General features: G+C 72.0%; 50 protein-coding genes, 1 pseudogene and 2 riboswitches (1 of these 53 running past the window's edge). Of the genes and pseudogenes, 31 read left to right on the forward strand and 20 right to left on the reverse strand.

Annotated elements, in window-relative coordinates:
• A protein-coding gene (gene trpD / locus ACIQM0_RS07375) for an anthranilate phosphoribosyltransferase (RefSeq protein ID WP_401284325.1) crosses the window boundary here: on the forward strand, nucleotides 1-903 show its 3' portion. 162 nt of this gene lie to the left of the window's left edge; 903 of the gene's 1,065 nt are visible here — the last part of the coding sequence; the start codon falls outside the window, past its left edge; the stop codon is at nucleotides 901-903.
• Nucleotides 904-986: 83 nt separating this feature from the next.
• Nucleotides 987-1,104, forward strand: a riboswitch (SAM riboswitch).
• Between the two features lie 172 nt (nucleotides 1,105-1,276).
• On the forward strand, nucleotides 1,277-2,653 hold the full coding sequence (locus ACIQM0_RS07380; RefSeq protein WP_401284327.1) for an aminotransferase class V-fold PLP-dependent enzyme: 1,377 nt from the start codon (nucleotides 1,277-1,279) through the stop codon (nucleotides 2,651-2,653).
• Nucleotides 2,654-2,715: 62 nt separating this feature from the next.
• Here ACIQM0_RS07380 and ACIQM0_RS07385 read toward each other — a convergent pair whose 3' ends face one another.
• A complete protein-coding gene (locus tag ACIQM0_RS07385) occupies nucleotides 2,716-2,997 on the reverse strand; it encodes an Lrp/AsnC family transcriptional regulator (protein WP_123470113.1) in 282 nt (93 codons plus the stop codon).
• Entirely contained in the window at nucleotides 2,994-3,746 is a 753-nt protein-coding gene (locus ACIQM0_RS07390; RefSeq protein WP_401284329.1) for a rhomboid family intramembrane serine protease, read from the reverse strand. The genes ACIQM0_RS07385 and ACIQM0_RS07390 overlap by 4 nt, the downstream gene beginning before the upstream one ends.
• Nucleotides 3,747-3,907: 161 nt before the next feature.
• Here ACIQM0_RS07390 and ACIQM0_RS07395 point away from each other — a divergent pair, with 161 nt between their 5' ends.
• From ACIQM0_RS07395 to ACIQM0_RS07415, 5 genes are all read left to right on the forward strand, one after another.
• Nucleotides 3,908-4,150, forward strand: a complete 243-nt coding sequence (locus ACIQM0_RS07395) for a hypothetical protein (RefSeq protein ID WP_024494175.1) — start codon at nucleotides 3,908-3,910, stop codon at nucleotides 4,148-4,150.
• A 37-nt stretch (nucleotides 4,151-4,187) separates the two neighbouring features.
• Nucleotides 4,188-5,549, forward strand: coding sequence for an NYN domain-containing protein (locus ACIQM0_RS07400; RefSeq protein WP_401284331.1), 1,362 nt, complete (start codon nucleotides 4,188-4,190; stop codon nucleotides 5,547-5,549).
• A 284-nt stretch (nucleotides 5,550-5,833) separates the two neighbouring features.
• A complete protein-coding gene (locus ACIQM0_RS07405; RefSeq protein ID WP_385037942.1) occupies nucleotides 5,834-6,859 on the forward strand; it encodes an NlpC/P60 family protein in 1,026 nt (341 codons plus the stop codon).
• A gap of 237 nt (nucleotides 6,860-7,096) precedes the next feature.
• Nucleotides 7,097-8,128 (forward strand): NlpC/P60 family protein, encoded by a 1,032-nt coding sequence (locus ACIQM0_RS07410; protein WP_401284333.1) that lies wholly within the window; start codon nucleotides 7,097-7,099, stop codon nucleotides 8,126-8,128.
• 62 nt (nucleotides 8,129-8,190) lie between these two features.
• Nucleotides 8,191-9,444 (forward strand): hypothetical protein, encoded by a 1,254-nt coding sequence (locus ACIQM0_RS07415; RefSeq protein ID WP_401284335.1) that lies wholly within the window; start codon nucleotides 8,191-8,193, stop codon nucleotides 9,442-9,444.
• On the opposite strand, the gene ACIQM0_RS07420 is transcribed toward ACIQM0_RS07415, so the two are convergent.
• Nucleotides 9,401-10,633 carry a glycosyltransferase 87 family protein gene (locus ACIQM0_RS07420; RefSeq protein WP_401284336.1) on the reverse strand — a complete coding sequence of 411 codons (1,233 nt, stop codon included), beginning with the start codon at nucleotides 10,631-10,633 and terminating at the stop codon, nucleotides 9,401-9,403. The two genes, ACIQM0_RS07415 and ACIQM0_RS07420, sit on opposite strands and share 44 nt — an antisense overlap.
• Nucleotides 10,634-10,734: 101 nt before the next feature.
• On the opposite strand from ACIQM0_RS07420, the gene ACIQM0_RS07425 reads away from it, so the two are divergent.
• Nucleotides 10,735-11,877, forward strand: a complete 1,143-nt coding sequence (locus ACIQM0_RS07425) for a glycosyltransferase family 4 protein (RefSeq protein WP_401284337.1) — start codon at nucleotides 10,735-10,737, stop codon at nucleotides 11,875-11,877.
• A 57-nt stretch (nucleotides 11,878-11,934) separates the two neighbouring features.
• Here ACIQM0_RS07425 and ACIQM0_RS07430 read toward each other — a convergent pair whose 3' ends face one another.
• Nucleotides 11,935-13,731, reverse strand: a complete 1,797-nt coding sequence (locus tag ACIQM0_RS07430; protein WP_401284339.1) for an AMP-dependent synthetase/ligase — start codon at nucleotides 13,729-13,731, stop codon at nucleotides 11,935-11,937.
• A 279-nt stretch (nucleotides 13,732-14,010) separates the two neighbouring features.
• Between ACIQM0_RS07430 and ACIQM0_RS07435 the strand changes: the two genes are divergently transcribed.
• The 6 genes from ACIQM0_RS07435 to ACIQM0_RS07460 all read left to right on the forward strand — a co-directional run bounded on the left by ACIQM0_RS07435 (nucleotide 14,011) and on the right by ACIQM0_RS07460 (nucleotide 19,019).
• The gene (locus tag ACIQM0_RS07435; protein WP_401284341.1) at nucleotides 14,011-14,817 is read left to right on the forward strand and encodes a metallophosphoesterase; all 807 of its coding nucleotides are present in this window, start codon (nucleotides 14,011-14,013) and stop codon (nucleotides 14,815-14,817) included.
• Between the two features lie 121 nt (nucleotides 14,818-14,938).
• Nucleotides 14,939-15,388 (forward strand): SRPBCC family protein, encoded by a 450-nt coding sequence (locus tag ACIQM0_RS07440; RefSeq protein WP_363021337.1) that lies wholly within the window; start codon nucleotides 14,939-14,941, stop codon nucleotides 15,386-15,388.
• A gap of 4 nt (nucleotides 15,389-15,392) precedes the next feature.
• The gene (locus ACIQM0_RS07445; RefSeq protein WP_401284343.1) at nucleotides 15,393-16,616 is read left to right on the forward strand and encodes an ArsA family ATPase; all 1,224 of its coding nucleotides are present in this window, start codon (nucleotides 15,393-15,395) and stop codon (nucleotides 16,614-16,616) included.
• A gap of 83 nt (nucleotides 16,617-16,699) precedes the next feature.
• Nucleotides 16,700-17,158, forward strand: a complete 459-nt coding sequence (locus ACIQM0_RS07450) for a DUF5304 domain-containing protein (protein WP_401284345.1) — start codon at nucleotides 16,700-16,702, stop codon at nucleotides 17,156-17,158.
• A gap of 73 nt (nucleotides 17,159-17,231) precedes the next feature.
• The gene (locus tag ACIQM0_RS07455) at nucleotides 17,232-18,173 is read left to right on the forward strand and encodes an ROK family glucokinase (protein ID WP_401284347.1); all 942 of its coding nucleotides are present in this window, start codon (nucleotides 17,232-17,234) and stop codon (nucleotides 18,171-18,173) included.
• A gap of 84 nt (nucleotides 18,174-18,257) precedes the next feature.
• The gene (locus ACIQM0_RS07460; protein ID WP_401284349.1) at nucleotides 18,258-19,019 is read left to right on the forward strand and encodes an endonuclease/exonuclease/phosphatase family protein; all 762 of its coding nucleotides are present in this window, start codon (nucleotides 18,258-18,260) and stop codon (nucleotides 19,017-19,019) included.
• 9 nt (nucleotides 19,020-19,028) lie between these two features.
• Here ACIQM0_RS07460 and ACIQM0_RS07465 read toward each other — a convergent pair whose 3' ends face one another.
• Together ACIQM0_RS07465 and ACIQM0_RS07470 are read right to left on the reverse strand one after the other, a co-directional pair.
• Complete coding sequence (locus ACIQM0_RS07465) at nucleotides 19,029-19,709, reverse strand: hypothetical protein (protein WP_401284351.1); 681 nt, start codon at nucleotides 19,707-19,709, stop codon at nucleotides 19,029-19,031.
• Entirely contained in the window at nucleotides 19,702-20,481 is a 780-nt protein-coding gene (locus ACIQM0_RS07470; protein ID WP_401284353.1) for an alpha/beta hydrolase, read from the reverse strand. Before ACIQM0_RS07470 ends, ACIQM0_RS07465 begins: the two co-directional genes overlap by 8 nt.
• A 282-nt stretch (nucleotides 20,482-20,763) precedes the next feature.
• Here ACIQM0_RS07470 and ACIQM0_RS07475 point away from each other — a divergent pair, with 282 nt between their 5' ends.
• From ACIQM0_RS07475 to ACIQM0_RS07495, 5 genes and pseudogenes are all read left to right on the forward strand, one after another.
• Complete coding sequence (locus tag ACIQM0_RS07475; RefSeq protein WP_401284354.1) at nucleotides 20,764-21,537, forward strand: lysophospholipid acyltransferase family protein; 774 nt, start codon at nucleotides 20,764-20,766, stop codon at nucleotides 21,535-21,537.
• Nucleotides 21,538-21,573: 36 nt separating this feature from the next.
• Nucleotides 21,574-22,800, forward strand: a complete 1,227-nt coding sequence (gene macS, locus ACIQM0_RS07480) for a MacS family sensor histidine kinase (protein ID WP_401284356.1) — start codon at nucleotides 21,574-21,576, stop codon at nucleotides 22,798-22,800.
• On the forward strand, nucleotides 22,797-23,495 hold the full coding sequence (locus ACIQM0_RS07485) for a response regulator (RefSeq protein WP_401284358.1): 699 nt from the start codon (nucleotides 22,797-22,799) through the stop codon (nucleotides 23,493-23,495). The genes macS and ACIQM0_RS07485 overlap by 4 nt, the downstream gene beginning before the upstream one ends.
• A 149-nt stretch (nucleotides 23,496-23,644) precedes the next feature.
• Nucleotides 23,645-23,782 (forward strand): annotated as a pseudogene (locus ACIQM0_RS07490) (6-phosphofructokinase); the annotation flags it as partial.
• 152 nt (nucleotides 23,783-23,934) lie between these two features.
• Entirely contained in the window at nucleotides 23,935-24,939 is a 1,005-nt protein-coding gene (locus ACIQM0_RS07495) for a 2-hydroxyacid dehydrogenase (protein ID WP_401284360.1), read from the forward strand.
• 28 nt (nucleotides 24,940-24,967) lie between these two features.
• Here ACIQM0_RS07495 and ACIQM0_RS07500 read toward each other — a convergent pair whose 3' ends face one another.
• From ACIQM0_RS07500 to ACIQM0_RS07510, 3 genes are all read right to left on the reverse strand, one after another.
• Nucleotides 24,968-26,908 (reverse strand): anthranilate synthase family protein, encoded by a 1,941-nt coding sequence (locus ACIQM0_RS07500; RefSeq protein WP_401284362.1) that lies wholly within the window; start codon nucleotides 26,906-26,908, stop codon nucleotides 24,968-24,970.
• A 102-nt stretch (nucleotides 26,909-27,010) separates the two neighbouring features.
• Nucleotides 27,011-27,067 (reverse strand): trp operon leader peptide, encoded by a 57-nt coding sequence (locus ACIQM0_RS07505; RefSeq protein ID WP_073735655.1) that lies wholly within the window; start codon nucleotides 27,065-27,067, stop codon nucleotides 27,011-27,013.
• 104 nt (nucleotides 27,068-27,171) lie between these two features.
• Nucleotides 27,172-29,958: an N-acetylmuramoyl-L-alanine amidase gene (locus ACIQM0_RS07510; protein WP_401284364.1), complete on the reverse strand. Its 2,787-nt coding sequence runs from the start codon at nucleotides 29,956-29,958 to the stop codon at nucleotides 27,172-27,174.
• A gap of 158 nt (nucleotides 29,959-30,116) precedes the next feature.
• Here ACIQM0_RS07510 and ACIQM0_RS07515 point away from each other — a divergent pair, with 158 nt between their 5' ends.
• Together ACIQM0_RS07515 and ACIQM0_RS07520 are read left to right on the forward strand one after the other, a co-directional pair.
• Nucleotides 30,117-31,463 (forward strand): class II 3-deoxy-7-phosphoheptulonate synthase, encoded by a 1,347-nt coding sequence (locus ACIQM0_RS07515; RefSeq protein WP_401284366.1) that lies wholly within the window; start codon nucleotides 30,117-30,119, stop codon nucleotides 31,461-31,463.
• A gap of 170 nt (nucleotides 31,464-31,633) precedes the next feature.
• The gene (locus ACIQM0_RS07520; RefSeq protein WP_401284368.1) at nucleotides 31,634-31,885 is read left to right on the forward strand and encodes a bacterioferritin-associated ferredoxin; all 252 of its coding nucleotides are present in this window, start codon (nucleotides 31,634-31,636) and stop codon (nucleotides 31,883-31,885) included.
• A gap of 19 nt (nucleotides 31,886-31,904) precedes the next feature.
• On the opposite strand, the gene bfr is transcribed toward ACIQM0_RS07520, so the two are convergent.
• On the reverse strand, nucleotides 31,905-32,384 hold the full coding sequence (gene bfr / locus ACIQM0_RS07525) for a bacterioferritin (protein ID WP_363021351.1): 480 nt from the start codon (nucleotides 32,382-32,384) through the stop codon (nucleotides 31,905-31,907).
• A gap of 154 nt (nucleotides 32,385-32,538) precedes the next feature.
• On the opposite strand from bfr, the gene ACIQM0_RS07530 reads away from it, so the two are divergent.
• A complete protein-coding gene (locus tag ACIQM0_RS07530; protein ID WP_363021352.1) occupies nucleotides 32,539-33,171 on the forward strand; it encodes a sulfite oxidase-like oxidoreductase in 633 nt (210 codons plus the stop codon).
• A 93-nt stretch (nucleotides 33,172-33,264) separates the two neighbouring features.
• On the opposite strand, the gene ACIQM0_RS07535 is transcribed toward ACIQM0_RS07530, so the two are convergent.
• The 5 genes from ACIQM0_RS07535 to thiO all read right to left on the reverse strand — a co-directional run bounded on the left by ACIQM0_RS07535 (nucleotide 33,265) and on the right by thiO (nucleotide 38,361).
• Nucleotides 33,265-34,122, reverse strand: a complete 858-nt coding sequence (locus ACIQM0_RS07535; RefSeq protein ID WP_401284371.1) for a deoxyribonuclease IV — start codon at nucleotides 34,120-34,122, stop codon at nucleotides 33,265-33,267.
• A gap of 6 nt (nucleotides 34,123-34,128) precedes the next feature.
• Entirely contained in the window at nucleotides 34,129-36,048 is a 1,920-nt protein-coding gene (pknB, locus tag ACIQM0_RS07540) for a Stk1 family PASTA domain-containing Ser/Thr kinase (RefSeq protein ID WP_401284373.1), read from the reverse strand.
• A gap of 122 nt (nucleotides 36,049-36,170) precedes the next feature.
• Nucleotides 36,171-36,965, reverse strand: coding sequence for a thiazole synthase (locus ACIQM0_RS07545; RefSeq protein WP_401284375.1), 795 nt, complete (start codon nucleotides 36,963-36,965; stop codon nucleotides 36,171-36,173).
• A 2-nt stretch (nucleotides 36,966-36,967) separates the two neighbouring features.
• Entirely contained in the window at nucleotides 36,968-37,186 is a 219-nt protein-coding gene (thiS, locus tag ACIQM0_RS07550; RefSeq protein ID WP_363021356.1) for a sulfur carrier protein ThiS, read from the reverse strand.
• The gene (gene thiO, locus ACIQM0_RS07555; RefSeq protein WP_401285068.1) at nucleotides 37,183-38,361 is read right to left on the reverse strand and encodes a glycine oxidase ThiO; all 1,179 of its coding nucleotides are present in this window, start codon (nucleotides 38,359-38,361) and stop codon (nucleotides 37,183-37,185) included. Before thiO ends, thiS begins: the two co-directional genes overlap by 4 nt.
• Nucleotides 38,359-38,471, reverse strand: a riboswitch (TPP riboswitch). (Overlaps the previous gene by 3 nt.)
• Before the next feature lie 190 nt (nucleotides 38,472-38,661).
• Between thiO and ACIQM0_RS07560 the strand changes: the two genes are divergently transcribed.
• The 6 genes from ACIQM0_RS07560 (at nucleotide 38,662) to ACIQM0_RS07585 (ending at nucleotide 44,943) form a co-directional block, all read left to right on the forward strand.
• Nucleotides 38,662-39,846: an NAD(P)/FAD-dependent oxidoreductase gene (locus ACIQM0_RS07560; RefSeq protein WP_401285070.1), complete on the forward strand. Its 1,185-nt coding sequence runs from the start codon at nucleotides 38,662-38,664 to the stop codon at nucleotides 39,844-39,846.
• 118 nt (nucleotides 39,847-39,964) lie between these two features.
• Complete coding sequence (locus tag ACIQM0_RS07565; RefSeq protein WP_401284377.1) at nucleotides 39,965-41,713, forward strand: peptide-N4-asparagine amidase; 1,749 nt, start codon at nucleotides 39,965-39,967, stop codon at nucleotides 41,711-41,713.
• 42 nt (nucleotides 41,714-41,755) lie between these two features.
• Nucleotides 41,756-42,121 (forward strand): Rv2175c family DNA-binding protein, encoded by a 366-nt coding sequence (locus ACIQM0_RS07570; RefSeq protein ID WP_401284379.1) that lies wholly within the window; start codon nucleotides 41,756-41,758, stop codon nucleotides 42,119-42,121.
• 95 nt (nucleotides 42,122-42,216) lie between these two features.
• A complete protein-coding gene (thiE, locus tag ACIQM0_RS07575) occupies nucleotides 42,217-42,870 on the forward strand; it encodes a thiamine phosphate synthase (protein ID WP_401284381.1) in 654 nt (217 codons plus the stop codon).
• 145 nt (nucleotides 42,871-43,015) lie between these two features.
• A complete protein-coding gene (gene metF / locus ACIQM0_RS07580) occupies nucleotides 43,016-43,933 on the forward strand; it encodes a methylenetetrahydrofolate reductase [NAD(P)H] (RefSeq protein WP_363021360.1) in 918 nt (305 codons plus the stop codon).
• Nucleotides 43,934-43,983: 50 nt separating this feature from the next.
• Nucleotides 43,984-44,943, forward strand: coding sequence for a hypothetical protein (locus tag ACIQM0_RS07585; protein ID WP_401284384.1), 960 nt, complete (start codon nucleotides 43,984-43,986; stop codon nucleotides 44,941-44,943).
• A 79-nt stretch (nucleotides 44,944-45,022) separates the two neighbouring features.
• Here the strand turns inward: ACIQM0_RS07585 and ACIQM0_RS07590 are convergent, their stop codons facing one another.
• From ACIQM0_RS07590 to ACIQM0_RS07610, 5 genes are all read right to left on the reverse strand, one after another.
• Nucleotides 45,023-46,537 (reverse strand): phytoene desaturase family protein, encoded by a 1,515-nt coding sequence (locus ACIQM0_RS07590; RefSeq protein WP_401284386.1) that lies wholly within the window; start codon nucleotides 46,535-46,537, stop codon nucleotides 45,023-45,025.
• Nucleotides 46,538-46,568: 31 nt separating this feature from the next.
• Nucleotides 46,569-47,186 carry a DUF4126 domain-containing protein gene (locus ACIQM0_RS07595; RefSeq protein ID WP_401284388.1) on the reverse strand — a complete coding sequence of 206 codons (618 nt, stop codon included), beginning with the start codon at nucleotides 47,184-47,186 and terminating at the stop codon, nucleotides 46,569-46,571.
• 358 nt (nucleotides 47,187-47,544) lie between these two features.
• Complete coding sequence (locus tag ACIQM0_RS07600; RefSeq protein ID WP_401284390.1) at nucleotides 47,545-48,156, reverse strand: TetR/AcrR family transcriptional regulator; 612 nt, start codon at nucleotides 48,154-48,156, stop codon at nucleotides 47,545-47,547.
• A 29-nt stretch (nucleotides 48,157-48,185) separates the two neighbouring features.
• Complete coding sequence (locus ACIQM0_RS07605; protein WP_401284392.1) at nucleotides 48,186-50,273, reverse strand: YhgE/Pip family protein; 2,088 nt, start codon at nucleotides 50,271-50,273, stop codon at nucleotides 48,186-48,188.
• Entirely contained in the window at nucleotides 50,245-51,051 is an 807-nt protein-coding gene (locus ACIQM0_RS07610; protein WP_401284394.1) for an ATP-binding cassette domain-containing protein, read from the reverse strand. Before ACIQM0_RS07610 ends, ACIQM0_RS07605 begins: the two co-directional genes overlap by 29 nt.
• A 166-nt stretch (nucleotides 51,052-51,217) precedes the next feature.
• On the opposite strand from ACIQM0_RS07610, the gene ACIQM0_RS07615 reads away from it, so the two are divergent.
• The 3 genes from ACIQM0_RS07615 (at nucleotide 51,218) to ACIQM0_RS07625 (ending at nucleotide 53,287) form a co-directional block, all read left to right on the forward strand.
• A complete protein-coding gene (locus ACIQM0_RS07615; protein WP_385352453.1) occupies nucleotides 51,218-51,742 on the forward strand; it encodes an SAV_6107 family HEPN domain-containing protein in 525 nt (174 codons plus the stop codon).
• 103 nt (nucleotides 51,743-51,845) lie between these two features.
• The gene (locus ACIQM0_RS07620; protein WP_401284397.1) at nucleotides 51,846-52,604 is read left to right on the forward strand and encodes a class I SAM-dependent methyltransferase; all 759 of its coding nucleotides are present in this window, start codon (nucleotides 51,846-51,848) and stop codon (nucleotides 52,602-52,604) included.
• A 284-nt stretch (nucleotides 52,605-52,888) separates the two neighbouring features.
• The gene (locus tag ACIQM0_RS07625) at nucleotides 52,889-53,287 is read left to right on the forward strand and encodes a DUF3040 domain-containing protein (protein ID WP_024493487.1); all 399 of its coding nucleotides are present in this window, start codon (nucleotides 52,889-52,891) and stop codon (nucleotides 53,285-53,287) included.
• Nucleotides 53,288-53,584: the final 297 nt, after the last annotated feature.

The raw sequence follows: 53,584 nt of genomic DNA on the forward strand, positions 1-53,584 counted from the left end.
TTCGCGGTCGCCCTGCGCGCCAAGGGCGAGACCGTCACGGAGGTCACCGGTCTGGTCCGTGCGATGTACGAGCACGCCACCACCATCCACGTACCCGGCCGTACGGTCGACATCGTCGGCACCGGCGGCGACATGGCCAAGACGGTCAACATCTCCACCATGTCCGCGATCGTGGTGGCGGGGGCCGGGGCCAAGGTCGTCAAGCACGGCAACCGCGCCTCCTCCTCCGCGAGCGGCTCCTCCGACGTCCTGGGCAAGCTCGGCGTCAACCTGGACCTGCCGCCGCAGCGCGTGGTCGAGGTGGCCGAGGAAGCGGGCATCACCTTCTGTTTCGCGGTGAAGTTCCACCCCGCCCTGCGGTACGCGGCGAAGGCGCGGTCGGAGCTCGGTGCCCCGACCACCTTCAACATCCTCGGCCCGCTCACCAATCCGGCCCAGGTCCGTTCCCAGGCCATCGGCGTCGCCGACCTGCGGATGGCGCCCATCGTCGCGGGCGTGCTCGCGGAACGCGGCAACTCCGCGCTGGTCTTCCGCGGCGACGACGGCCTGGACGAGCTGACCACCACCGCGACCTCCCGGGTCTGGGTGGCCCGGGACGGCGTCGTGCGCGAGCAGGCCTTCGACCCGCGCGACGTCGGCCTGGAACTGGTGCCGGTGGAAGCGCTGCGCGGCGCCGACGCCTCGTACAACGCCGATGTGGCCCGCCGCCTGCTGGCCGGCGAGAGGGGCCCGGTACGGGACGCCGTCCTGCTCAACTCGGCGGCGGCCCTGGTCGCGCTGGACCAGGGGGAGGGCACGCTCACCGAGCAGCTCGCCGCCGGTATCGCGAAGGCAGCCGAGTCCATCGACTCCGGGTCCGCCGGCCGGGTGCTGGAGAGATGGGTCAGGGCGAGCAACGCCTGACCGTACGGAACGCGAGGCGGGGCGCAGTCCAGATCATGGACTGCGCCTTGCGCGTTCCGGTACGTATGGCAAGATGCTGGGCAGGTCATGAGTGACAGCGACTACGGCCCCGGCCCGCTGTCCGGCAACCCTCCGTCCGTGGCGGGGTGCCCCGGGTGAAGACCAGGCCGTAGGCAGCGAGGTCTGCGGCAAGCGCGGACCCCTCGACGTCCTAGACGTCCACCCGTGGGGTCCTGGTCCTCAGGGAGCCTCTGTGAGCAAGCGAATGCGATAGGGCTTTTCGGCCCTCCTCCGCACACCCTCTTTTCTTCCCTCCGTGCTGCCGCGTACCCGCAGGCACGCGGAATTCGCCTGCCTGTTACGGGAGTCCGCCATGTCTGTCTTCACCGCTGCCGCCGACCAGTCCATTTGTGCCCCTCTGCCGGTTCTGGGCAAGGATGTGAGGGTTCCGCTGGTGACCGGCGGTGAGGTCACCTACGCCGCGCTCGACTACGCCGCCAGCGCCCCGGCCCTGCAGCGGGTGTGGGACGACGTCGCCGCGTACGCGCCGTACTACGGCAGCGTCCACCGCGGCGCCGGCTACCTCTCGCAGCTCTCCACGGACCTCTTCGAGTCCAGCCGCGTCACCGTCGCGGAGTTCCTCGGCTGCCGCGCCGACGACCAGGTGATCTTCACCCGGTCGACCACTGACTCGCTCAACCTGCTGGCCGCCGCGGTCCCCGCCGACTGCCAGGTCTTCGTCTTCGAGACCGAGCACCACGCGTCCCTGCTGCCCTGGCGCGACGCCCGGGTGACCTACCTGAACGCCCCGCGCACCCCCGCCCAGGCCGTCGCCACGCTGGAGCGGGCCCTCGCCGACCGTGACCCCTACGGCCCCGCGCTGGTCTGCGTCACCGGCGCCTCCAACGTCACCGGTGAGCTGTGGCCGGTCAAGGAGCTCGCCGCCGCCGCGCACGCCCACGGCGCGCGGATCGTGCTGGACGCCGCGCAGCTGGCCCCGCACCACCCCGTCGACATCGCCGAGCTGGACGTGGACTGGGTCGCCTTCTCCGGACACAAGCTGTACGCGCCGTTCGGCTCCGGCGTCCTGGCCGGCCGCTCCGACTGGCTGCGCGACGCCGAGCCCTACCTGGCCGGCGGCGGCGCCTCCCGCAAGGTCGCCCGGCGCACCGACGGCGGGGTGGACGTCGAGTGGCACACCACCGCCGCACGCCACGAGGCCGGTTCCCCCAACGTTATCGGCGTCTACTCCATCGCCTCCGCCTGCAAGGCGCTCACCGAGGCCGGATTCGACGGCCTGGTCGCCCGGGAGCAGCAGCTCGTCACCATGGTCCGCGCCGGCCTCGCCGAGGTCCCCGAGGTCAAGGTGCTCTCGCTGTTCGGTGACGACGCCCCGCGGGTCGGCGTCATCTCCTTCGTGGTGGAGGGCTGGAACAGCTCGCACTTCGCCGCGGCGCTCTCCGCCGAGTACGGCATCGGGGTGCGCGACGGACTGTTCTGTGCCCACCCGCTGGTGCGCACCCTGCTCGGCAGCGACCCGCAGGACGTCGGTGAGTGCGGTGCGCCGGAGGCCGAGCCGGGCGAGAGGTCGCTCAACGCGATCCGGGTCAGCTTCGGTGCCGGTACGCCGGACGAGCACATCGAGCGCTTCGTGCGGGCGGTCAAGGAGCTGGTGAGCGAGGGCGCCCAGTGGAAGTACCGCACCGAGGACGGCCGTTGCGTCCCGGACCGGGGTACCGCCCAGGTCTGAGGGGCGTGAAACACGTTCGGCCGGGTACGGACAGCTGTCCGTACCCGGCCGAACGCATGTACCTATGCGTCCAGGCCGATGGCGAAGGCCGCCTCCAGGTCGTGCTGCGAGTACGTACGGAACGCCACGTGGGTGTCGGTCCCCTCGACGCCGGGGATCTTGCTGATCCGGCCGGGGATGACGTCGGCCAGATCGTCGTGCTTGGCCACCCGGACCATGGCGATCAGGTCGTACGTACCGGTGACCGAGAAGACCTCGCTGACGCTGTCCAGCGCCGCGACGGCCTCGGCGATCTCGGGGATCCGGTCCACGCTGGTTTTGATGAGCACGATCGCGGTGATCACGGCTGGCTTTCTCCCTCGGTGGCCGTGGCTGGAGATCTCACTCTAGGGCCTCGTGTCCTGGCCCCACGCCGATAGCGCCCCCAGGCGTAGAGGAAGCCGATGGCGAAGCCGACGACATGCGCGAGGTAGGCCACGCCGGGGCCGCTGCCCGCGCCCTCGGCGGCCAGCCACTGCAGTACGAACCAGAAGATCAGCACGATCCAGGCGGGGAAGCGCAGCGGCAGGAAGAGCAGGAACGGGAACACGCTGGTGACCCGGGCCCGGGGGAAGAGGTAGAGGAAGGCGCCCAGCACCGCCGAGATCGCCCCCGACGCGCCGACGAGCGTCTGGTCGGACGTGGCGTGCGCGGCCGCGTAGGCGAGCAGGGCGAGGTAGCCGCAGCCGAGGTAGAAGAACGCGAACTCGGTGTGGCCCATGCGCTCCTCGGCCATCGCTCCGAACACGTACAGGAACAGTATGTTGCCGAGCAGATGCAGCCAGCTGCCGTGTACGAAGAGCGCGGTCAGCGGGGTGAGCAGGGCGTGTGCGGAGCCGTCCCACAGTTCGCTCGGGATCACGCCCCAGCGCTCGAAGTACCCGGCCTGGGCGGACAGCAGGGCGTCCGCGCTGCCGTACACCGGGGTGAGTCCGGAGAGCGGGCTGATCGCGAAGACCGCGCAGCACAGGGCGATGAGGGCGTAGGTCACCGGCGGTCCGCCCGAGGTGGCCGCCCGCAGGAGTCTGCCGGCCGCAGCCCGCCGATCGATCATGAACAGAGCATGACTCAAGCGGAGGGAACCGGACAGAGCGCCTCGCCGTGCCGGTGGTATGCGGCGAGGCCGTAGGGTTACGGCAGGACATCCGCAGTTCGACGGCGCACCGCGAAGATCCTTATGTGGCAGCACGAGGCCCGACGAAAGAGGACGCAACGATGACGACGGTTCCCCAGCCGACCGAGGCGACCCGCTGGCGCTGCACGCTCTGCGGAAACCTCACGCGATTCGACGTGACGCGCTCCTCCAAGGTCGTCGAATACGTCCATCTCGACCTGGCCGGGGAATCGAGCGTCGAAGAACGCGAGGTGGTCAGTGAGACCATCGAGTCGGTGCGCTGTCGTTGGTGCAACGCGGTGGATCAGATCGAGCTGGTGGACAGGCCGGGTGCCGACTCCTGACGGGGCCGTGCGGACATAGAGTTTGAGGTGACGGATGGTGGAGCAGCCCGCTGGCGGCGCCGCGTCGGCCGATGCGGCCGACGATGCCGTGGAGGTGCTCGACCGTCCGCTGCCCGAAGGCGTGCGGCGTCGGGTCGTCGCGCTGGTCTCGGACGCGTTCGGCGGCCTCACGGTCACCGAACTCCCGGCTCAGCTCAGACAGTACGCCCGTTTCACGCCGACCCGGCGTGCGAAGTTCGCCGGGAACGCGATGGCGGCCGCCCTGGAGGGCGACGCGTCGTTCCGCCGGCGCATCGGTGAACGGCTGAGGGAGACCCAGCCGGAGCTGAGTGCCGCCCTGGAGGCGGGCTCGCCGCCCGCCGCCGCCGACCCCGTCGATGTGGCCGCCGCGGCCTATGTGCTGCGTCCGGCCGGCTGGGTGAAGCTTGTGGCCGCCGCCGGTGAGGAGGCCGAGCGGGCCGGCGCCGAGCGGGCGGACGAGGAAACCCGGCGCGAACTGGAACGGCTGCGCGAGGAGCTCGTCCAGGCCCGCGCCCAGACGAGGAGCGAGACCGAACGGCTCCGCGCCGACCTCGACGCGGCCCGCAAGGAGGCCGAGTCGCTCCAGCGCAAACTGCGCAGCGCGGCCAGCGAGGTGAAGCGCGGCGAGGCAGCGCTGCGCCGGGGCAGGGCCGAGAGCGACGCCGTACGGGCCGAGGCGGCCGTCCAGGTGTCCGCGGCGGAGAGCGAGACCCGGAGGCTGCGGGCGCGGCTCAGCGAGGCGGAGGCGTCCGTCGAGGCGGGGCGCAGGGCCGCGCGTGAGGGGCGCTCGGTCGAGGACATGCGGCTGCGGCTGCTGCTCGACACGGTGCTCGAAGCGGCGGGCGGACTGCGGCGCGAACTGGCGCTGCCGCCCTCCTCGATGCGTCCCGCGGACACCGTCGACGCCGTCGAGCCGGGCCGGATGTCGCCCAAGGACGTTGCCGCCAGAGCCCTTTCCGACACCGATCCGGCGCTGCTGGACCAACTGCTCGCGCTGCCGCAGGCACATCTGATCGTGGACGGCTACAACGTCACCAAGACCGGCTATCCGCAGATGCCGCTGGAGAAGCAGCGACTGCGGCTGCTGGGCGGTCTGTCGGTGCTCGCCGCCCAGACGGGCGCCGAGATGACCTGCGTCTTCGACGGGGCCGAGCTGGCCGCTCCGGTGCTGCTGGCGCCGCCTCGTGGGGTGCGGGTGCTGTTCAGCAAGGCGGGGGTCACCGCGGACGAGCTCATCCGGCAGCTCGCGCGCGCCGAACCGTCCGGCCGGCCCGTCGTGGTGGTCTCCACCGACCGCGAGGTGGCCGACGGAGTGGCGAAGGCGGGGGCCAGGCCCGTTGCGTCTCTCTTGCTCCTGAAGCGGCTTTCGCGCGTTTAGCGGGACTTGTTGCGACTTGCCGGAAATTACGGAACAGGTCGTCAGTTCACCGCTACACGCAGTGTGGTGTGGGTAAAGAAGTACCGGCTGTGACGAGATTTTGCCCGCCAGGATTTGAACTGATCACGGGATGGTCACTATGGTCGGGCCTCGAACCTTCGCACGGTTGATCACCCACCCGGGGTGGCAGTGAAGGAACCGCCGAGTCCGTGATCCCCACGGAGCCGGGGATTCATGTCCCCCACAGCCCGGTAGGCGGCTCGAGGAAGAAGGAGCTCGCCTTCGTGGCGTCCCACCGTCGTCCCAAGAATCCGAGCCGCGCCCGTGTGACCGTGCTCACCGCGACCGCCGCCGCAGCCGTGGCCCTGACCTCTCAGGCCGCTCACGCCGATCCCAAGCCGACCAAGAGCGAGGTCAAGGCGGAGGTCGACAAGCTCTACCACGAGGCGGAGACGGCCACCGAGCAGTACAGCGGGGCCAAGGAGAAGCAGGAGAAGCTCGAGAAGCAGGTCGGCGCGCTGCAGGACAAGGTGGCCCGCGGCCAGGAGGAGCTCAACACGCTCCGCTCCGGCCTCGGTTCGCTCGCCGCCGCGCAGTACCGCTCCGGAGGCATCGACCCCTCCGTGCAGCTCTTCCTCGCCTCCGACCCGGACAGCTTCCTCGACCAGGCCTCCGCCCTGGACCAGCTGACGGCCAAGCAGGCCGAGGCGATGCAGAAGATCCAGGAGAAGCAGCGGTCCCTCGCGCAGGAGCGCAAGGAGGCCCAGGACAAGCTGGGCGACCTCGCGGACGTCCGCAAGACGCTCGGCGAGAAGAAGAAGAAGCAGCAGGGCAAGCTCGCCGAGGCGCAGAAGGTGCTCAACACCCTGACCGCCGCCGAGCGCGAGAAGATGCGCCAGGACGACGTGCGCGCCAGCCGCGACGCGGGTGACCGCGTGGACCTCGGCAACGAGGCCCCGGCCTCCGGCCTCGGCGGGGCCGCCCTCCAGGCCGCGTCCACGCAGGTCGGCAAGCCGTACGTCTCCGGTGGTACGGGCCCCAGCTCCTTCGACTGCTCGGGCCTGACCCAGTGGGCGTACGCCCAGGCCGGTGCCCAGATCACCCGCACCACGTACACCCAGATCAACCAGGGCACCCAGATCGGGCGCAGCCAGCTGAAGCCGGGCGACCTGGTCTTCTTCAGCAACACCTCGCACGTGGCGCTCTACGCGGGCAACAACACCGTGCTGCACGCCCCGAAGCCGGGCGCCGTGGTCCGCTTCGAGTCGATGAACACCGTCGGCGCCTACCAGACCGCCGTGCGCATCTGATCGCGCCCGAACGGGCGAATTCCCGCGCCCCGCACTGACTGCCCGCCCCGCCGGAGACCACAGGTCACCGGCGGGGCGCCGTCATTTGTGACCCCCGTCCGCCCGGCGCGGCCTTTGTCCGCTCCGTGATCGCGCGACTACTGTCTGGCTGCCGCGCAGCTCCACGTGTCGGTCCGCCCGTCCCGGGCGGCAGGGGCTGCGCACATCTGCGTACAGCGGAAGGGAGTGCGGCGTCCTGTGGTGTCCCATCGCCGTTCCACACAGCCCGGCGTGAGCCGGGGCGTCCGGGCCACTGTCCTGTCGGCCGCGGCGGCGTCCGCCGCCGCGACGCTCGGCGCGGCCACCGCGCACGCCGAGCCGCAGGACACCGCGCGGTCCGCCGGGGCCCGGGTGGACCGCCTCTACGCCGAGGCCGAGCACGCCACCGAGCAGTACAACAAGGCCGGTGAGGACGTCGGGCGGCTGCGCGGTGAGGTGAGCCGGGCGCAGGACCGGGCGGCCCGGGGCCAGGAGCGCGTCAACGGGATGCGCGAGGAGCTCGGTTCCGCGGCCCGCGCGCAGTACCGGTCCGGCGGCATCGACCCCTCGCTCGCCCTGCTGCTCTCCTCCGACCCGGACAACTACCTCGACCGGGCCGCCGTGCTGGGCCGGGTGAACGACAGCAGGGCGGGCGCCCTGTCCGAACTCCGCCGGGCCCAGCGGGCACTGGCCCAGATCCGGGCGGAGGCGGCCGGCTCGCTCGCGGGCCTGGAGCGCGGCCGCGCCGCCGTCAGCCGTCACAAGCGCACCGTCGTACGCAAGCTCACCGAGGCCAGGCGGCTGCTCCGATCACTGCCCGGCACCGACCGGGCGGCCATCGAGAGGGCCTCGCGCGACGGCCGGGACACCGCGACGGGGACGATGGCCGGACTTCCGGCCGGCTCGGCGCGGGCGGCGGCCGCCGTCATGGCCGTCCGGCGGGCGCTGGGCCGCCCGTACGTCTGGGGCGCCAGCGGGCCCGCCGGATTCGACTGCTCCGGGCTGATGCAGTGGGCGTACGCCCAGGCCGGGGTCAGCCTGCCCCGCACCTCGCAGGCCCAGCGGTACGCCGGCCGCATGGTGCCGCTCTCCGAGGCCCGGCCCGGTGACCTGGTCGCCTATCGCGCGGACGCCAGCCATATCGGGATGTACGTGGGGAACGGCCAGGTCATCCATGCCCCGTACCCCGGCGCCCCGGTCCGCTACGACCCCGTCGGCATGATGCCCGTCTCCTCGGTCACCCGGGTCTGACTCCCCGGGCCCCGCCCCCGACGGGCAGCGGTGTCGCGGGTGAGGTCGTTACTCTCGTTCCTGTGGCTGATCAGGGGCGTACCGCGGAGCGGGCGCGCGGCGGACGACGGCGCGCGGCCGGTGCCGTGCTCGCCGCGCTGCTGTGCGCCAGCGCCTGTTCGGCCCCGGCCGGCGACGCCCCGGACACCGCCGCCGCCGATATCCGCGCCGCCCTGGACCGCCGGGCCGCCGCGGTGCTGCACCACGACCCGGACGCCTACGCCGCGGTCGTCGCCCAGGACGCCCCCGACCTGCGGGCCGCGCAGCGCAAGGAGATCGGCCATCTCGCGGACCTGCCGATCGGCTCCTGGACGTACCGGCTGACCGATGTCTCCACGCACGGCGCGGACCGGGCCACCGCCGACGTCCGGCTCGGCTACCGGATCAAGGGCTACGACAGCGCGCCGGTCTCCGTGGACCGGGTCCTCGACCTCGAACGGGACCCGGCGGACGGCCGCTGGTACCTCACCGCCGACCGCCCGGCAGAGGGCGGTGGCCGGCAGCTCTGGCAGCAGGGCGACGTCGAGGTGGTGCGCGGCACGCACAGCCTGGTGCTGGGCGTCGGCCGCTCCCGCGACGAGCTGACCCGGATCGCGGCCACCGCGGACCGGGCGGTACCCGCCGTCTCCGACGCCTGGCCGGAGCGCTGGGCGACGCGGGTGGTGGTGCTGGTCCCGGACACCGTGCAGGACATGGCGGAGCTGCTCGGGTCGCCCGCCGCGAACTACCGGGGCATAGCGGCCGTCACCACCGGCGAGACCGGCGGCTCCGGCACGGCGCCCGCGGACCGGGTGATCGTGAACCCGAAGGCGTACGCGATGCTCGGCTCCTTCGGGCAGCGCGTCGTCCTCACCCACGAGACCACCCATGTCGCCACCCGTACCCGCACCTCCGCCGCCACCCCGACCTGGCTCTCCGAGGGCTTCGCCGACTGGGCGGCCTACCGGGAGGGGGACCGCACCGCCGCCGAGGTCGCGCCCGAGCTGGCGGACGCCGTCCGGCGCGGTGAGCTGCCCGCCGCCCTGCCCACCGACGAGGACTTCGGCTTCACCGAGGACCCGGACCGGCTGGCGAGGGCGTACGAGGGCGGCTGGCTGGCCTGCGAGCTCGTCGCCGACCGCTGGGGCGAGGAGAAGCTGTTCGCCTTCTACCGGGCCGTCGGGGCCCACTCAGGGCGGGACGGAGCGGTGGAGCAGGCCCTGCACGAGGTGCTCGGCACGACTCCGGAGGACTTCACGGCGCGCTGGCGGGAGCACGTGCGGGACCGGCTCGGCTGACCTCGGGGGCCGGCGGCGTCACCGTGTCCCGCCACAGCCGCCCGCCCGCGATCAGCGTCGCGGCGACCAGCAGCCCGTTGCGCAGGAACATCAGCGTCACGCCCGTCGCGTCGCTCGTCACCACATGGATGAACCCGAGCGGGAACTCCAGCTGGGTGACCCCCGTCGCCACCAGCACCAGACAGGCCGGCAGCGTCATCCGGCTCTCCCGGAAGACCAGGCACACCGCGGCCATGCCGACCAGCCACAGCATGTACTGGGGGCTGATCACCCGGCTCGTGGTGGTGAACAGCAGCACCGCGGTGAACGCCGCGTCCGCCGGCGTGCTCACACCGAACGTGCGCGCCTTCAGCCGCCACACCACCAGCCAGCCGAACGCCACCACGCTCAGCCCCAGCGCGAGCGTGCTCACCAGCGGCACGTGCGGGCCCAGGAACTCCAGCGAGCCGTAATGCAGCTCCACCCGGCCCTGCCAGCCGAACTGCCGCGCCACATGGAAGACCAGCGCCCCCAGTGACTCGACCTCGGTGCCCCGGTCGCGCTGGAAACCGAGGAAGGCCAGCGCGCCGGGCGCCGCCAGCGCGCACAGCCCCAGCAGCCCGAGCGCCACCCCCGCCGCGGTCGCCCACGCCAGGCGTGTCCTGCGCCCGCGCGCCGTACCGGCGAGCAGCAGCACCGGCCACACCTTCAGCGTCGCCCCGACCGCCGCCAGCGCCCCCATCACCCGCGGATGCCGGACACCGGCCAGCAGCGCCGCCACCGCGACGGCCGTCACCATCACGTCGTACCGGGCGTACGCGGTCGCACCGAGCAGCGGCACCCCCGCCACCCACACCCACGCCCCGGCCATGCGCCGGCCGGCGCCCCGGCCGGCGTACAGCAGCAGGCCCAGCACCAGCGCGTCGCAGAGGAACGCCAGGACGAAGAAGGCCGAGGCGTAGTCCAGGAACGGCAGCAGGGCGGGGGAGAGGATCGCGAGCGCCGCGACCGGCGGGTACTGCCACGTGACGTCGGACCGCGGATAACTCCCCGAGCGCAGCACGTCGTACCAGCCGTGGTAGATCACCGACACGTCGTTCGTCACGTCGGGACCCGGCAGTGTGATCACCTTGATGACACAGAGCAGCAACAGGGCCCTGGTGAGGGCCCACACCACGAAGGCCGGTTGTGCGCTGCTCGAACCCGTCATGTCCCGTCCTCGTCCGTTCCGTCGGTGGTACGACAGGACATGATGCCCGGCCCGTCCGCCGGAGAGCGACGAGGCGGGGCCGCCCGGTACTGTCGGCGGCGATGGACAAGACCCTGATCGTGACCAACGACTTCCCGCCCCGCCCCGGTGGAATCCAGGCGTTCCTGCACAACATGGCGCTCCGGCTGGATCCGGACCGGATCGTCGTCTACGCCTCCACCTGGAAGCGCGGCCCCGAGGGCGCCGCGGCCACCGCCGCGTTCGACGCCGAGCAGCCCTTCACCGTGGTCCGCGACCGTACGACGATGCTGCTGCCGACCCCGAGGATGACCCGGCGCGCCGTCCAGCTGCTGCGCACCCACGGCTGTTCGTCCGTCTGGTTCGGCGCCGCCGCCCCGCTCGGGCTGATGGCACCGGCGCTGCGCCGGGCCGGTGCCCGCCGGCTGGTCGCCACCACGCACGGGCACGAGGCCGGCTGGGCGCAGCTGCCCGCCTCCCGGCAGCTGCTGCGGCGGATCGGCGAGGGCACGGACACGATCACCTATCTCGGCGAGTACACCCGGTCCCGGATCGCCGCGGCGCTCACCCCGGCGGCCGCGGACCGCATGGTCCAGCTGCCGCCCGGCGTGGACGAGAAGACCTTCCACCCGGAGTCCGGCGGCGATCTGGTCCGGGCCCGGCTCGGGCTCACGGACCGGCCGGTCGTCGTCTGCGTGTCCCGGCTGGTGCCCCGCAAGGGGCAGGACACCCTGATCCTCGCGATGCCCGCGATCCTGGCCGAGGTGCCCGACGCCGTCCTGCTGATCGTCGGCGGCGGACCGTACGCCGGTGAGCTGAGGAAGCTGGCCGCAGAGACCGGGGTGCTGGACTCCGTGCGGTTCACCGGCCCTGTGCCCTGGGCGGAGCTGCCCGCGCACTACGGGGCCGGTGACGTCTTCGCGATGCCGTGCCGCACCCGGCGCGGCGGCCTCGACGTGGAGGGCCTGGGCATCGTCTACCTGGAGGCGTCCGCGACCGGGCTGCCGGTGGTGGCGGGCGACTCGGGCGGCGCCCCGGACGCGGTGCTCGACGGCGAGACCGGCTGGGTGGTGCGCGGTGGCTGCGCCGAGGAGTCGGCGGAGCGGATCGTCACGCTGCTCGGCGACGCGGAGCTGCGCCGGCGCATGGGGGAGCGGGGCCGGGCCTGGGTCGAGGAGAAGTGGCGCTGGGACCTGCTGGCGCAGAAGCTCAAGGCGCTGCTCTGAACGCGGGAGGGGTCCGCACCGGAAGCGGTGCGGACACCTCCGTGCGCGTCACGCGGATCAGGTGCGGTAGATCGACTCGACCTCGTCCGCGAAGTCCTTCGCCACCACGTTCCGCTTCAGCTTCAGCGACGGCGTGATGTGGCCCGCCTCCTCGGTGAACTGGGCGGCCAGGATCCGGAACTTGCGTACGGACTCGGCCTTGGACACCGCGGCGTTGCCGTCGTCGATCGCCCGCTGCACCTCGGCGAGCAGCTCCGGGTCCTCGCGCAGCGACAGGGCGGTGGAGCCGGCCGGCTTGCCGTGTTCTTCGGCCCAGTGGCCCAGGAACTCCTCGTCCAGCGTCACCAGCGCGCCCACGAACGGGCGTCCGTCGCCGACCACCATGCACTCCGCGACCAGGGCGTGCCCGCGGACGCGGTCCTCGATGACGGCGGGAGCGACGTTCTTGCCGCCCGCCGTGACGATGATCTCCTTCTTGCGGCCGGTGATCGCGAGGTAGCCGTCCTCGTCGAGGGTGCCGATGTCGCCGGTGTGGAACCAGCCGTCGGCCAGCGCCTCGGCCGTCGCCGTCTCGTTGTTCCAGTACCCGGAGAACAGGTGCTCGCCGTGGAGCAGCACCTCGCCGTCGTCCGCGATCCGCACGACCGAGCCGGGCAGCGGCTGGCCGACCGTGCCGATCTTCTGGCGGTCCCACGGGTTGAAGGCGGTCGCCGCGCACGACTCGGTCAGGCCGTAGCCCTCCAGCACGGTGAAGCCGATCCCGCGGTAGAAGTGCCCGAGCCGCTCACCGAGCGGCGCACCGCCGGAGATCGCGTGCTCGCCGCGTCCGCCGAGCACGGCCCGCAGCTTGCTGTAGACGAGCCGGTCGAACACCTTGTGCCTGAACCTCAGGCCCACGGACGGACCCTGCGGCGTGCCCAGCGCGCGGCTGTAGGCGATCGCGGTGTTCGCGGCCCGGTCGAAGATCTTGCCCTTGCCGTCGGCCTGGGCCTTGGCCCGCGCCGAGTTGTAGACCTTCTCGAAGACCCGGGGCACCCCGAGGATCAGGGTCGGCCGGAACGCGGCCAGTTCATCGGTGAGGTGCTTGATGTCCGGTACGCAGCCGAGCTTGATCGGGGCCATCACACAGGCGACCTCGACCAGCCGTCCGAAGACGTGCGCGGCCGGCAGGAAGAGCAGGACGGAGCACTCGCCGGTACGGAAGAGAGGCTTGAGCCGCTCCACCACGTTGCCGCACTCCGCGAAGAAGCTGCGGTGCGTGAGCACACAGCCCTTGGGGCGTCCGGTGGTGCCCGAGGTGTAGACGATGGTGGCCGGGTCGTCGGCCTTGGCGCTTCTGCTGCGCAGGTCCACGGTCTCCTCGGAGACCTCCGCGCCCGAGGCGGTGAGCGCGCCGATCGCGTCCTTGTCGATCTGCCACACCTGGCGCAGCTCCGGCAGCCGGTCGCGCACGGAGGCCACGGCGTCGGCGTGGGCATCGCTCTCCACCAGGACCGCGACGGCGCCCGAGTCCCCGAGGATCCACTGGACCTGCTCGGCCGAGCTGGTCTCGTACACCGGTACGGTGACGGCGCCCGCGCTCCAGATCGCGAAGTCCAGCTGCACCCACTCGTAGCGGGTGCGCGACATCAGGGCGACCCGGTCGCCGGGTTCGACACCGGCGGCGATCAGCCCCTTGGCCGCGGCTCTGACCTCGGTCAGGAACTGCGTGGCGGTGACGTCGGTCCAGGCGCCCGCCACTTTGCGGCTCATCACCGCGACATCGGGATGCTGAGCGGCATTGCGGCGGATGAGATCCGTCAGGTTGCCGTCCGAGGGGACCTCGTACAGGGCCGGAAGGCTGAACTCGCGCAAGACTGCTGCTCCTCATCGGGCTCCGGTGCCACGGCTCTGTGTGACGCACCGGCTGCGGTCCAAGGTGGCGGGTGCTCAGTGGGGTGAGCACGACTGGACTGCCCGGACGTTACCCACGAGTACTCGGTTCCGGATAGGGGGTTCCGGTCAGATGTCTTACGCGTCACACATATCGGCTGGCCTTTCGCGCACAGTAGTGCACCCCGGCCGGGCCCTGGAAGTAACCGCAGGTCCGGTGGCCTCTACCCAGGCGGACGCAGGGGTTCTAGGGTGATCGTCATGCGAGCCGGACCGAACAGCCGGGAGGCCGCCGCGGAGCGGCGCACCCGAATCCACGTGGTCAGTGACGTGCACGGGAACACCGAGGCGCTGGCCCGCGCGGGGGACGGCGCCGACGCCCTCGTCTGCCTGGGCGACCTGGTGCTCTTCCTTGACTACGCGGATCACTCGCGCGGCATCTTCCCGGAACTCTTCGGCGTGGAGAACGCCGACCGGATCGTCGCCCTGCGCACCGAGCGCCGTTTCGAGGAGGCCAGGGACTTCGGCCGGGGCCTTTGGGCGGGTGTGGACCGCGACACCGCGATCGTCACGGCCGTGCGCAAGCAGTACGCCGAGATGTTCGCCGCGCTGCCCACCCCGACGTACGCCACCTACGGCAACGTCGACATCCCCGGCCTGTGGCCCGAGTACGCCCGCCCCGGAACCACCGTCCTGGACGGCGAACGCGCCGAGATCGGCGGCCGCGTCTTCGGGTTCGTCGGCGGTGGACTCCAGAGCCCGATGCGCACCCCGTACGAGATCAGCGACGAGGAGTACGCCGCCAAGATCGAGGCGGTCGGTGAGGTCGACGTCCTCTGTACCCACATTCCGCCCGACGTCCCGGAGCTGACGTACGACACCGTGGCGCGCCGTTTCGAACGCGGCAGCCGGGCCCTGCTCGACGCCATCCGCCGTACCCGCCCCCGGTACTCCGTGTTCGGCCATGTCCACCAGCCGCTGGTCCGCCGGATGCGGATCGGCACCACCGAGTGCGTGAACGTCGGCCACTTCGCCTCGACCGGGAGGCCGTGGGCGCTGGAGTGGTGACCGGGCCCGGCCGCACCGGCATCCCGGCAGGCCCCGGGCCGAGGCGCGGCGCACACGCGATAGCCTTCTGGCGGCAGGTCTCTGCCGATCGACCGGTACACCGCACTGGAGGGCCACAGCGATGGCTGAACACACCAGCTCGAGCATCACCATCGAGGCGGCACCGGCCGACGTCATGGGCGTGATCGCCGACTTCGACCGCTATCCGGAATGGACCGGCGAGGTCAAGGAGGCCGAGGTGCTCGCCACCGACGACCGAGGCCGCGCAGAGAAGGTCCGTCTGGTCCTCGACGCCGGAGCGATCAAGGACGACCACACCCTCGCGTACACCTGGATCGGCGACTACGAGGTCAGCTGGACCCTGGTCAAGTCCCAGATGCTGCGCGCCATCGACGGCTCCTACGCACTGGCACCGCTCGGCGACGGCGACCGCACCGAGGTCACCTACCGGCTGACCGTCGACGTCAAGATCCCGATGCTCGGCATGATCAAGCGCAAGGCGGAGAAGGTCATCATCGACCGCGCCCTGGCCGGCCTGAAGAAGCGCGTCGAGTCCGTCCCGAAGGCCTGACCCGGTGCGTACGGTCCTGGTCACCGGCCCCGGCGGCGCAGGCCGTACCACCGTCGCGGCGGCGACCGCGCTGGCCGGCTCCCGGCGCGGCGCCCGCACCCTGCTGATCTCGGCGGACGCCATACCCGGCTTCCCCTCCGCCACCGGGCCCGCACGGGTCACCGACACCCTGTGGTCCGTCCGGACCGACTCCGCGGAGCACTTCCGCAGCGAACTCCTGTCCCTCCAGGACCAGTTGTCCGGTGTGCTCGGCATGCTCGGCGGCAACCGGCTGGACGGCGAGGAGCTCACCGAACTCCCCGGCAGCGACCAGCTCGCCCTGCTCCACAGCCTCCACCGCGCCGCGGAGGGCGACTGGTCCCGCGACGGCTACGACCTCCTCGTCGTCGACCTGCCGCCGCTGCGCGAAGCCCTCGCCCTGCTGGCCCTGCCCGAACAGCTGCGCCGCTATCTGCGCCGGCTGGTGCCCCAGGAGCGCCAGGCCGCCCGCGCCTTGCGCCCGATGCTCGCCCAGCTGGCCGGCGTGCCCATGCCCGCACACTGGCTGTACGAGGCCGCCGCCCGGCGCGAAGCCGAACTGGCCGCCGTCCAGGCCCTCATCGAGGACCGCGCCACTACGCTCCGGCTGGTCGCGGAGCCCGGCCCGGCCGCCGAGGACGCACTGCGCACCGCCCGCACCGGACTCGCCCTCCAGGGAGCGCGCGTCGACGCCCTGGTGGCCAACCGGGTGCTGCCCCGGCACTCCCCGGACCCCTGGTTCGCGGCGCTCGCCGCACAGCAGGAGAAGTGCCTCGGCCACTGGCGCGAGGAGTGGGCCGCCGAGGCCCCGCCGGTCGAGGTGCCGCACCTGGGCCGCGACCCGCAGGACCCCGCCGACCTGGCCGCCCTGACCGGCGGGGACGCCGCGCTGGCCGTGGACGACCGGGGGACCGGCCGCGCCGAGAACCCCTGGTGGATCGAGGAGTCCGGCACGCCTGACGGCCCCGACCGTGCCGATGGCCCGGACGGGATACTGATCTGGTGCCTGCGGCTGCCCGGAGCGGTCAAGAAGGACCTCCAGCTGGTCCGCCGCGGCAACGAACTCCTGCTCACCGTCGGCCCGTTCCACCGCATCGTGCCCCTGGAGTCCGCGCTGCGCCGCTGCACCGTCTCCGGCGCCTCGCTCACCGACGGCGTGCTCCGTGTCCGGTTCACGCCCGACGCGGACCTGTGGCCCAGGACGAGCTGAACGCTTCACCACCGTTCGGGTACCGTCGTAGGTACGGGTCCCGTGTGCCGGGCCGCCGGCCACCCACGTCGCAGGAGTCCGCCATGAGCGAAGCCACCGATCGTCCCGCCGACGACGACGCGTGGGCGCAGGCCTGTGCCGAGGACCTCGCCGCCGAGAAGGCCCGCCGCCGTGCCGAGTACGGCCCGCCGCCCGGCTCCGCGGCCGAGGAGCTGCGCAAGCTGATGGACGCCGTGGCCGACAAGGTCGCGTCCCTCCAGTCACCGCTGTTCGGCATGGCGGCCCAGGGCGCGGTCCAGCAGGTCATCAGGCAGGCGAAGTCCGCCGTCGAACCCGTCATCGAGCGCAATCCTGACGTTTTCGATCACATCGCGGCGGCCGGCGGCGAACTGCTCGCCGCCTACCGCTCGGCCGTCGAGGGTCAGGAACGCCGTTGGACCCAGGGTGCGGGGGACCCCGCGGGCACCGAAAAGAAGGCGGACGACGCCACCGACCCCCGAGACGAGGGGCCCGGCACCGGCGAGCAGATCGACCTGGACTGACCGGTGCCGACCGGGCGGGGCCCGGCCTCGGGTACGGTTGCCCCAGCGGGGCTCGACCGAAACTGAGGGATTCATGGGACTCACCATCGGCGTCGATATCGGCGGCACGAAGATCGCAGCTGGAGTGGTCGACGAAGAGGGCCACATCCTCTCGACCTTCAAGGTGCCGACCCCGCCGACGGCCGAAGGCATCGTGGACGCGATCGCGGCGGCGGTGTCCGGCGCGAGCGCGGGACACCCGGTCGAGGCGGTCGGCATCGGCGCGGCAGGATACGTCGACGACAAGCGTGCCACGGTGCTGTTCGCACCGAACATCAACTGGCGGCACGAGCCGCTCAAGGACAAGGTCGAGCAGCGTGTCGGCCTCCCGGTGGTCGTCGAGAACGACGCCAACGCGGCTGCCTGGGGCGAGTACCGCTTCGGCGCGGGCCAGGGCCACGAGGACGTCATCTGCATCACGCTCGGCACCGGCCTCGGCGGCGGCATCATCATCGGCAACAAGCTGCGCCGCGGACGCTTCGGCGTGGCCGCCGAGTTCGGCCACATCCGGGTCGTCCCGGACGGTCTGCTCTGCGGCTGCGGCAGCCAGGGCTGCTGGGAGCAGTACGCCTCCGGGCGGGCGCTCGTCCGGTACGCGAAGCAGCGGGCCAACGCCACCCCCGAGAACGCCACGATCCTGCTGTCGCTCGGCGACGGCACGGTCGAGGGCATCGAGGGCAAGCACATCAGTGAGGCCGCCCGGCAGGGCTGCCCGGTGGCCGTCGACTCGTTCCGCGAGCTGGCCCGCTGGGCCGGCGCGGGACTGGCCGACCTCGCCTCGCTCTTCGACCCGTCCGCCTTCATCGTCGGCGGCGGCGTCTCGGACGAGGGCGAGCTGGTCCTCGACCCGATCCGCAAGTCGTTCCGGCGCTGGCTGATCGGCGGTGAGTGGCGTCCGCACGCCCAGGTCCTCGCGGCCCAACTGGGCGGCAAGGCCGGGCTGGTGGGCGCGGCGGACCTGGCCCGTCAGGGCTGATCCACCCAGGCACCACGGACATGACGGACGCCCGCCGCGCCCCACGACCGGGGAGCGGCGGGCGTCCGTCGTATCGTGAGCGCCATGGCCATGACGTCGCTGCCAGAATCCCGTACCGAGCAGGACGGCTCGGCCGTCATCAGAGTGCTCAGCTACAACATCCGGTCGATGCGCGACGACCGCGCGGCACTGGCCCGGGTGATCCGCGCCTGCGCCCCCGATCTGGTCCTCGTCCAGGAGGCGCCGCGCTTCTTCCGCTGGCGCAAGCGCGCCGCCCGGCTCGCCGCCGCCACCGACCTGGTGATCCTCGGCGGCGGAGCCACCGCGGCCGGACCGCTGCTGCTCTGCTCGCTGCGCGCCTCTGTGGAGCGCACCGAGGACGTCCTGCTGCCGCTCACCCCCGGACTGCACCGCAGGGGCTTCGCCACCGCGGTCGTCCGGATCGCGGGCACCCGGATCGGAGTGCTGAGCTGCCATCTCAGCCTCCAGCGCGAGGAGCGCCTCGCCCAGGCGCAGGCGCTGCTCGACCGGCTGGACGCGATGGGCGTGGAGCACGCCGTGGTGGGCGGTGACCTCAACGAGGGACCGGGCGGGCAGGCGTTCCGGCGGCTGGCCGGGCGGCTCCAGGACTGCTGGACCGTACGGCCCCGGGGCGGCGAGCACACCTTCCCGGCGCACGACCCGCGCAAGCGGATCGACGCGGTCTTCGCGACCCGGGGCATCGAGGTGCTCGGCTGCGGGGTCCCGGCCGGGCTGCCCGGCACGGCCGAGGGCGACCTGCCGGCCGCGACCGACCACCTGCCGGTGCTGGCCGCGCTGCGGGTGCCCGCGGCGGACCCGGCCTGAGGCGGGTGCTCAGACCACCGCGCCGCGGCCGGGGTCGTCGCCGTCCTCGTCGTCGTGCTCCATCCGCGCCACCAGCGTCACGAAGCCGCCCAGGAAGCCGCCGACGCAGACCGTCGTCAGCCACCAGGTCATCTCCCACTGGAGCAGCACCGCGAGCAGCAGCAGGACCGGTCCGCCGACCACCGCCAGCCAGGCGAACTTCGCCGTGACGTCGGCCTCCGGCAGCGGTGGCGGCTCCGGCGGCACGAAGTGCCCCTCGCCGCTGTCGTCCCCGTCGTCCGTGTCACCCGCGGCCGGCTCCGCCGGCTCGTAGTCGCGCGGGCCGTTGCCGACGCCGGGGGCGAACACCACCGAGCTGCCGAGCGGCTTCTCCGGCGGCTTGGGCGGCCGCTTGCCGATGCCCTTGTCCGGATCCAGGGCGCTCAGCGGACCGTCCTCCAGCAGCGCGACATCCTCGATGGACCGGAACGGCCTGGCGCCCGGCGGGTCCGGCGGCTCGTCGCCGTAGCCCGCGACGATCGCCTCCCAGACGGCCTCCTCGTCCACCGGCCGCTTCCCGTCGCCGCCCTGGGCGATGCCCGGGGCCTCCGGCGGGGGTGCGCCGCCGTCATCGGGGACGGCCGCTCCCTCGGCGGGGAGCGGCTCGCGCTCCTCCTCGCCGCTCGCGCGATCCGCGTTGTGTTCAGCCACCGGACGTGCTCCCCTTCTTCCCGACGCTCGGAGCGAGGCGGCCGATGAACGAATAGCTCTCGTCGAAGATCCGCTCCGCATCGTGGTCCAACGTCGCCACGTGGTAGCTCTGTTCCAGGAGGATCTCCTCGACGTCCGTGGACGAGACGCGGCTCAGGATCCGGGCCGAGTCGGCGGGCGGCACGACATGGTCCTGCGGGCTGTGCAGCAGCAAGACCGGCTGGGTCACCTGGGGCAGTTCGGCGTCGACCAGCCGGAAGAACTTCCGTACCGAGTACGCCGCGTGGAGCGGCACCCGGTCGTAGCCGACCTCTTCCGAGCCCTCCAGCGCGATGTCGCTGGCCAGGCCCTTCGTCGTCGGCACCAGGTGGCGGGCGACCGGCAGCGCGTGCGCAGCGAGACCGTGCACCCTGTTGGCCGGGTTGACGAGCACCAGACCCCGGACCGCGTCACCGTGCTTCGCCGCGAGCCGCAGCGCGAGGGCTCCGCCCATGGAGAGACCGAAGACGAAGACCTGGGAACACCGCTCCAGCAGCGACCGCAGCTCCCGGTCCACCTCCGCGTACCAGTCCTGCCAGCCGGTCACCTGCATGTCCTGCCAGCGGGTGCCGTGCCCGGGGAGGAGCGGCAGCGAGACCGTGAGCCCGCGCTCGGCCAGGTAGTCGGCCCAGGGGCGCAGCGACTGCGGGGAACCGGTGAATCCGTGACAGAGAAGGACGCCGACCTCTCCGCCCTCGTGGCGGAACGGCTCGGCTCCAGGAAGGACCGGCACCGGGGTCTCCTGTTCGTGAGGCTCGGAGGGGAGCGAAAGGGGGAGTGCGCAAGGATTACTTCACCGTACGCGACCGGGCCGACACCGACCAGGGCCGTCACCGGCACGGGCCGGGTACCCGGGGCCGTGCCGGGCAGGAGCACGGACGGCGGTACGGGTTAGGGTCTGTCCGGGGGATCGCAGTCGGACAGGGTGAGGCGCCGTGCCGGACGTCGCGACCCCGGCTGCGAGCCGCCGGGCAGGCCCTGAGGTCTGCCGGACAGCACACAGGAGGCACCCGAGTTGATCTACGGCGCTATGAAGTTCTCCATCGGCGGGTCTCTGAAGCTCGCGTTCAGGCCGTGGGTGGAGGGCCTGGAGAACATCCCCGCGCAGGGACCAGCGATCCTCGCGAGCAACCATCTGTCCTTCTCCGACTCCTTCTTCCTGCCCGCGGTCCTGGACCGCAAGGTCACCTTCATCGCCAAGGCCGAGTACTTCACCGCGCCCGGCGTCAAGGGCAAGCTGACCGCCGCCTTCTTCAAGGGCGTCGGCCAGCTCCCGGTGGACCGCTCGGGCGCCCGGGGCGCCGGGGAGGCGGCGATCAAGGCCGGTATCGAGGTGATCGAGAGCGGCGGCCTCTTCGGCATCTACCCGGAGGGAACCCGCTCGCCCGACGGCCGCCTCTACCGGGGCAAGCCCGGCGGGCTCGCCCGGGTGGCGCTCGCGACCGGGGCGCCGGTGATCCCCGTCGCGATGATCGACACGGAGAAGATCCAGCCGCCCGGCCAGGTGGTGCCCAAGCTGATGCGCCCGGGCATCAGGATCGGCAAGCCGCTCGACTTCAGCCGGTACCACGGCATGGAGGGCGACCGCTTCATCCTGCGCTCGGTCACCGACGAGGTGATGTACGAGATCATGAAGCTCTCCGGGCAGGAGTACGTCGACATCTACGCGACCGCCGCCAAGCGGCAGATCGCGGACGAGGCGAAGCGGCGCTCGGAGGCCGCCAAGCAGGCCGCGTCCGGCGGCGGGGACGAGCAGCAGGGTAGGGACAAGGACCGCGGCGGCGCCTGAGCGCGCGTCGGTCCGTCCGGGGCGGGGGAGAAGAAGATGGCCAAGCGCGTGCGGGTCGTACGGATGTCGGTCGAGCAGCCGCTGTGGCGTGCCCTGACCGCGTACCGCATTCTGACGATGCTCTACGCGATCCTGCTCGCGGTCTTCGGACGCGACAAGTACGAGCGGCCGTGGGTGGCCGTCGTCTTCCTGACGGTCATGGCCGTCTGGACGCTCGCCACCCTGCCGAAGGTCGCCGGCGCGGTGGCCTGCACCAAGCGCTTCCTCGGCGCCGACCTCGCCCTCGCCCTCGCCGGCATCCTCCTCACCCCGCTCGCCGACTTCCAGGCCCAGCACGTCGACGGCCCGACCCTGCCGTCGATCTGGACCGCGGGGTCCGTCCTGGCCTTCGCGATCAAGGGCGGCTGGCGCTGGGCGGCCTTCGCCTCCAGCTTCGTCGCCGCCGCCAACATCGTCGAGCGCGCCGAACCCAGCCGCGACACCCTGCACAACGTCCTGCTGGTCTGGGTCGCCTCCATCGCGATCGGCTACGTCGTCGAGGTGGCCCGCGCCAGTGAGCGCACCCTCGCCCGCGCCCTGGAGATCGAGGCCGCCACCCGGGAACGGGAACGGCTGGCCCGCGACATCCACGACAGCGTGCTCCAGGTCCTGGCGATGGTGCAGCGCCGCGGTACGGCGCTCGGCGGCGAGGCCGCCGAGCTGGGCCGGATGGCCGGGGAGCAGGAGGTCGCCCTGCGCACCCTGGTCTCCAGCGGCCTGGTGCCGCCCACCCGGGTCTCCGAGGACGCCGCGCAGGGCGCCGTGGTGCGCACCGTCGAGACGGACGACGACGAGCCCGGCGCACCGGGCGAGACCGATCTGCGCGCCCTGCTCGCCCCGCACGCCGGCTCCCGGGTCAGCTTCGCGGAGCCGGGCGCCCCGGTGCTCCTCGGGCCCGCGGCGGCGATGGAGCTGGCGGCCGCGGTGAGCGCCGCCCTGGACAATGTGCGGGTGCACGCGGGGGAGGACGCCCAGGCCTGGATCCTGGTCGAGGACTGGCCGCACGAGGTGATCGTCACGGTCCGGGACGACGGGCCGGGCATCCCGGCGGGGCGGCTCGCCCAGGCCGAGGGCGAGGGGCGTCTCGGCGTCGCCCTGTCGATACGCGGGCGGCTGGCCGAACTCGGCGGTACGGCTGAGCTGATCTCGGTGCCCGGCCAGGGCACCGAGGTCGAACTGAAGGTTCCGAAGGTTTCACGGGGGAAGGCGGGTTCGGTCCGATGAGTGCAGAGCACGACCAGGGCGCGGCGGGAGAGCGGCGGGCCATCAGGGTGATGGTGGTAGACGACCACCCGATGTGGCGCGACGCCGTCGCCCGCGACCTCGCGGAGTCCGGTTTCGACGTGGTGGCGACCGCGGGCGACGGCCCGCAGGCGGTCCGCCGGGCCGGGGCCGTCCGCCCCGACGTCCTCGTCCTCGACCTCAATCTGCCCGGGATGCCGGGCGTCCAGGTCTGCAAGGAGCTCGTCGGCTCGCACCCCGGGCTGCGGGTCCTGGTGCTCTCCGCGAGCGGCGAGCACGCCGATGTGCTGGAGGCGGTCAAGTCCGGCGCCACCGGCTACCTGCTCAAGTCGGCGAGCACCCAGGAGCTGACAGAGGCGGTCCGGAGCACCGCGGCCGGCGACCCCGTCTTCACCCCCGGCCTCGCCGGGCTGGTGCTCGGCGAGTACCGCAGGCTGGCCTCGGAGCCCGCGCCCGTGGCGTCCGACGAGCCGAAGGCCCCTGAGCTCACCGACCGGGAGACCGAGGTGCTGCGGCTGGTCGCCAAGGGACTCTCGTACAAGCAGATCGCCGAGCGGCTGGTCATCTCCCACCGCACGGTCCAGAACCACGTCCAGAACACCCTGGGCAAGCTCCAGTTGCACAACAGGGTGGAGCTCGTGCGGTACGCCATCGAACGGGGACTCGACGACATCTGAGATCAGTTCCCGCACATCGCACGGGACTTGACGCGGGATCCGGTACCGGAATCGACCGTACGGCCCATCCCTTCGTGACCTGGATCACCTTGGCGTGGAGCTGAGCGGGCTCACTTCGGCGAAGGGATGCTTCCCCGCGGGGCGGAGTACTGACCGGGGGCGGCGACTGCCCCGGGCTCAACGCGGTCATCCGTACCGTCGTCCGCAAGGGCGTACAGGAGTACGACTACGACTCCATCGGATTGCAGGACGGCTGGCGCGGGCCGCTGGAAGGCGGGACCCGGCGCTCTACGCCGAGGCGGGGGTCTTCTTCGGCTGAGGCCCGGTCGGCGTGCCGGGCGGCCCTGTCATATATTCGCGATGACCGACCGGCCGGATCCGTACGCACCCCCGCGCGCACGGCCCCGGCACCCCGCCCGCATCAGTAACGGGAGAAGCAGTGGAGATCCTGGCCTTCGGCGTGCAGTCCGACGAGAAGCCGCTGATCGAGAAAGCCTTCGCCGGGAAGCACGAGGTCCGCTGCCTGGACGTCTTCCTGAACCGGGACACCGCGCCCATCGCGGCCGGCTACGAGATCATCTCGACCAGCGTCAACGCCGACCTGGGCAGCGGCGTCCTGCAGACCCTCGCGGCCGGCGGCACCCAGATGATCGCCCAGCGCTCCACCGGCTTCAACAACATCGACCTGGACGTCGCCGAGCGCCTCGCCATGCGCGTCTCCCGGGTCTCCTACTACTCGCCCTACTCGGTGGCCGAATTCGCCTGGACCCTCGCCATGGCGGTCAACCGCCGCGTCATCCGGGCCGCGAGCCGCACCCGCGACTTCGACTTCCGCCTCGACGGGCTCCTCGGCCGTGACATGCACGGCCGTACCGTCGGCGTCATCGGCACCGGCAAGATCGGTGAGGCCTTCACCCGGATCGCCCACGGCTTCGGCATGAATCTGCTCGGCTGGGACGTCGCGGAGAACCCGGCCTGCCTCGAACTCGGCATGCGGTACGTCGACAAGGAGCAGCTCCTCGCCGAGTCCGACGTGGTCAGCCTGCACGTCCCGCTGCTGCCCTCCACCCACCACATCATCGGCAAGGACGCCCTGGCCCTGATGAAGGACGACGCGATCCTGATCAACTCCAGCCGGGGCGGACTCGTCGACACCACGGCCCTGGTCGGGGAGTTGCGGGCCGGCCGGTTCCTCGGCGTCGGCCTCGACGTGTACGAGGCCGAGGCCGGGCTCTTCTTCCTCGACAAGTCACTGAAGGGCATCGACGACGACACCCTGGCCCGGCTGGTCACCTTCCCGAACGTCATCGTCACCTCGCACCAGGCGTACTACACCGAGGACGCGGTGGGCCAGATCATCGACGCCACCGTCCGCAACGTCGACGACTACCTGGCCCGCGCCCGCAGCGAGAACGTCCTGGTCCCGGCGCCGCCCGGCCCCTGAAGCCCGACCGGGTCCGGGCGGCGGCCGCTCAGCCGCGCACCGGCAGCCCCGCCAGCAGCTCGGCCACGATCGCCGCGCCGCGCAGCGTCAGCACCGACTCCGGGTGGAACTGCACCGACGCGAAGCCGTCCCCGCGCAGCGCGTGCAGCTCCCCGGTCGCCCCGTCCACGCTCGCCTCGATGCCGTGGGCCGCCAGCTCGTTGGCCGCGGCGTCGTCGCAGCGCGCGGTGAAACTGTTGTAGAAGCCGACCGTCTCCGGCCGCCCGAACAGCTCGATCCGGGTCTGCGCGCCCTGGTACGGCACCGTCTTGCGGACGATCTCGAGACCCAGCTCCGCCGCGATCAGCTCATGGCCCAGGCACACCCCCAGCAGCCCGTGCCGGTGGTCCCGGACCAGCTCCGCCGCCAGTGCCCGCAGCAGCCGCATCTTCGGATCGTCCTGATCGCCCGGATTCCCCGGCCCGGGGCCCAGCACCACCGGCCCCTCGTGCGCCCGTACGGCCTCGCGCAGCCCCGGCTCGTCGTAGTGGCGCACCGTCACATCGAGACCAGAGGCGCGCAGCAGATGCCCCAGCATCGCGGTGAACGTGTCCTCGCCGTCGATCACCAGCGCATGCCCGGACAGCTCGTCGGTGCGCTCCTGCATCCGCAGCCAGAACGGTGCGAGCCCGTCCCGCCTGGCGTCCAGCGCCGCCCGCACCCGCGGGTCCTCGGCCAGCCGCGGCAGCGCGCCCCCGGCCCTCGGCCGGCCCGGCAGCACGCCCAGCGCGGTCAGCACGCCGGCCGCCTTGGCATGGGTCTCCGCGACCTCGCTCTCCGGATCGGAGTGGCGCACCAGCGTCGCCCCGACCGGCACCCGCAGCTGCCCGCCCGCCGAGATGTCGGCGGTCCGGATCAGGATCGGTGAGTCCAGCGTCTGCGCTCCGTCGGGCCCCTGCCGCAGCAGGGCCAGCGCGCCGGCGTAGTAGCCGCGCCCGCCGGACTCGTACCGCTCGATGACCCGGCAGGCGTTCTGCACGGGGGAGCCGGTGACCGTCGCCGCGAACATGGTCTCCTTCAGCACCTCGCGCACGTCCAGCGAGGAGCGCCCGCGCAACTCGTACTCCGTGTGCGCGAGATGGGCCATCTCCTTGAGCCGGGGGCCGATCACCACCCCGCCCATGTCCCCGACCGTGCACATCATCTTGAGTTCCTCGTCGACCACCATGGAGAGCTCCTCGGTCTCCTTGCGGTCACCGAGGAAGGCCAGCAGGCTCTCGGCGGACGGTCCCTCGGCGGGGTAGCGGTAGGTACCGCTGATCGGATTCATCACGACCGTCCCGCCGGACATCCGCACATGCACCTCTGGGCTGGCGCCGACCAGTGTCCGCCCACCCGTCGCCCGCCGCCCCGACGACGAGAGCCCTTCGGGCCCGCTGTCACCCGTGTGCACGACGAACGTCCAGTACGCGCCCCGCTCGCCCGCCAGCAGCCGCCGGAACAGCGCCAGCGCGTCCGCCCGCCCGAACCCCGGGATCTCGCCCCGGAAGGTCCGCCGGATGACGAAGTTCGCGCCCTCGCCCCGGCCGATCTCGTCCTTGATGACCCGCCGGACGGTCCCCGCGTACTCCTCGTCGGCGACATCGAACGCGCCGTCCTCGACCCGTACCTCGTGCGCGGGGAGCAGCTCCAGCGCCTCGTCGAGCGGCAGTACGTACGTCTCGTCCGCGACCAGTACGGCCAGTGGCGTCCCGTCGTCCCGTACGTCGAAACCGCGCTCGGCGATCTGCCGGAACGGCACCATGGCGAGCGAGGGCCGTTCACCGACCGGGAGGTCCGCCAGCCGGTCCACCTCCCGCACCTCGCCGATCAGCACCTCGACGGTGTCGTGGTCATGGCCGGGGGTACGCCTGCGGAGCAGGGCGAAGGGCGGGCAGTCCTCGCCGAGAAGTCTCTGGACGATCGTGTGCGCTGCCGTGTGCGGTGTCATGCCGGGTGTTCCTTCCAGTGGAATCAGCTGGGAGGAACGGCCCGTGGAAACGGAAAAGGCCGCCCCTCGGGCGGCCTCTGTCGTCTTTCTGCGTACGCGCAGTCAGTGGGCCGCCGGATGAGCGGTCCACCACCAGTTACGGGTCGAGTGCGCGAACATGCCCGAACCTTAACCCACGATCGGCCACGAGGAGGCCCGTCCCACCCGATGGATGGAACGGGCCTCCGGTCCGGCCGGCTCGGCCGGGCCCGTCGCAGTGGGGCTCAGAACAGCGAGTCGTAGATCTGCCAGCCGGTGCCGACCTGCGCCTTGGTGGCGAAGGGCTTGGCCGCGTTGCCGGTGCCCTTGTAGAACCAGAGCACTCCCGATCCGTTCACGCCGACCAGGTCCCCGATGCCGTCCCGGTCGAGGTCGCTCGGACCGAGCATCAGCTTGTAGGCGCCCCAGCCGGAGCCGATCTGCACCCGCTTGGCATACGGCGCCGCGGCGTTGCCGGTACCCGTGTAGAGCCAGAGCACACCGGACTTGTCCCGCGCCACGAAGTCGGCCCTGCCGTCGCCGTTCAGATCGCCGGTGGAGACGACGGCGTCGTAGATCTGCCAGCCGGTGCCGATCTGCGCCTTGGCGGCGAAGGGCTTCGCCGGGTCACCCGTGCCCTTGTAGAAATAGATCACCCCGGAGCCGTTGCGGGCGATCATGTCCGCCTTGCCGTCCCCGTCCAGGTCGCGCATGCCCCAGATGCCGTTGTACTGGTTCCAGCCGCTGCCGACCTTGAGCCGTGCCAGGTACGGCTTGTCCGGGTTGCCGCTGCCGCGGTAGTACCAGAGCACGCCGTCCTTGTCGCGGGCCGTGATGTCGCCCGTGCCGTCGGCGCGCATCGCGGTCATGGCGGTGATGGCGGTGTAGTTCTGCCAGCCGTAGCCCATGAGGTAGCGCTTGTAGTACGGGGACGCGGCGCTGCCGGTGCCCTGGTACTGCCAGACGTCGCCCTTGCTGTCCTTGCCGATCAGGTTGTAGCGGTTCGTCCCGGCATCCGGGACGGTGCCGCTCGCCTGCTGGACGTCGCTCGACTTCACCCAGGCGATGCGGTGGTTGTAGCGGATCGGGGTGTACAGCTCGGTGCCCACGACACGGGTCTGCGAGGAGCCGAAGTAGTCGTCGCCCTGGACCTCGTCCCCGGCCTTCACGTACGCCTGCCCGCTGGGGAGCTTGTACTTCGACAGGTGGTCGGGGCTGTCCGTCGGGGCGGTGGCGCCGGTCCCGTCGTAGGCCGAGGCCTCGGGGAAGGAACGGCCGTAGATCCGCGGCGTGGATCCGGCCTTCGCCTTCAGCACGGCCGGGGCGGTGCCGGCCACGCGTGCGGTGAACTGCCCGCCCGGGTTGGAGAACCACGCCTTCTGCCCGCCGTACCAGATCGCCGTCCAGTCGTTCCGGGCCTCGGCCACCACGTACTTGCCGCCCGCGACGACCTTGTTGCCCCAGTTCGGGCCGTCGGTGGCCTTCACGTTCGGGATGTACGGGTCGGTGATCCTGGCCGACGTCGTCGAGGGCGAGGTGTAGAGGTAGCCGAAGTTCGCCGGCTGCTTGGCGACCGTGCCGCCGTTGTACGTCAGCTCCGGCTGGTTGGCCGTGGTGAACGGGGGCACCACGCGGACCACCTGGCCGGTCTTGACCGGACCGCCCGCGCCGCTGGCGCCGGTCGGGGCACCCATCAGCGCCATGTAGTGGTTCCAGTCCCAGAACGGGCCCGCGTCCCAGTGCATGGGGGCGACGTCGGCGTCCAGCACACCGGGCACCTCGTCGTGGCCGATGACGTGCTCACGGTCCAGCGGGATGTCGTACTTGGCCGCGAGGAACTTCACCAGGGCCGCGGAGGACTCGTACTGCGGCTCGGTGTACCACGTACCGGCCTTGATGGCGTAGCCCTCGTGCTCCACGCCGATGGAGTGCATGTTCAGCGACCAGTTGCCCGCGTGCCAGGCCAGGTTCTTGTTCTCGACCATCTGGGTGACCAGACCGTCGGAGGCGCGGACCAGGTAGTGCGTGCTGACACCGTTCGCCGAGTTCCGGAACGTGTCGACCGAGCCCTGGTAGCCGCCCTCGGTGTCGTGGATGACGATCTGGCGGATGCCGAACCCGCCCGCGGGCCGGTCGGCCAGGCTGTAGTTCCGCGTGCCGGTCTTCGGGTCCTCGGCCGGGATGAAGTTGCAGTTCAGGCCTGAGGGGCACTCCGGCGTGGCGGCCGCGGCCGTGCTCGCGAACGTGGCGGCGAGCGGAACCTTCGACGGCTTGACCGGTTCGACGGAGGGGTCGGCGGGCAGCGTGACCTGCTGGCCCTCCGTGGTGAGCTGCCGCTCACCCGTCCTGATCGAGTCGAAGACCCGCTGGGCGAAGAGATCGGCGCCCTTCGTGTCCGTCGACTGGCTGAAGCGGGCCACCGCGGGGTACCACTCACCCGCGCTGTCCGGCAGGGAGCCGGTCGCCTGCCGCTGGTACTCGGCCAGCAGCGCCGCGCCCGCGCGGATGCTCTGCTCGGTGCTGCCGCGGACCGCGTCGGTGCCGGCGTCGATGAGACCGGCGGCCTTGTCCAGGGTGTGGAGCCGCGGGTCGTCGGTGGCGACGGCCTCCGCGGGCAGGTTGCGCAGCGCCTCGGCCGCGTCGAACTTGCGCGCGATCTCGGGGCTGCCGCTCATGTTGAGGTGCGCGAGACGCTCCTTGCCGTCCGGCTGGACGACGTCCTTCGGTGTCACCCGGGTGAGCCCCATGACGTTGTACGCGCCGCTGGTGCTCGGCTCGCCGTCGTGGCTCTCCCACAGCGTCTGGCGGTACGAGACCGCCATCAGCACGCTCTGCGGCACGTCGAACTCGCGCGCCGCGTCCTTGAACTGCGTCTGCAGAGCGGCGGACGCCGGCGCCGGCCTGCCGTCGGCCGGCACGGTGTCCTGCGACGCCATGGCGACCGTGCCGATCGTCGCGGTCGCCACGACCGCTGCCCCCACCCCGTAGAGCACCCGTCTTTTCCTGAGATCCTTGCGATGGTTCCGCTTCAAATCCCCACCCCTTGTACGCCACTTGTTCACATCCGAAAGTCGTGAGGCTAGCAGGCCCTGTTGTGTCCCTCGTCACGGACCGCGCCGCGTCGTCCGTCTCAGTGACTGAGCACCAGGAAAACCAGTCGACACGACCCCGTAATGTGGAACCCGTGACCGTGAACGCCAATACCTCCGTCGCCGGTGGCAACACCTGGCGAGACCTTCCCGCGGCGCAGCAGCCCGAGTACCCCGACTCCGAGGCGCTGCGCGATGTACTCGCGGACCTCGCGTCGTATCCGCCGCTCGTCTTCGCGGGCGAGTGCGACCAGCTGCGCGCCCGCATGGGAGCCGTCGCCAAGGGCGAGGCGTTCCTGCTTCAGGGCGGCGACTGCGCCGAGGCCTTCGACGCCGTGTCGGCCGAGCACATCCGCGCCAAGCTGAAGACGCTGCTCCAGATGAGCGCCGTCCTCACCTACGCGGCCTCCGTGCCGGTCGTCAAGGTGGGCCGGATCGCCGGCCAGTACTCCAAGCCCCGCTCCAAGTCGACCGAGACCCGCGACGGCGTGACCCTGCCGACCTACCGCGGCGACTCCGTCAACGGCTTCGCCTTCACCGAGGCCGAGCGCGTCCCGGACCCGGACCGGCTGAAGCGCATGTACCACGCGTCCGCTTCCACGCTGAACCTCGTCCGCGCCTTCACCACCGGCGGTTACGCCGACCTGCGCCAGGTGCACGCCTGGAACCAGGACTTCGTGAAGTCGTCCCCGTCCGGCCAGCGCTACGAGGCCCTGGCCCGCGAGATCGACAACGCGCTGAACTTCATGAAGGCGTGCGGCACGGACCCGGCGGAGTTCAAGGCCGTCGAGTTCTACGCCTCGCACGAGGGCCTGCTGCTGGACTACGAGTCGGCGCTGACCCGCACCGACTCGCGCACCGGCGAGCTGTACGACACCTCGGGCCACATGGTGTGGATCGGTGAGCGCACCCGCCAGATGGACGGCGCGCACATCGAGTTCGCCTCCAGGATCCGCAACCCCATCGGCATCAAGCTCGGACCGACGACCACCGTCGACGAGGCGCTCGGCTACATCGACCGCCTCGACCCCGAGCGCGAGCCCGGCCGGCTGACCTTCATCGTCCGGATGGGCGCCGACAAGGTCCGCGCCAAGCTCCCCGAGCTGGTCGAGAAGGTCACCGCCTCCGGTGCCACCGTCGCCTGGGTCACCGACCCGATGCACGGCAACACCTTCGAGGCCGCGTCCGGCCACAAGACCCGTCGCTTCGACGACGTCCTGGACGAGGTCAAGGGCTTCTTCGAGGTGCACAAGGGCCTCGGCACCCACCCGGGCGGCATCCACGTCGAGCTCACCGGTGACGACGTCACCGAGTGCGTCGGCGGCGGCCACGAGATCTTCGTGGACGATCTGCACCAGCGTTACGAGACGGCCTGCGACCCGCGGCTCAACCGCAGCCAGTCGCTGGACCTCGCGTTCCTGGTCGCCGAGATGTACCGGGATCAGTAGGTATCACCGCTGGTAGCACGCGTACGACTGTGGGGCACGGATCGATGTGATCCGTGCCCCACTGGGCGTTCCGGGGCTTTTACCGCCCTTGAGCGGCGGGTAAGGTTAGGTTAGCCTCACCGATTATCGGGGTGGCCGCCACGACCCATCCCGCCGGGAGGTGAAACCGCGTGTACGTCTGCTCGTGCTTCGGCGTTACGGAGCAGCAGGTCAGGAAGCATGCGGAAGCCGGTGCCTGCACGCCCCGCCAGATAGCCTCCGCCTGCAAGGCGGGGACCGACTGCGGTGGCTGCGTCCGCACCATCCAGGCGATGCTCGGCCGCGGCGCCTGTCCGCGCCGAGAACTGCTCGACCAGAAGCAGCCGCCCGGCGCCGTCGCACGCGTGGACGCACCGGTGGCCGGATTCCCCGAAGCCGCCTGAGCGGCGTCCCCCGTACCGGTCAGCTCTCCGGCTGCTCGACCAGCTGTGCGATGTAGAGCGGCTCACCGAGCTTCTCGACCAGCTCCAGCTGGGTGTCGAGATAGTCGATGTGGTGCTCCTCGTCGGCCAGGATCGACTCGAAGATGTTCGCGGACGTGATGTCGCCCTTGCCGCGCATCAGCTCGATGCCCCGCTTGAGGCGGTCGATCGCCTCCGCCTCCACCTGGCGGTCCGCCTGGAACATCTCGGTGACCGTCTGGCCCACACGTACGTGGAAGAGCCGCTGGTAGTTCGGCAGTCCGTCGAGGAAGAGAATCCGGTCGGTCAGGATCTCGGCGTGCTTCATCTCGTCGAACGACTCGGAGCGGGTGTACTTCGCGAGCTTCGTCCAGCCGAAGTTCTCCTGCATCTTGGCATGCAGGAAATACTGATTGATGGCAGTCAATTCGGCGGTCAGCTGTTCGTTCAGGAACTCGAGGACCTCGGGGTCGCCCTGCATCGCAGAGGCTCCTTCCAACCGGTGAACTGGGCAAGTTGGCCGCATCTTCGCATCGCACCCGGTGGCCGTCCAGTAAGTACATGCTTAGTAGTGCTTGCCCGAAACGTCTCTGTACTGGTCATGACCACCCTTGCCTGTCTGTCACCATGGAGACATGGGTCAGCCGGAAAGCCGGGAAAACCGCGCATCAGAGCAGTCCGAGCTTCCGCCGGGACAGCGACTGCAGCGCGGTTGGCCGGTCACCCATTACGGGCCGGTGCCGAAGTTCAGACCCGACCGCTGGGAATTCCGGGTTTTCGGTGCCACGGCCGACGGTGACAAGCACTGCTGGGACCATCAGGAATTCTCGGCGCTGCCGTTTTCCTCGGTCGTCGCCGATCTGCACTGCGTGACGAAATTCAGCATGCTCGGCGCGGAGTGGGGCGGGGTGCTCGTCCGCGATGTCGTGGCCCTCGCGCCGCCCGCGCCCCATGTCACGCATGTGATGGTCTGGGCCGAGTACGGATTCAGCTCGAACCTCAGGATCGAGGACTTCACCGCGGAGCGGGCCCTGTTCGCCACCCACAAGGACGGCGAGCTGCTCACCGCGGAGCACGGCTTCCCGCTCCGGCTCGTGGTTCCGCAGCTGTACGCCTGGAAGGGCCCCAAGTGGGTCCGGGGCGTCGAGTACATGACCGCCGACCGCCGCGGCTTCTGGGAGGAGCGCGGCTACCACAACGTCGGCGATCCGTGGAAGGAACAGCGCTACTCCTACCAGGAGGAGCCCGGGGACGGTCCCGAGCTCTGACCTCCGGCCCCTGCCGGCCCAGAGCCCGGGGGCGGCCCCGACACGGGAACCGTGTACCCCCCTGGGGATACCGGCATTGAGGGGCGGGCCGGATCAGTTCCGGCCGCGCAGCTCCTTCAGCCGGGCCACGTCCGCCGCGTGCCCCTCCTTGCCGCCCGGTGTCTCGATGATCAGCGGTACGCCCTCGGTGGCCGGATGGGAGAACAGCTCCCGGAACGGCTCCTCGCCGATGTGACCCGCGCCGATGTTCTCGTGCCGGTCCTTGTGGGCTCCGGCCACGTCCTTGGAGTCATTGGCGTGGATCAGCTTCAGCCGGCCCTCGCCGACCGTCTCCACCAGCAGGTCCAGCGTCTCCTTCATACCGCCGGGACCGGCCAGATCGTGCCCCGCCGCGAAGATGTGGCACGTGTCGAGGCAGATCCCGAGCTTCGGATGGGCGTCGAGCGCGTCGAAGTACGGGCCGAAGTCCCAGGTCCGCGAGCAGAGCGAGAACCCCTGGCCGGCGGTCGACTCCAGCAGCAGGAACGGGTCGTCGTCGTGCGTCAGCTCGTCCAGCAGCGGCCGCATATGGGTGCGCACCTGGGCCAGCGCCTCCTCGCGGGGCCGGCCGTTGGTCGCGGAGCCGGTGTGGACCACGACGCCCAGGGCGCCGATCTCGCGGGCGCGGCGCAGGGAGTGGCGCAGCGAGGTCACCGACTTCTCGACGGTCGCCGCGGTGTGCGAGCCGAAGTTGATCAGGTACGGGGCGTGGACGTACGCCGGTACGGACTCGGCGGCGCACTCGGCGCGGAACTGCTCGTCCTGCGCCGGGTCGCCCGGCGAGGTCGCCCAGCCGCGCGGATTGGCGACGAAGACCTGGACGGCCTCCGCGCCCATCTCGCGGGCGTACGGGAGGCCGGTTCTGGCGAGGCCGCCGGCCACCGGTACATGGCCGCCTACAGGGTTGCGCATACGGATCTAGAGCCTCTTGGTCTTGATGGTGATGGTGCTGCCCTCGGGGGCCCGGTCGCCGCCGTCGACGGACTGGCTCGCGACCGTGTCGCTGATGCCGAGGAACGGGCGGTCGACCTCGACCTCGAAGCCCGCGTCCTCCAGCTCGCTCCGGGCGTCGTCGACGTCCTTGCCGGTGACGTCCGGGACGTCGATCATCTGCGGCCCCTTGGAGACCGTCAGGGTGACGGTGTCGCCCTCGGCGGCCTCCCGGCCCTCGGCCGGTGACTGCTCGGCGATGTCGCCCGCGTCTTCGGAGGAGTTCACCCGGCCGGGCAGCACCTTGGCCTTCAGCCCCTCCTCGTCCAGCGCGTCGGTGGCGTCCTCGACGGAGAGTCCGGTGACATCGGGGACGTCGACCGGGCTGCCCTTGGACACGACGATCGCGATCGCGCTGTCCGCGTGGCGCTCGGTGCCCGCCTCGGGGTCCGTCCGCACCACCTCACCGGCCTCCGCGTCCTCGCTGAACTCCTTGGTGGTCATGCCGGGCACCAGGCCCGCCTTCGCCAGCTTCCGCTTGGCCTCGGCCAGCGCGACGCCCTCGACGTCGGGCACCTTCACGATCTCGGGCCCGCGCGAGACGACGAGTGTCACCGAGCCGTTGCCCCGGATCCTGGCGGCCGACTTCGGGTCGCTGCCGATCACCTTGCCGCGGCCGACGGTGTCGCTGTAGGCGCGCTCGACGCCCTTCACTTCGAGGCCGGCGTCCGACAGCCGGCCCTTGGCCGCCTGTTCGCTCTGGCCGAGCACCGAGGGGACGTGGGTGAACTGTCCGGAGTTGATGTACCAGACGCCGCCGCCGATCCCCAGGACCAGCAGCACGGCGACGACCGCCGCGACGATGCCGCGCCGCGGCCCGCCGAGGGGCCCGGTCCGCCGGACCGGCGGCTCCGGCGGCAGCGGCGGGGGCGTCTCCAGCCGACTGGTGTGGTGGGCGGTTCCCTGGCCGGGCGGCAGCACCCGCGGGATCACGCTCGTGCGGTCCTCCGCGGCGTCGCGCACCTCGGCCAGGGCCTGCGGCGGCACGGCGTCCAGCTGGGCGTCGCTGAGGCCGGCGCGGGCCCGGCGGGACTCGGCGAGCAGGGCCACCGCGTCGAACGGCCGGACCTCGGGGTCACGCGCGGCGGCGCTCGCGACCAGCTCGTCGAGCTCGGGCGCGAGCCCGGGGACGAGGGCGGAGGGAGCCGGGACGTCCTCGTTCAGATGCTGGTAGATGACCTGGGCGGGGGAGTCGCCGGTGTGCGGCTTGGCGCCGGTGAGCATCTCGTACAGCACCACCCCGCACGCGTACACATCGGCGCGGGTGTCCGCGGTGCCGCGCTCGATCTGCTCGGGGGCGAGGTAGGAGACGGTGCCCAGGACGGACCCGGTGGTGTTGGTGACCGTGCCCACGGCCCGTACCAGGCCGAAATCGGCGACCTTGACCCGGCCGTCGTCGCCTATGAGTACGTTCTCCGGCTTCATGTCACGGTGTACGAAGCCCGCCCGGTGCGCGGCGCCGAGCGCGGCGAGCACCGGCTCCAGGATGTCCAGCGCGGCCCGCGGCTGCAGTGCGCCGCGCTCGCGCAGCACGTCGCGCAGCGTGCAGCCCGCGACGTACTCCATCGCCAGGTACACGTACTGCCCCTGGGCCCCCTGGTCGAAGACCCCGACCACATTGGGGTGCGCGAGCCCCGCCACCGACTTGGCCTCGCGGATGAAGCGCTCGACGAACGAGGCGTCGGTCGCGAGCGCCGGGTGCATCACCTTGAGGGCGAGCACTCGGTCGAGCCGGGTGTCCATGGCCCGGTAGACCGTGGCCATGCCGCCCACGGCGATGAGGGCATCGACGCGGTAGCGGCCGTCGAGCAGCTGCCCGACGAGAGGGTCCTGGAGGGTCGTATCCACGCAGCGAGTCTACGAGCCGGCGCGGACACGACTGACGGGCCGGGACGGTTCCGGGCCGGTACCGCAGCCGAGCCGTGACAGGAACACGCTGTCCACCGCTCCCGGAGCCGCGGTGTCCGGCGTCAGAACGCCGGGCGTTCCGGGTCCAGCGCCGCACGCCCCGCCACCGGCGACGACGCCTCGGCGAAGTGCCGGCGCGGTATCCGTCCCGCGCGGTGCGCCAGCCGCCCGCCCTCCACCGCGTGACGCATCGCGGCGGCCATCAGCTCGGGTTCCCGGGCCCGGGTCACCGCTGAGGCGAGCATCACAGCCGCGCACCCCAGCTCCATGGCGAGCGCCGCGTCCGAGGCCGTCCCGGCGCCCGCGTCCAGGATCACCGGGACCCGGGCCTGCTCGACGATCAGCTGGAAGTTGTGCGGATTGCGGATGCCCAGCCCCGAGCCGATGGGGGAGCCGAGCGGCATGACCGCCGCGCACCCCACGTCCTGGAGCCGGCGGGCCAGCACCGGATCGTCATTGGTGTACGGCAGCACGGTGAAACCGTCGTCCACCAGGATCTCCGCGGCGTCCAGCAGCTCGATCGGGTCGGGCAGCAGGGTCCGCTCGTCGGCCACCACCTCCAGCTTGACCCAGTCGGTGCCGAGCGCCTCGCGGGCCAGCCGGGCGGTGAGCACGGCCTCGCCCGCCGTGAAGCAGCCCGCGGTGTTCGGCAGGACGCGGATGGAGAGCCGCTCCAGTACGGAGAGCACGGAGCCCCGCACCGTCGGGTCGAGGCGGCGCATCGCGACGGTGGTCAGCTCGGTGCCGGAGGCGATCAGCGAGCGCTCCAGCACATCGAGGCTGGGCGCCCCGCCCGTTCCCATGATCAGCCGGGAGCCGAGGACGGTGTCCCCGAGGGTGAACAGGTCGTCGGACACGGTCAGCCTCCCTGGACCGCGGTCAGGACCTCGACCCGGTCGCCGTCGGCGAGCGCCGCGGCGGACCACTGGCCGCGCGGCACGACGGTCTCGTTCAGCGCGGCCGCGACACCCGAGGGCGCCTCGGTCAGGGTCGCGACGAGGGCGTCCAGGGTGGTGCCCGCGGCGACGGCGACGGTCTCGCCGTTCACGGACACGGAGAGGGGGACGGGCGCGGTCATGCGGGCTGCTCCTGTCGGACGGGGGTGGCGGCCGCGAAACGGCCGGGGGAGAAGGGGCGGGCCACCTCGGGCAGCTCGCCGCCGGCCAGCAGCCGCGCCATGGCGTCGCCGGTGACCGGAGTGAGCAGCACCCCGTTGCGGTGGTGGCCGGTGGCGAGGTGGAGGCCGGGCAGCGCGGTGCGGCCGAGCAGCGGGGCGTTGTCGGGGGAGGCGGGGCGCAGACCGGCCAGGGTCTCGGTGAGCGGCAGCTCGGTGATGCCGGGCACCAGCTCGTGGGCGTCGCGCAGCAGCTCGTACACCCCGCCCGCCGTGACGGTGGTGTCCCAGCCCATCTCCTCGCTGGTGGCGCCGATCACCAGCTCGCCGTTCTCGCGCGGCACGAGGTAGACGTGACTGCCCCGGACCACGGCCCGCACGGTACGGCTGAGGAAGGGGGCGTACGCGGTGGGTACGGTCAGCCGCAGCACCTGGCCCTTGACCGGGCGGACGGGCGGCAGGACGTGCTCGGGCACCCCCGCGAGCCGGCCGCTGAGGCTGCCAGCGGCGAGCACCACCTGATCGGCGGCCGGCTCCGAACCGTCGGCCAGCACGGCCCCGGTGGCCCGGTCCCGCGCCACCGAGAGCCGTTCGGCCCGGTGGCGGTGGAAGACGACCCCGGCCCGCTCGCACGCCGTCAGCAGCGCGGCGGCCAGCCTGCGCGGGTCGACCTGGTGGTCGCCGTCGACCCGGAGTCCGCCGCGTACGCCCGGCGCGAGCATCGGCTCCAGGCGCCGGCACTCACGGCCGGTGAGCCACTCGGACTCCAGCCCGGACCGGCGCTGCAACTCGTGCAGCTCCCGCAGATGGGCACGGTCGTCGGTGTCCAGCGCGACGGCCAGGGTGCCGCAGGCGCGGTAGCCGATGTCCTGTCCGCTCGCCGCCTCCAGCTCGGCCGCGAACGCCGGATAGCGCGCGGCGGAGGCGAGGTTGAGGCCCAGCAGCATCTCTTCGCCGTAGTGCAGTTCGGTGACGGCGGCCAGCATCCCGGCCGCGACCCGGGCGGCCCCGCCGCCGGGGTCGGGATCGACGACCGCGGTGGCCAGACCGCGCTGCGCGGACCGCCAGGCGGTCACCAGGCCGATGATGCCGCCCCCGATGACGAGGACGTCGGACCCGCTGGCGCGGTGGGTGCGCATGGGCATCCAGCCCCTCCCTTCGCCGGCATGACCCGGATCAGGTTCGTACGGTCGGAGGCCGTCCAGCCTCCCTCTCAGCCCGGTGCGTCCGGGCTCCCGCGAGTGTTCTACGTGGGCCACCCTAGACCCCGTCCCGAGGAGGGGCCCGGGAGGGCGGTGGGTGCGAGCAGGACGGCGGACCACTTTCCTGACGGACCGTCAGTTGATTAAGGTGGACGGGTGAACGAGCAGCAGCGGGCAGAGCGGCCGGAGCGGCAGTCGGAGCGGGCGGGGCGGCGGGTGGTCGTCGTCGGCGCGGGCATGGCGGGCGTGCAGACGGCGGTGGCCCTGCGGGAGCAGGGCTTCACCGGCGCCGTCACCCTGATCGGCGCCGAACCCCATCAGCCCTACGACCGCCCACCGCTGTCCAAGGCGGTGCTGCTCGGCAAGGCCGAGGAATCCGCCTTCGACATCGACTTCGAGGCACTGGGCGTCGCGTTGCGGCTGGGCTGCGAGGTCACCGGCCTGCGCGCCGGCGACCATGAGCTGGACACCTCCGCGGGGCCCGTCCCCTACGACGTCCTGGTCATCGCCACCGGCGCCGAACCCGTCGTGCTGCCCGGTTCGCAGGGTGTGCCGGGCGTCCATCTGCTGCGCACCCTGGACGACGCGGCGCGGCTGCGGCCCGTCCTGGAGGCGCGGCACACCGTCGTGGTCGTCGGCGCGGGCTGGATCGGTGCCGAGTTCGCCACCGCGGCCCGCGCCGCGGGCTGCGAGGTCACCGTCGTCGAGGCCGCGGACCGCCCCCTCGCGGGCGCCCTGCCCGCGGAGGTCGCCGCCCCGATGGCCGCCTGGTACGCGGAGAGCGGCGCCGGACTCCTCACCGGGGCGCGGGTGGCCCGCGTCGAGCCCGGCAGCGTGGTCCTGGCGGACGGCCGCACGCTCCCGGCCGACGCGGTCGTCGTCGGGATCGGCGCACGGCCCGCCACCGGCTGGCTGGCCGGCTCCGGCATCGGGCTCGGGCCCGACGGGTCGGTGACCGCCGACGCGGCGCTGCGCACCTCGCTGCCCGATGTGTACGCCGTCGGCGACTGCGCCTCGTTCCCCTCCGCGCGCTACGGGGCGCGTCTGCTGGTCCACCACTGGGACAACGCCCTGCAGGGGCCACGGACCGCGGCCGCCCAGATCATCGGCGCGGCCGGCGGGGGCGGGGCGGAGCCGCCCGCCTATGACCCCGTGCCGTATTTCTGGTCCGAGCAGTTCGGCCGGTTCGTCCAGTACGCGGGTCACCACGACGGGGCGGACACCCTGCTGTGGCGCGGCGATCCGGCCGGTCCCGCCTGGTCGGTGTGCTGGCTGCGCGACGACGTCCTGGTCGCCGTGCTCGCCGTCGGCCGCCCGCGCGACCTGATCCAGGGGCGCAGGCTCATCGAGGCCGGGACGCGGCTCGATCCGGAGCGGGCCGCTGACGCGTCCGTACCGCTGAAGTCGGCGGCCCGTCAGTAACGGTACGCACAACGGATGTTGATATCCGATATGTGGACAGGCTCTTGGGGGAGGGCGGAGATTGGTGCACTGTGCATCTTTTGAAGTGATCATTTTTCATACTCTTCGAAGGATGCGCATGTTTCGGCACAGATGGTCCCGCGCGCTGCGTGGAATCTCCATGGCCTCGGCGTCGGCCGCCCTCGTCGGAGGCGCCCTCGCCGCCCCGGCCCGGGCGGACACCGTCCCCGCGCCCGGTTCCAACCCGGCCGTCGCCTACCAGGACCCGGCCGACGCGACTCCGCCGGTCTCCCGTCCGGATACCGAGCACTGCTCGGTGACGGCCGTCGACCACGACTTCGGCAACACGCTCGGCGGGCCCCCGTACGCGACCACGCTCACCCCGCCCAAGAAGTGCGAGGGCCCGTGGAACAAGGTCGTCCTCGACTGGTCGGGCAGCGTGAAGGGGCGCCAGTACGACCGCCTCGCCGCCGTCTTCATCGGCGGCGCGGAGGTCTTCCGCACCAGCACCGCCGAGCCCGACGACGACGGCATCAGCTGGCACGTCGCCAAGGACATCACCGACTTCGCGCCGCTCCTCAAGGACCCGCAGAAGCTCCAGCTCGAACTCGGCAACGTTGTCAACGAGACGTACACCGGCGTGTACGGGATCAAGCTGAAGATCACGTACTACCGGGCCGACAAGCGCCACCCGGCCGCCGCCACGGCCGACCGCGTCGTCCCCCTCGGTGACACCGGCTCCGACAGCGCGCCCTGGATGAGTGTCGCCAAGGGCGGCTCCACCAGCACCGACGTCACCTTCCCGCGCAATCTGACCGACGCGCGCCTGGAGGTCTACGCCCGCGGCGGCGGCTGCGACGAGCAGTGGTTCGACGCGGTCCCCGATGACCTGGCGGCGACCGCCCCCGACTACCTCTGCGGCGGCGGCCCCTACCGCGAGGTGCAGGTCACGGTGGACGGGCGGCCCGCGGGCCTCGCCCAGCCGTACCCCGTCGTGTACTCCGGCGGCATCGTGCCGACGCTGTGGCGCCCGATCCCGGCCATCGACCAGTTCGGCACCGAGGCGTACGACATCGACCTCACCCCCTTCGCGGGCCGGCTGGCCGACGGCCGGCCGCACGCCATCGGCATCACCCCGTACGGCGCGGCCGACGGCTGGACCGTCGACGGTTCACTCTTCCTCGGCACCGACGCCCACAAGGCCCGCACGAGCGGCAGGGTGACCACCAACACCCTCAGCCACGCCCCGGACGTGAAGACCGTCCAGACCCCGGGCGCGAACGGCTCCACCGACGTCTCCGTGTCGACCGGCCGCTCCTGGAAGATCTCGGGATACGTCGAGACCTCCAAGGGCCGGGTCACCACCACCGTCGAGCAGAAGTTCGCGTACACCCACACGGACAACGTCTCCGCCACCGGCAGCCACCAGGTGATGCACCAGCGCGACCACGGCTCCACCACGGTGACGACCCAGGCCCGCGGCCGCACGGAAGCGCGGCGCGGCACCTGGTCCTACCCCATCGACGTGGACCTGGACATCCCGCTGTACGGCGACTACAACAACTACGACATGAGGGCGGCCGTCACCCAGCGCCGCGTGATCGTCGACACGTTCCGGAAGGGTTCCGCATCCGGATGGCACACGGACGCGGTCACCGACGACACCGTGGACTCGACCGGCAGCATCGTCCGCACCGCCGGTGCCGTCCGGTCGGCCGACGGGGCCTCCACCGAGAAGTACCGGGGCACCACGGACACCGGGGCCTGCTACTCGCGCTCCCTGACGACCGCTCACGGCTGGGTCACGGCCGACCGGCAGCGCCACTGCCGCGTCGCCGACGTGGCCCGCGAGGCACTGAAGGGCTGAGTCCGGGTATCGGCTGTCAGTCCGGGATGGCAGGCTTGTCCCGTGACCGAGATTGACGCAAAGATCGATGCTCTCGTCCCTGCCTGGCTCCACCTGCCCGATATCGCCGAATTGTTCGATATTGAGGTGACGCGTGTGCGGCAGCTGGTCAAGGAGGGCCAGCTGATCGCCGTACGACGTGGTGAGAACCGGGCACTCCAGGTGCCCGCCGCCTTCATCGACGGCGACAAGGTCGTCAAGGGCCTTGTGGGGACCCTGACGCTCCTGAGGGACGACGGCTACTCCGACGAGGAGATGCTGGAATGGCTCTTCACTCCCGACCCGAGCCTGCCGGGCACGCCCGCGCAGGCGCTGAGTGAGAATCGCGGCACGGAGGTGAAGCGCCGCGCCCAGGCGCTCGCCGTCTGACCGACAGCCGTACAGGTGGTGCGGGCCGCACGGTGCGGCCCGCACCACCTCCGCACCGCCTGCCGAACGTCATCGCTCCCCGGGGGAACCTCACCATGTCCACGCCTCGCGCGCAGCTGTCCGACGCCCGGCTCTACCTGTGCACGGACGCCCGCAGGCGCCAGGGGGACCTCCCCGAATTCCTCGACGCGGTCCTCTCCGGCGGGGTGGACATCGTCCAGCTCCGCGACAAGGGGATGGAGGCGGCCGAGGAGCTCGACCACCTCGCGGTCCTCGCCGACGCCTGCCGGCGCCACGGCAGACTCCTCGCGGTCAACGACCGGGCCGACGTCGCCCACGCCATCGGCTCCGACGTGCTGCACCTGGGCCAGGGCGACCTGCCGGTGCCCGCCGCCCGCGCGATCATCGGGCACGACGTGATCGTCGGCCGCTCCACGCACGCCGAGGCCGAGGTCGACGCCGCCGTCACCGAGCCCGGCGTGGACTACTTCTGCACCGGCCCCTGCTGGCCCACCCCGACCAAGCCCGGCCGGCACGCCCCCGGCCTCGACCTCGTCCGGTACGCAGCCTCGCTCGCCCCGGCGCGTCCGTGGTTCGCCATCGGCGGGATCGACGCCGGCAATCTCGACGAGGTGCTGGACGCCGGAGCGCGCCGCGTCGTCGTCGTACGGGCCCTCACCGAGGCCGCGGACCCCGCTGCCGCCGCCGCCGAACTGGCCGAAAGGATCCGGGACCGCGCCGACGCGTGATCCGGCGGACACCCCGGGCGGACGGGCCCGCCCCGAGCGACGTGTTTGGGACACCTGTGTCCGAAGCGTGGACAAGTACCGGTCAATTCGGGCAAATCCCGCTGGTTCGGTTGGGTGGCCGCCATGCCCTGGTTAACCTGCCGGTATGGCCCTTGGCACACCCTCCACCAGGACAGATCACGCGCGCACCGTGCGTGAGATGCTCGCGACCGGCGAGACCTTGCACTCCTTCGAGTTCTGGGCGCCCAAGACCGAGAAGGGCGAGCGCAATCTCTGGAACGCGCTGCGCCGGATCGAGGCAGTGGGACCGAGCTTCGTCTCGGTGACGTACGGAGCCGGTGGGTCCACCCGGGCCGGGACGGTGAAGGCGACGCAGGACATCGCCGCCGAGTCCACCCTCACCCCGGTCGCGCACCTCACGGCGGTCAACCACTCCATCGCCGAGCTGCGCAACATGATCGGCCAGTACGCGGGCGCCGGAATCCGGAACATCCTCGCCGTGCGCGGGGACCCGCCGGGCGACCCGATGGGCCCGTGGATCGAGCACCCGCAGGGCGTCCGGTACGCTGCCGACCTCGTCCGGCTGATCAAGGAATCCGGCGACTTCTGCGTCGGCGTCGCGGCGTTCCCCGAGATGCATCCGCGCTCCGCCGACTGGGACACCGACATCCGGCACTTCGTCGACAAGTGTCGCGCCGGTGCGGACTACGCGATCACGCAGATGTTCTTCGACCCCGAGGACTACCTGCGTATGCGTGACCGGGTGGTCGCCGCCGGTTGCGACACCCCGGTCATTCCCGAGGTGATGCCCCTCACGAGCGTCCGCCAATTGGAGCGTTTCCCGCAGCTCAGCAACGCGAGCCTGCCCGCGGCGCTGAAAGAACGCATCCTCGCCGCCAAGGACGATCCCGCCGCTGTACGCTCCATTGGCATCGACTTCGCAACGCGGTTCTGCGCGAAGCTGCTGTCCGAGGGTGTCCCCGGGCTGCACTTCATCACGTTGAACAACTCGACGGCGACGCTCGAGATCTACGAAAATCTCGGACTGCACAAGCAGTCGTGACCGGCCGTACCCGCCGCGATCCGGGGCGGTGGCCGTAGAAGGGGGCGGGCATGGGCTGGACGGTCCTCTACATCGCGTTCGGCATCGTTGCGCTGTGGCTGCTCGGTGAGGTGCTGCTCCAGTACAAGGCGCGGCTTCGCTGGCGTCTGCTCGCCTTCACCGGTTTCGTCGGTGTGGTCGTCGGTGTCCTGATGCCGTCCGTGCTCGTCATCACGGTCGGCGCGATCGCCTTCGCGACCGGCCAGACGTACGTCACGCTCTCCTTCCGGCGCGGTTTCTCGACCGGCTGGGCCATAGGGGGCAGCCCCGGTGAGAGCCGTCGCCGCCGTGGCGGCGGGGACCGCGAGCCGCGTCTCCAGGTCTCGGACCTGGAGACGGAGTACGACCCCGGCACACCCCCGGAGCCCTCCCACGCCCCGCAGAATCCGCAGAATCCGGCGGCGGTCTATGAGCCGGAGCCGCTGCCGGACGACACCGGGCAGTACGGCGTCTACACCGACTCCCGCCAACAGCAGGGGCAGCACCAGGAGCCCCAACAGCCCCAGGGCCAGCCGCAGTACGCCGCCTACGACCCCTACACGGACTACTCCCCGTACCCGGCGCAGGGCCAGGACGGCTACGGCGGCCAGGACGGCTACGCCGGCCAGGACACGTACACGGGCCAGGACGGCTACGCGGGAGCCGGGCAGTACGACTACGGCACGGCGGGGCAGCAGTACGCCGCCTACTCCGACCCGTACATCGGCACCGGTACGACCGCGGGCGCACCGCAGTACGGCACGTACGACAGCTACGGGAACCACGACAGCAACGGCGGCGGCGAGCAGTACGCCGACCCGTACGCCCAGTCCCAGCAGTACGCTCCCGATACCCCGCCGGGCGGCGTCTGGGTGCCGCAGCAGCGCGAGGGCGAACAGCACCACCCCCCGATGCCCCCGGAGCAGCCCGTACAGCCCGCCCAGTACCCGAACGGCCACGACACCGGCCACAACGACCAGTACCGCTACTGACAGCCCCGACTGACGGCCGGTCACCGCTCCGCGGTCCCGTCGCCTGACGGCGGGTCACCGCGCGTCGGCCCCCGCTGTCTCACTGGGAGCCGCGGAACCCGTCCCCCTCGACGATGAGTCCGGCGACCAGCGTCCCCGACATCCCCGCGTGCGCCAGTCCGCCGCCCGGATGCGCCCAGCCGCCCGCCAGCAGCAGCCCCGGCACCCGGGTGCGGTTCCCCGCGTGCAGATACCCGCCGCCGGCCCCGGCCAGCGCGGGCGGGGGAACCGAGCCGGCCTGCGCACCGGTCTCCGCCTCGGTCTCCGCGGGCGTCCGCACCTCCGCGTGGAGCAGCCGGTCCCGCAGGCCGGGCACGGCCGCGCCCGCCGTGTCGATCAGGGTGTCCGCGTACCGCGCCCGCAGCGCGGCGTCCGTCCAGTCCACCGGGCCGTGCGGAGCGACCGTCGCCATCAGCGTCACGGCCTCGTGGGCCGCGTCGGGACGGGTCGAGGGGTCGTCGGGGCGCAGCACCGTCACCGTGGGGTGCGCGGCGAGCCGGCCCCCGAACACCGCCGCACGCTCGGCCGCCCCGTCCGCCGGATGCACCAGCGTCCGGTGCACGGCATCCGCGGGCCGGGCGCCGCGCAGCGACAGCAGGACCAGGAACCGGCCCGCCGCCCCGCCGCCCGGCCGCGGCTGAACCGTCACATCGCCGTCCCGCCAGATCTCCTGACCGGGCATCAGCCCCGGGTGCGGGCGGGCTCCGAGCACCACGTGGGCGGCCTCCGCGACCGTCCCGTCGGCCAGCTCCACACCCGCCGCCCGGCCGTCCTTCTCCACCACCCGGGTCACCTCTGCGCCGAAGACGAACTCCACCTTCCGCGCCAGGCACCGCTCGTACACCGCCTGTGCCAGCGCCCGCGTTCCGCCGGAGACGTACCAGCTGCCGAACGTCTCCTCCATGTACGGCAGCAGGGCCGCGCCCGCCGGGGCGTGCAGCGGATCCAGGCCGTAGGACAGCGCGTACCCGTCGAGGAGGGCGGCCAGCCGGGGGTCCGCCAGCTCACGGGAACCCACCTCCGCCACCGTGCCGGCCCGCGACGCCGGGCGCAGGAGGCGCCGCCGTACCAGCGCCGGGTACGGATCGCGGGCCAGCACCTGCCAGTCGGGGCGCAGCGGCTCCTCCAGCAACGGCCGCCTGGACCGGTCCCAGGCATCCCCGGCCCGGTCCAGGAACGCGCCCCAGCTCGCACCGGCACCCTGCCCGAGCGCGCCGTCCAGCGCGTCGACGACCCCGGCCCGCGAGGCGTTCGGCAGCGACACCGCGGTGCCGTCCGCGAAGACGTGGCGGCTCGCCGGATCGACCTGGGTCAGGGTGACGCACCGCTCCAGCGGCTCCTTGCCCGTCTTCACGAACAGGTCGCGGTAGACCGCGGGCAGATGCAGCAGGGAGGGGCCGGTGTCGAACGCGAAGCCGTCCCGGGCATGACGGCCGACCGAGCCGCCGAAGGTCTCCGACCGCTCGTACACCGTCACCCGGTGGCCTGCCACGGCCAGCCGGGCCGCCGCCGACATCGCGCCCATCCCGGCGCCGATCACCGCAATACGTGCCATGGCAGCGACCTTAACGGCCGCCACTGACAGCTCAGCCGTCAGGCCACGGGGAAACGGGGGAGACCGGCCGCCTCTCCTCCCGCCGCTGCGCCCTGCGGCGCAGGAAGCGGCGGATGCGGGAGGTCAGGAAGGCCAGTATCAGCAGGCCGAGCAGCAGCAGCGTCCCGGCGATGCCGGCCGCGATCACCGGATGGAAGAGGGCGAACGTGACCACCGCGGCCACGCCCAGGTCCTCGACCGTGCTCATGGCGATATTGCTGAACGGCTCGGGGGAGGTGTTGACCGCCATCCTCGTGCCCGCCTTCACCAGATGGCTCATCAGCGCGGTGGACCCGCCGACGGCCCCCGCCGCGAGCTCCGACAGCGAACCGTCGTCGCCCGCCAGCAGCGCCGCGACGACCGCTCCGGCGAGCGGCCTGACGACGGTGTGCGCCGTGTCCCAGACCGTGTCCATGTACGGGATCTTGTCGGCCACCATCTCGCACAGGAAGAGCACACCGGCCACGACGAGCACATCGGTGCGCTGCAGCGAGTCGGGCACCTCGTCGGTGACACCGGCCGCGCCGAGGACGCCGAGCAGGAGGACCACCGCGTAGGCGTTGATCCCGCTGGCCCAGCCGCTCGTGAACACCAGGGGGAGTACGGACACGGACGCGATCGTAACCAGTCGGCGTACGGCCGCGGGAGCGCTTGGGTGCGCACGTCTGAGTATCCGTACCCAGAGCGCGAGATGAGTAGGTACGCGGATGGGCCGCGACCTGCTCGGACGGCAGAGTGGGGACCACGGAAGGGGCGCTGCGCCGGTACCGCCGGCACGGGGCGGCGGAGCAGGCGCGGCACCCCGTCCGGAACGGGGGTGCACGACGGAGGATCCGGGGCCACGGGGGACAACGGGGTCACGGGGGAAGGTTCTCCGGCAGCACGGAAGACGCCGGTCCGGCGGGGCTCGGGGGGATCGAGCCCCGCAGGACCGGCGTCTTCGTGTGCCCGGCCGCGCGGAGCGGGGGTCAGCGCCCGCTGACCCGCCCGTGCAGCAGCAGGGACAGCGCCGAGTGCACGTCGTCGATCGACCGCTCCGGCTGGAACGCCTGCCAGTCCAGCGCCGCCACCAGCACCATGCCGACCAGCGCGGCCGCCGTCAGCGGGATGTCGATCTCCTCGCTGAGCTCGCCGCCCGCGACCCCCTCCCTGAGCACTCCCTCGACCACGGCGACGGCCTCCTGACGCACCACCAGCAGGGTCGCCTGCCAGGCCCGGTTCGTCCGCCACAGTTCGGCCACGTACAGCTGGGTGAAGGCCGGGTAGCGGTCGATGAAGACCAGACCGGCCCGGATCATGGCGTCCAGCGCCTCGACCCGGCTGCCACCGCGCTCGTCGGTCTCCTCGGCCGCGGAGCGCAGCGAGGAGGTGAGCAGCCCGACGCCGTGGCGCAGCAGCTCCTCGAAGAGTTCGGTCTTGCTCTTGAAGTTGTAGTAGACCGTGCCCTTGGCGACCCCGGCTCGTTCGGCGATCTCGTCCACGGTGGTGGCCGAGAAGCCCTTCTCGGCGATGAGGGTCACGGCCGCCTCGTAGAGCTTCTGCCGGGTGGCCTGGCGGCGCGTGGTGCTACTGCTTTCCATGCTCCTGATTCTCACAGGTCCCGGGGCGCTCACAGGCTCAGTTCCGGGTGGAGCCGGTCCAGTGTCCACATCTGTTTGCGGCGTGCCGAGACGGCGGTCAGCGCGAGCGCGCCCGCGGTGAAGGCCAGCAGCACCGCGCAGCCCTGCCAGACCGGGCCGAGTCCGCCGCCCGTGATCAGCCGGCGCAGCCCCTCGACGACGTAGCTCATCGGCAGGTAGGGGTGGATCGCGTTGAAGAAGCCCGGACTGGTCTGCACCGGGTACGTGCCCCCGGCCGAGGTCAGCTGGAGCATCAGCACCGCGAGTACGAGGATGCGTCCCGCCGCCCCGAAACGGGCGTTGAGCCACTGCACGATCGCGGCGAAGCAGCAGGTCACCAGCGCCAGGAAGCCGATCGTCCCGGCGGCCCTGACCATCTGGAGGCCCAGTCCCCAGTGCAGTACGGACATCAGCGCGGCCACCTGGAGCAGGCCGATCGCGGCCACCGGCAGCCAGCCCGCGAGGGCGATCCGCCAGGCCGGTGCCCCGGCGGCCAGCGCGCGCCGGTTGAGCGGCTGGATCAGCATGTACGCCACCATCGCGCCGACCCAGAGGGAGAGCGGGATGAAGTAGGGGGCGAAGCCGGTGCCGTAGTTGGGAGCGGCGTGCAGCGACTGGGACGCCAGCTTCACGGGGTCGGACATGACTCCCGTACGGGCGTCGCGGTCCTTCTCGTCGTAGTCGGGGATCTTGCCGACGCCGTCGTTGAGGCCCTGGGCGAGCGTGGCGGAACCGTCGCCGAGCCGGATCATTCCGCTGTCCAGACTCGTCGCGCCCTTCTTGAGGTCGCCGACGCCGGTGTTCAGCTCGGCCGAGCCCGACTTGGCCGTGGCCAGCCCGGTGTGCAGCTGGCCGGCGCCCTTGGCGACCTTGTGGGCACCGGTGTTGAGCGCGTTGACCTTCTTGACCGCGCTCTCCAGGTCCTCGTCCAGATGCGGCGAGCGCGCCGCGAGGGCGTCGGCCTGCTCCTGAAGGGTGGTCAGCTGACCGCGCAGCTTCTTGAGGTCCCCGTGCTGGTTCTTGACCAGCACGTTCACGTCGTCGGCCACGGCCGCGACATCGGCCGCCGCCGTCACGGCCCGCTTCAGCGGCGGACAGACGGTGGGGTCGGGGAGCGGCTGCTCCTCGCACCGGGTGCGGTGGACGTCGGCGAGATCGTCGGAGGCCGTGTGCGCGGCGGTGGCGGCGGCGGGCGCGGCCTTCACCAGCACGTCGAGGTTGTCCCGTACGGTCTGCGAGGAATCGGCGACCAGCCTGGCCGTGTCACCGATCGACTTCCCGTTGTCCTTGAGGAACGGGCGGACGTCGGCCGCCACCCCGTTGACCTTGTCGGCGAGGAGCTGAGTGCCGTCCGCGACCTGGCGCGAGCCGGTCTCCAGGTCGCTCGCCCCCGTGTTCAGCTTGACGATGCCGCCGGCCAGCCTGCTGCTGCCGGCCTTCGCGTCCTTCAGCCCGTCCGCGAGGTCCTTCGAGCCCTTCTTCGCCTTGCCGATCCCGCCCTTGAGGTCGTCGGCGCCCTTGGCCGCCTTCGCCGTCGCGTCGTGGAGATCGGAGAAGTTGATGAAGATCCGGTCGAGGAAGCCGCGTGAGGCGTTGGCCGAGGCGGCGGTGCGGACCTCGGAGAAGACCGTCCGGGAGATCTGGCCGACGATGTAGTTGTTCGCGTCGTTGGTGCGCACCTGGAGCGCGCCGGTCTCGGGGGAGTCGCCCGCGCTGGAGGCGATGCGGCTGCTGAAGTCCGACGGCATGGTCAGCGAGAGGTAGTACGTGCCGTCCTCGACGCCCTTGCCGGCCTCTGCGGCGCTCACCTCGTGCCAGTCGAAGACCTTGGAGTCGAGCAGCTTGCCGGTGATCTCGTCCCCGGCCGCGATGCGCTTGCCCTCGGCCAAGGCGCCCTTGTCGTCGTTGACCAGGGCTACCGGGATGCGGTCCAGGCGGCCGTACGGGTCCCAGAACGACCACAGGTACAGGGCGCCGTAGAGCAGGGGCAGCAGCAGGAGCGCGGCCAGCGCCGCACGGGGCAGCCTTCCCCTGCCGAAGCGCCTCAGCTCAAGAGCGGCCAGTCTCGGCGAACGCATCGGCCGTCCCTTCGTCGTCCGTGGGGTCCGCCGGTTCCGCGGCGTCCGTGGTGTCGGTACTGCTGGAGCGCTGCGCCGTCTCGGGGGCGTCCGTGCGTACGGTGACCGCGCCCTCGGGGGCCTCGCTGCACACGGCGAGCACGGTCGTGCCGTCGGCGGCGAGGGAGCGCAGCAGCTCCCAGGCCTCGGCGCGCTCGGTGTCGGAGAGCTTGAGGTCGGCGTCGTCCACCGCGATCAGCGCGGGCCGGCCGATCAGCGCGAGGGCGAGCGAGAGCCGCAGGGCCTCCAGCCGTTCCAGATCCCGTACGGAGGTCCGCTCGGCCTTGGGCAGTGTGGCGGGGTCGAGTCCGGCGGCGTCGAGCGCCGCGTCGATCCGGGCCCGTGCCGTGGCGGCGCGCTCGCGGCGCGGTCGCAGCAGGGCGCGCAGGGAGCCGTCGTAGCGGCGCTGGAGCAGGGCGCGTTCGCGCAGGTGCTCGGCGACCGTGAAGGCAGGGTCGAGCTCGCTGACCCCGGGCACGGGTCCCAGTGCGGCGACGCGCCGTACGGCGGCGGCCCGGCGCGGCAGGCGCAGGCCGCCGGTCTCGGCGTGGCCCTCGGTGGACCGCATCCGGCCGGTGAGGGCGAGCAGCAGGCAGGTGCGGCCGGAGCCGGACGGGCCCTCGACCGCGATCAGGGAGCCGGGGCCGGCGCTGAAGGTCACTCCGCGGAAGGCCCAGCCGCGCGGCCCCTTGAGCCCGAGGTTCTCGGCGGTGACGGCCGCCCCGTGCGGGCTGTCCACAACCCCTCCTCCGTTCTTTGAACTGACTGGTCAGTACAAAAAATAGCGGGAACTTGTGATCGAAGCAAAACCGCAGGTCAGGAGGTGATCGAAGTCGATTGTCAGTGGGGGCCGTCACGATGGATACAGACGGCCACGAAGCCGTTACGAGACAGGAGGTTCTGTCATGGCCCACTCGTCCGCAGCAGCCGCTCCGCGACGCCGCGCAGACGGCCCTGCCCCCTCACCGACCGGCCCGGCGCACGACGTCCACCCCGTTCTCCGGCGCGCCACGGCGCCACCCGCCGCTCTCGATCTCCTCGCCCAGGCCCACGCCGGCCTCGAAGAGGCAGCTGTTCTCGACGTGCCCAACGAGCGGTATGCCACCGCCCACCTCGCCGCGCTCCGCGCCGCCGCCGCGGTTCTCGCCGTCCGGGGGCGCCCCGAGACCTCCCGGCGGCGCCGCGAGCGGATCCGCAGCGCCTGGGAGGTCCTCCCGGAAATCGCCCCCGAGCTGACCGAGTGGAGCGCCCTGTTCGCCTCGGGCGCCCGGCGGCGGGCCCGGGCGGAGGCGGGCATACCCGGAGCGGCCGGCCGGCGGGACGCGGACGACCTGCTGCGGGACGCGGCGATGTTCCTGCGCCTGGTGGAGCGGCTGCTGGTCCTCCAGCCGGTGCTTCCGCAGCCCCGCGGGGAGCGGCCCGAGGAGTGAGGGCGGCGCGGGCGGCGCGAGGCAATAGGGTGGACGGGACCTATCACCTGCGCTGTTCACGCTCCGCCGTCAGCGGCGGCACCGTGCCGAGGAGACAACTGCCGTGTCGGACCAGCTGCGCCCCCGCGCCTCCCTTCGTACCGCCGTGGTCTGGGAGGTCCTCAAGGACGCCCTCGACCGTCGGGTCAAGGCGACCGGCAGGGACGCCCTGGACGTACTGGACACCGGCGGCGGCACGGGCAACTTCGCCGTACCGGTGGCCCGCCTCGGCCACCGGGTCACCGTCGTCGACCCCAGCCCCAACGCGCTCTTCGCGCTGGAGCGCCGCGCCGCGGAGGCCGGGGTCGCCGAGCGTGTCCGTGGTGTCCAGGGCGACATCCTCGGACTGTTCGACGTGGTCGAGCGCGGTGGCTACGACGCGGTGCTCTGTCACGGCGTCCTGGAGTACGTGGACGACCCCGCGGAGGGCGTACGGAACGCGGTCGACGCGCTCCGCCCGGCGGGAGCCCTCAGCCTGCTCGCCGCCGGGCTGGGCGGCGCGGTCCTGGCCCGCGCGCTCGCCGGTCACTTCACCGAGGCCAGGCAGGCTCTCAGTGACCCGGCGGGCCGCTGGGGCGAGGGCGACCCGATGCCCCGGCGGTACACGGCGGACCAGCTCACCGAGCTGGTCTCGGCGGCCGGCGTCGAGGTCGGCGCGGTCCACGGCGTACGCGTCTTCGCGGACCTCGTGCCGGGCGTCCTGGTGGACACCGAGCCCGGCGCGATGGAAGCCCTGCTCAAGCTGGAGACGGCTGTCGCCGAACTGCCGGCGTTCCACTCGGTGGCGACCCAGCTGCACGTTCTGGGCACCAAGCACGCCTGAGGCACCGGCCGGATCGCGCCGCTAGCGCGGCTGATCAGCAACGCAGCCGCAGACGGAGTACGGCCCAGCAGCCCCGATCAGCGCCTCGGCCCCGTATGATCGGGGGACACCATCCGGCATGACGGATCGGAGGTTGGGGAATCAACGCCTCAGCAGCTGAGCCGTCGTGGCGGCCCGGACTGGCTGATTGGCAATGAGGGCGGGTTTCACGGGGACGATTCCCTGCCTATCCTGGAAGGGCCGCATACCGGCCGCCCCCCGCGGCCGACGACGAGGAGGACTCCGTGCCGCTCTCGGAGCACGAGCAGCGAATGCTCGAGCAAATGGAGCGAGCGCTGTACGCCGAAGATCCCAAGTTCGCGACAGCGCTCGAGGGAAGCGGGCTGCGTACGTACACCCGGCGACGGGTCTACCAGGCAGTTGCTGGCTTCCTGGTGGGTATCGCGCTCCTCATGGCCGGAATGGTCGCCCAGCAGATCTGGATCAGCGTGGTGGGGTTCCTCGTCATGCTGGGCTGTGCGGTGCTCGCGGTCACGGGTTGGCGCAAAGCGCCCAAGCCCGGTGAGCAACAGACAGCCGGGACCGGAGGCGGGGGCGAGCGTCGACAGCCCAAACAGCGCCGGACCGTGATGAACCGTATCGAGCAGCGGTGGCAGCGCCGCCGTGATGAGCAGGGCCAGTAAGCGCTTCGAACACTTATGGGTGAGGGGCGGTCGCATTTCTGCGACCGCCCCTCACACGTGTGTCCGCGCCGCGGGCACCGGCCGGATGGGTGCGGACACCAGCCGCCTGGCGCGCTGGAGAGAACCGCCGGGTGGACCGGAAAGGGCCTCCGACGCGGCCTCCGACACTGCGGTCCGCCCCGGCGTGGGGGGGGGGGGGGCGCCCCCCCCCCCGCCGCGGGGGGGGGGGCCCCCCCCCCCCCCCCCCCCCCCCGCCCCCCCCCCCCCGCCCCCCCCCCCCCCCCCCCCCCCCCCACG

This window comes from Streptomyces sp. NPDC091387 (assembly GCF_044756945.1).
Taxonomy (GTDB): domain Bacteria; phylum Actinomycetota; class Actinomycetes; order Streptomycetales; family Streptomycetaceae; genus Streptomyces.

What these genes read in the sequence shown, in the direction of transcription:
- ACIQM0_RS07380 (WP_401284327.1), top strand. Translation starts at nt 1,277, where the DNA reads ATGTCTGTCTTCACCGCTGCCGCCGACCAGTCCATTTGTGCCCCTCTG.
- ACIQM0_RS07615 (WP_385352453.1), top strand. Translation starts at nt 51,218, where the DNA reads ATGGCCCACTCGTCCGCAGCAGCCGCTCCGCGACGCCGCGCAGACGGC.
- ACIQM0_RS07440 (WP_363021337.1), top strand. Translation starts at nt 14,939, where the DNA reads ATGGCTGAACACACCAGCTCGAGCATCACCATCGAGGCGGCACCGGCC.
- ACIQM0_RS07560 (WP_401285070.1), top strand. Translation starts at nt 38,662, where the DNA reads ATGGCGGGCGTGCAGACGGCGGTGGCCCTGCGGGAGCAGGGCTTCACC.
- thiE (WP_401284381.1), top strand. Translation starts at nt 42,217, where the DNA reads ATGTCCACGCCTCGCGCGCAGCTGTCCGACGCCCGGCTCTACCTGTGC.
- ACIQM0_RS07535 (WP_401284371.1), bottom strand. Translation starts at nt 34,122, where the DNA reads ATGCGCAACCCTGTAGGCGGCCATGTACCGGTGGCCGGCGGCCTCGCC.
- bfr (WP_363021351.1), bottom strand. Translation starts at nt 32,384, where the DNA reads ATGCAGGGCGACCCCGAGGTCCTCGAGTTCCTGAACGAACAGCTGACC.
- ACIQM0_RS07500 (WP_401284362.1), bottom strand. Translation starts at nt 26,908, where the DNA reads ATGACACCGCACACGGCAGCGCACACGATCGTCCAGAGACTTCTCGGC.
- ACIQM0_RS07435 (WP_401284341.1), top strand. Translation starts at nt 14,011, where the DNA reads ATGCGAGCCGGACCGAACAGCCGGGAGGCCGCCGCGGAGCGGCGCACC.
- ACIQM0_RS07455 (WP_401284347.1), top strand. Translation starts at nt 17,232, where the DNA reads ATGGGACTCACCATCGGCGTCGATATCGGCGGCACGAAGATCGCAGCT.
- ACIQM0_RS07420 (WP_401284336.1), bottom strand. Translation starts at nt 10,633, where the DNA reads ATGACGGGTTCGAGCAGCGCACAACCGGCCTTCGTGGTGTGGGCCCTC.
- ACIQM0_RS07485 (WP_401284358.1), top strand. Translation starts at nt 22,797, where the DNA reads ATGAGTGCAGAGCACGACCAGGGCGCGGCGGGAGAGCGGCGGGCCATC.
- ACIQM0_RS07425 (WP_401284337.1), top strand. Translation starts at nt 10,735, where the DNA reads ATGGACAAGACCCTGATCGTGACCAACGACTTCCCGCCCCGCCCCGGT.
- ACIQM0_RS07395 (WP_024494175.1), top strand. Translation starts at nt 3,908, where the DNA reads ATGACGACGGTTCCCCAGCCGACCGAGGCGACCCGCTGGCGCTGCACG.
- macS (WP_401284356.1), top strand. Translation starts at nt 21,574, where the DNA reads ATGGCCAAGCGCGTGCGGGTCGTACGGATGTCGGTCGAGCAGCCGCTG.
- ACIQM0_RS07590 (WP_401284386.1), bottom strand. Translation starts at nt 46,537, where the DNA reads ATGGCACGTATTGCGGTGATCGGCGCCGGGATGGGCGCGATGTCGGCG.
- metF (WP_363021360.1), top strand. Translation starts at nt 43,016, where the DNA reads ATGGCCCTTGGCACACCCTCCACCAGGACAGATCACGCGCGCACCGTG.
- thiO (WP_401285068.1), bottom strand. Translation starts at nt 38,361, where the DNA reads ATGCGCACCCACCGCGCCAGCGGGTCCGACGTCCTCGTCATCGGGGGC.
- ACIQM0_RS07530 (WP_363021352.1), top strand. Translation starts at nt 32,539, where the DNA reads ATGGGTCAGCCGGAAAGCCGGGAAAACCGCGCATCAGAGCAGTCCGAG.
- ACIQM0_RS07460 (WP_401284349.1), top strand. Translation starts at nt 18,258, where the DNA reads ATGGCCATGACGTCGCTGCCAGAATCCCGTACCGAGCAGGACGGCTCG.
- ACIQM0_RS07585 (WP_401284384.1), top strand. Translation starts at nt 43,984, where the DNA reads ATGGGCTGGACGGTCCTCTACATCGCGTTCGGCATCGTTGCGCTGTGG.
- ACIQM0_RS07600 (WP_401284390.1), bottom strand. Translation starts at nt 48,156, where the DNA reads ATGGAAAGCAGTAGCACCACGCGCCGCCAGGCCACCCGGCAGAAGCTC.
- ACIQM0_RS07565 (WP_401284377.1), top strand. Translation starts at nt 39,965, where the DNA reads ATGTTTCGGCACAGATGGTCCCGCGCGCTGCGTGGAATCTCCATGGCC.
- ACIQM0_RS07450 (WP_401284345.1), top strand. Translation starts at nt 16,700, where the DNA reads ATGAGCGAAGCCACCGATCGTCCCGCCGACGACGACGCGTGGGCGCAG.
- thiS (WP_363021356.1), bottom strand. Translation starts at nt 37,186, where the DNA reads ATGACCGCGCCCGTCCCCCTCTCCGTGTCCGTGAACGGCGAGACCGTC.
- ACIQM0_RS07605 (WP_401284392.1), bottom strand. Translation starts at nt 50,273, where the DNA reads ATGCGTTCGCCGAGACTGGCCGCTCTTGAGCTGAGGCGCTTCGGCAGG.
- ACIQM0_RS07390 (WP_401284329.1), bottom strand. Translation starts at nt 3,746, where the DNA reads ATGATCGATCGGCGGGCTGCGGCCGGCAGACTCCTGCGGGCGGCCACC.